The sequence below is a fragment of the Aquimarina megaterium XH134 genome (assembly GCF_000520975.1).
Classification (GTDB): Bacteria; Bacteroidota; Bacteroidia; order Flavobacteriales; family Flavobacteriaceae; genus Aquimarina; species Aquimarina megaterium.
In genome coordinates, this window is sequence record NZ_JACB01000006.1 from 115343 (window position 1) to 173013 (window position 57671).

Sequence of the window (57671 nt, forward strand, 5' to 3'; positions counted from 1 at the left end):
CATTTATTATAATTGGTTTTATAGTGCTTTGTTATCTAATTTGTTTTCTCATTATTCAGTACAGGGTAGAAAAGTTTATTTATCGTAGAGTACGTAAAATCTATGATGATATCGAAATGCTGGAAGTAGATTCTATTGGAGAAGGCCCTGTAACTACAGACATGAGAACTCTTATCAAAGAAGTTGAAAAGTTTGCCCAACAAAGAAAAACAGAGATCGAAACTCTAAAAATTAGAGAAGCTTATCGTAAAGAATTTATGGGTAACGTTTCTCATGAGCTAAAAACACCCTTGTTTACTGTTCAGGGGTATATTCTTACCCTCCTCGATGGCGCAATGGATGATCCCGAAATTCTTGACAAATATTTAAATCGTGCAAACAAAGGAGTTGAACGCTTGATTTATATTGTAAATGATCTGGATATGATTACCAAACTTGAAGTAGGTGATCTTAATCTTAATTATACCAATTTTGACATTGTAGAATTAGTACAAAGTGTGTTTGATTTATATGAAATGAAAGCTGCAAAAAAGAACATTGCTCTTACGTTTGATATGAATTATGAAGAACCTATACTCGTACATGCCGATAAAGAACGTATACAACAAGTACTTTCTAATTTGATTGTAAATTCAATAAAATACGGAAAAGAAGATGGTACTACAGAAATAAGCATCGAAGATTTAATCCGTAATAAAACCATTGTTAGAATTACAGATAATGGTGAAGGAATTGCGCAAGCCCATATTCCACGACTGTTTGAGCGTTTTTATCGTGTAGACAAAAGTGGATCGCGTAAAGAAGGTGGATCTGGTCTTGGGCTAGCTATTGTAAAACACATTATCGAGGCGCATCATGAGCGCATTTATGTAGAAAGTGATTATCGAGTGGGAAGCGAATTTTCATTTACTTTGGAAAAAGTGAAAAAGTTCCCTATAGTCAATATCGGTACTAAAACTACTTAACCCTCTGTATGCATTTAAATCCCTTAGTTTTGTTAATGTAAACTCGTTCTGATTACAACTAGGAACTAGCTTATTAACCGTTAAACGCTCTGCAAGATATTCTTGCTCAAACTGTCCGGGAGTTGGTATAAAGAAAGCTTTTTTCTTCAATTTTGCAAGATCCATTACTGTTGTATATCCAGATCTTGAAATAATCAGGTTACTACTATTAATAGTATCTTCCAGATCTTTTCCAGTTAAATAATTATGAATAGTAATATTATTTTTCACATACGTCTGTTGGGTTTCTTCAATAAGTCCGCGTACAAATACAATCCTCTTATCACTTTGTTCAAATTCATAAAACAGCTTTTGCTCTAATAGCGTACGTTGTGGTTCTGGGCCAGAAAGCAATACCATAATATCATATTTTTTAGGCACAATTTGATACTCAAATCTACTTAACGGCCCAAGATAAGTCACAGGAATATTGTTTCTCTTAGGATGCCCTAACTCACCACTAAGATTAGGATCATCTGCCATATCAGGAACCCAACACACATCAAATTTTTTAATATACTTATTATGTAGTTTAGTACTAATAGAAGTAGTTTTTCCGCTTAATACAGTAAGTTGATGCGTAATAAATACCGAAGGAATACTCTTATGTCGTACTCCCATTCTGTTATCAGAGATAATACCACAAAAATTTTCCTCTTCAATGATTTTTTTTATTGCCTTTTTTTCAGCACTAATTGCATGAGCAATTTTAGGACTGTTTAACAACATCTTTAATTTGAAATTACTCCCTTTTTTAGAATACTCTATATTATAAGAAGGGAGTTCTTTGGTAAGTAGCATAGGGAACTCCTTCTTTAATAGTGATAAGGCAACCCCATCAGAAGCAATAACAGGCTCTAAACCTTCTGCTAGTAATGCATTGATAATAGGAATACATCGGGTTGCATGACCTAGTCCCCAATTAAGAGGAGCAACAAGTACTTTTTTATTCAAACGTTCTAGTATTTAAGTTGTTATAGTAACTATCAATTTGATTCTTAATAATAAAAGTAATCCTATTTTCTTATGCATATATTTCCTTAATTTTACCAAAAAATTATCTTAAGTGAAATTTTATATTCAAAAACAAGAATGTATTGATTATTTAATTGAATCTGAATGATAACAAATACAGATATTCGATATAAAAAATTACATCAACCGTATTGAAAAAGACAATATCGAAAAGAGTTAGTGTAACACAAATCGAATTTAAAAGACAAGTAAGTAAAGAAATTAAGAGGATCAGTGGGTAGTAAGAATAAATTAAAACGATTTAACGAAAACAAAACCTTTCATAATGTAGTAGAACCTACTAGAGAGGATGTAATCAATAATACATTAGGATATAAAGGAAAATGGAATGATAATTTTTTCAAAAACCAAAATCCAATCGTTCTAGAGTTAGGTTGTGGTAAAGGAGAGTATACCGTGGGGCTAGCAGAAAAATATCCTGATAAAAATTTTATTGGTATTGATATTAAAGGGGCACGTTTTTGGCGAGGAGCGAAAACCGCAATAGAAAATGAGATGTCTAACGTAGGGTTTATAAGAACTCAAATAGAATTAATCGATCATATTTTTGAAAAACAAGAGATTGATGAAATATGGATTACCTTCCCAGATCCACAGATCAAATATAAACGTACAAAACATCGATTAACCAATCATGATTTTTTACAACGTTATAAAAAAATCCTAAAACCAAACGGCATTGTACATCTTAAAACAGATAGCGAATTTATGCATGGATACACATTAGGACTATTGCATGGCGAAGGGCATAATATATTCTATTCTAATCATAATGTGTATCACAATGAAGGGTCTCCAGAAGTTGTAACTTCGATTCAAACTTTTTATGAAAAACAATATTTAGAACAAAATAAACCTATAACTTACATCCAATTTAAGATCACGTAATTACCTCATTAATTTTGGAAACTACCAAACTATTTTTAGTTACATTTTTTGCATCACTAGTTGGAGTAATTCCTCCTGGATTGGTAAATATGACAGTAGCCAGAACTTGCCTAGAGAGAGGTAAAAATAACGGAATTTTAGTTGCAATTGGTGCATCAATAGTTGTAATATTTCAGGCATTAATAGCAATTCTTTTGGCCAAGTATATTTTCTTCAATCCATATGTTAGAAATATATTACTTCGTACAGGAGCAGTGATCTTTTTTTTCATGGCTATCTATTTTTTTGCAAAAGCAAAACAAAAAAGCACAAAAATAAAAGTATATCGAAATAATGACACCAGAAGCTTTTTTAAAGGTGTTATGATGTCTGCAATTAATGTATTACCCATACCCTATTTCTGTGCTATTGCCGCAGGAATGAGTGTTAGTGGAAAAATAGAATACGATACCCTGCGAATTACTGCTTTTATCATAGCGGCTGGAGCAGGAACCTTTGTAACCCTCTATTTTTATGTATTTTCTTTCCTTAAAATCGAAAAGAAAACTGCATCTATTGCCAAATACTCTAATTATTTTATGGGAATATTAATGTTGATTCTAGTAGTGATAACCTTAGCAAGAATTATATATACATGGGAGTAAAGAAAAATGATATAGATACCGGATCAGAATCTGACACAAATTTTTTTGAAAGAGTATATGAAGTTGCCAAACTTATTCCATACGGTAGAGTCACTTCTTATGGAGCTATCGCAAAATGTTTGGGTGCCGCACGTAGTGCTCGAATGGTAGGTTGGGCTATGAATGCCTGCGGAGGCCGTGAAGATGTTCCTGCCCACCGTGTTGTAAATAGAAAAGGAATTCTTACCGGAAAACATCATTTTCAAGGCACTAATCTAATGCAACAGTTACTAGAAAATGAAGGTGTTGAAGTTGTAGATAACCAAATTATAGATTTCGAAAAACTGTTTTGGGACCCTATGAAAGAGTTATAATCCTTCTAATCTCCTAATTTTTCAAAAATTTACAAATATTAGGATATAATCAATAGCGATACTGCTATAAATCATTTCAATTTATAGGCTTTATAATCTTAACTTTTCGACCTATCTTTGTACTTAGGATCAATCTGAATTGATCAAATTAGTTAGAAAAAGAAATAATACTCATGAAGTTAGAGAAATCGGATATCTTAAAAGCATTAGAGACTATCACTGTGGCTGGCGAAGGTAAGAACATGGTAGAAAGTGGTGCTGTAAAAAATGTAATTACTTTTGGTGACGAGGTCATTGTAGATTTAGTTTTGACCACCCCAGCATTACATATTCGTAAACGTGCAGAAGTAGATGTAATGAAAGTTATTCATGAGAAAGTATATGAGAAAGCAAAGGTTAAAGTTAACCTCAAAGTCGAAGCGCCTGCTGTTCAACCACAAAACAACGAGATTAAAGGAAAACCTATCCCGGGAATTACTAATATTATTGCAGTAGCTTCTGGTAAAGGAGGTGTAGGTAAATCTACAGTAACCTCTAATCTTGCTGCAACTTTGGCCAAAATGGGATTTAAAGTTGGTGTATTAGATGCAGATATCTACGGCCCTTCTGTTCCTATAATGTTTGATGTAGAACGCGAACGACCTCTTTCTGTAAAAGAGGATGGAAAATCTAAAATGAAGCCCATAGAAAATTATGGAGTTAAGATTTTATCTATTGGATTTTTTACCCAACCAGATCAGGCGGTAGTTTGGAGAGGGCCAATGGCAGCAAAAGCATTAAATCAAATGATTTTTGATGCCGCATGGGGAGAGCTCGATTTTATGTTAATCGATTTACCACCTGGTACAGGAGATATACATTTGTCTATTATGCAGTCACTGCCGATAACGGGAGCAGTAGTAGTTAGTACTCCTCAAAATGTAGCATTAGCAGATGCCAGAAAAGGAGTAGCTATGTTTCAACAAGACAGTATTAATGTACCTGTCCTCGGGATTATAGAAAATATGGCATATTTTACACCAGAAGAGCTTCCTAACAATAAATATTATATCTTTGGTAAAGAAGGAGCTAAATACCTTGCAGAGGATCTCGATGTTCCATTTTTGGGAGAGATTCCATTAGTGCAAAGTATACGTGAAGCTGGAGATGCAGGTAGACCTGCAGCATTACAGACAGCAACACCAATAGAAAAAGCCTTTGAAGAATTGACAAAAAATGTGGTTCAGGAAGTAGTGAACAGAAATGATAATCTACCTCCAACCGAAGCAATTAAAATAACAACAATGGCAGGCTGTTCTGCTGTAAAAAAATAGAAAATGACTTCTGAAGAATTAAAAATTAATGTAGAAAAGGCCCTAGATGAAATAAGGCCGTTTTTGGAGAGTGATGGAGGAAATATTTCTTTAATTTCTATTGAAGATGATAAGATCGTTAAGGTTCAATTAGAAGGCGCATGTGTAGGGTGCAGTGTAAATCAAATGACTCTTAAATCTGGAGTAGAAATGACGATTAAAAAATATGCTCCTCAAATCGAATCGGTACTTAATATAGAATAAGTATATTACTTAATAATACAAAAACCCTATGTTTAAGGAGTAAACTCCTTAAACATAGGGTTTTTTTAGTCCAAAAAACGGGTGTAAAACAGGTATTCTTAAAATGATTAAATGATAGATCATCCAACTGCCTAAAAATGTACCAAAAATTAATACTGAGAACTTAGGTAAAAATCCCCAATCCAGATTCATGACATAATACCCTATCGCAATCATAATCGTTTGATGTAGAATATAAAAAGGATACACTGCACGGTTACAGTATGCTAATTTTTTACTCTTCCTATTTAAGAATTTTGCTCCATACCCAAATAGTACCAAAATCCAGGACCATAAATTAATTACTTTAACCAATGCTTCAGAGAAATGTACGAATGTACTATCCTCTAATTGTAACCATATCCATATTTGTGTACTAAATGTAATAACCCCTATGGTTAGTGCTTTAGATTTTATTCGATCTATACTATTCCAGAATTCTTTTCCAGATGCAATGAGAACAAATCCAAAGAAAAATAAAATGAAGCTATTTATAAAATTGAACCAATCATCGATCAAGGCGTGAGTGACAGGAAAAAAAGGTTCTAAAAATGCTTCCGTTAAATATAATGGAATAATAAAAAGATATAATCCATATTTTTTTTGCACATTTTTCCTAACCCAAATAATTAGTTTGGTCGGATTTTTTTTGATCCAGATAAATACTGGTGAAAGCACTAATGAAAATATCAAAAGATAAGGTAAAAACCAGAGGTGGTGCCAACTAAAATTTCCTTCTGGATATATTCCAGCATATGCTATGGTAGTAAAATATTCTACTAGCGAACCAGAAAACTGATGGTTTGCCATACGTTCAAAATATACCTGTGGAGGGACAATAAATAACATCCCAAAGAGTAATGGAATTGCCAGTCTTTTAATACGTTCTAGATTGAATTGCCATAAATTTCGAGAAGAAAGCGCATAATAAGTCCCCATACCCGATATCACAAATAAAATAGGCAAACGCCACTGATTTAAAAAAAGCATAGGCCAGCGAAGCCAATCATAAATTATGTTGTTTTTAATATGAAAGCCCCAAGGCACAAAAAACATTCCTACATGATAAAAAATCAATAATCCAAATACAATAACTCGTAACCAGTCGAGATCATATCGACGAATTTGTTTCTCCATAATACTTATAAAATTTGTTTTGCCAAAAGTGAAGTATTTTGCTTATAACCAGGTATTAAAAAAAGAGTATTGCGTCTAGAATTATAATTTTAGACACTTTTTACTGGTGTTTAATCTTAAGAAACAGATTTTTGAAATTTCACAAATGCTTTTGGAGACATTTCTACATGTTTTTTAAAAGCGTTATAGAATGTGGCCTTTGATTTAAAACCAACAGAATTACCAATAGCTTCAATGGTGAGATGATCATAATTTTTATCTAATAACCTTTTTTTCGATTCTTCAATTCGATATTGATTTATAAAATCATTAAAATTCAGATTCGTATTTGCATTTATAATTTGAGAAATATAATTAGAATTGGCCCCTAAGCTTTTTGCCAAATCTTTTAATGAAGCTGTAGGCAACAAATAATATCCTTCGTCTTTGATATACGATTTTATTTCTTTTATAGAGTTTTGATCATTCTTAATTTTTGAAGTCTCATACTTGTCTGCTATCCACGAGTTTTCAAAGAATCTCGATTCTGAAAGTAGCACAAAAGTTGTAATTAAAATAAGTGAGGTAAGAAAGATAAAAATATAATGATCCCCTGCATCATCTTCAAAATTTAGAAATACTAAAAACACAAGGATAAATGTTGCCAAAAATCCAATAATCGTATTTCTAGAAAAATCATATTTATTAACTTTTATACTATTTGCATTTTTAGTTTTACTAGCATAAAAATGCCTTACTATAAGCCGTATAGATAGTATGATATAAATGATAAAACTGGATAAAACGAGCCATCTAAATTCATCTTTTATCCATAGGTAAGAATAATTGATATCATCCGGAACAGGGACTCTTTGCATTTCTGAAAAATATGCTCCTAAATATGCATTAACCTTTACAGAAACAGGCTGCATATAATATGTTATCTGAGACAAAAAATATACTGCAGATGGCAAAACATGAATCCAATACTTCTTAAAAGTAATTGAATCTCGTTCGAGAAGTGCATAAATAAACAAATATATTGATGGTCCCAAAAGCAATACCAGTGGCTCGGTACTATCATTTACATGGGGTACATATTTTAACAGCCCTGTATAGCATAAAAAAACATCAATTGCAATAATAGATTGCAGCAATAAAGACCACCCATATATTCTAAAGGCAGTATTTTTTGAGGTTCTAAAAAGAATTACCAAACTTAGTAGTATTCCTAAAAACACACCTAAAAACATAAAATATGATACCGGATTATGGCGTATCGGGATTTTATCAATTATGTATTGAATACTTTGCATCAAATAAGATCATCTATTCTGTAATAAACTCAGTAAGTTTTTGAGGCCCTTCTAAAGGGACTCTAATGATTTTTAATGTCCCGTCTTCTGTTGTCGAAATTTGCCACTTCATCAAGGTGATACTCCCATTTTCGATTTCTATTCCTGTAATAGATCTGGGATGAACACAACTCCCATCATTAAACAGTGCTAGTTCTCCTGCTTCCGGAAATCGAGGTCGATGAGTATGACCTATAATCGTTAACAAATTCTTGTTATTAGCAATCCATTTTTTGATTCTACGTTCTATTCGTATCGTTTCTTTGTAGTTTTTTGCAGGACTGGTTGGGTCTGCAATTCCTACTACCTGAAGTGGTTTCCATAAAACTCGCACAAGAAATCTATTTATTCTCCAGCCTATATAATTCATAAAATCTGCCTGGTGACCATGAATCAGGAAAACTTCCTGCCCTGTATTCTTATGTTTCAACACAATAGCTTCATTATATTTTATATCAGGAAACAAAGGAACTTCTTTATCCGTATCTGTTTTTTGATCAAAATAAGAACTAAGATGCTTTTTAACATATTTTGGATCCCGATATACCATATCATGATTACCCCAAATCAAATTTAATCTATAGTCTGCGTGAAATAATTGTAATAACTCGTATATATCTTTATGTGCTCTAAATATGGTTTCGAAACTTAAATTCTCCCACAGTTCATCTCCATCACCTAATTCACAATAGGTAAATCCTTCGGTATAATAATGTTTCAAAGCATGGAAATAAATATTGCGATTATTAGCAAACTCATCTGCAAAACTATTATCTCCCCGATGACAATCACTAAAAAAGATGAACTTAGACGTATCATCAAACGGAATTACTTTGGCATTTTTATAAGCACGATCCAAACGGGATTGAGAAGACATACACTACGTTTTTAGTAAATATACAATACTATATATTTTATTTGTGCTCGACTACCTAAAAAACATATAGTATTTTAATATCTGTTTGTATTTGATTCTCGTTGTTATCTTTATGAGAGCTTAATAGAACTATAAACTATTTTTCTATAAGTTGATCCAATTCTAGATAGTTTGTTTCGACATGTGCCGTTAGTTCATTAATTTGTAATCAAGAATAGTAGCTTTAAAATACTTCTGTTTCCCTTTTTTAAGATCCCAGATTGCAGTCATCGTATTCGGAATCAACAATCCATTATAATCTTCATATTCTCCTAATTCTCCAATAAAATCTTCCAATTCTGTATCTCGATATCTTTTGGTTTTAAAATGATCGATCATCCCATTTTGGTTAAATATAAAAAAGCCTTCAAGAGTATGATTCTCCTTTACGACAGTAGCCTTTATCGTTCTATAATCTATCGCCTCCCAGGAAATATCAGGGTTTAGAAAACCTATCGGAAACCAGATAAGTTCTCCCAAATACCGCCCCAATGAACTTTGATCTACTTTTTGACCCGAAAACAGAACTATATTTTTCAATCCCAATACACTCACTTTTACTTCACCTTTACCATTAGTATATTTATCTCTGATTAGCATAGGTAATGCTTTTGCTTTCCATATAAACCCAAAGTTGTTAGAAGACATGTATTGCGTAGCAAAAAATAGTAACCATTTTTTTTCTGGATTCGTTCTGATCTGTCCTTTTTGGGTGAAAATAGCATTGCAGTATTTTGATTTTTCTACAATTTTGACTTTGCTAAGGTAATTTTTCATTAGATCAGGAAAATCATCCAAGTCTTTCAGAGTAATTTTTGCATCTATTTCTCTATTTTTATCGAATAATAGTACTTTTTCTTTTTCTATAGAAGCATTAAACGATACTATCCCCACTATAGATATCACAGTTAACAGTATTAGTATACTTCCAATTATAATCAAAATCATTTATAATTGTTTTTTGCTAGTTGTAACCAGGTCTTAAGGTCTTCTCGGGTTCTATCGTACTTATTTTTTAATAGAATCAAAGAATTTGTAGAAAGTTGATAAGCAAGTTTTTTAGCATTATACTCTATTTTAGAACCTATCTGTTGACTCCACAGATTTTTCTGACGGCAATAATTTATAGAGTCATTAGTCATTTTAAGAGTTGCCGATTTAATTTCTTCTTCTTTATCTGCACAAGATATAAGAACAGTAGTAAAAAACATCCATAATACATGTTTAGACATATATACATATTTTTATCGAATTTCGTCGAAAAGACTGATTTTCGGAATGATATTTGTCATATTTAAAAAAGATGCTAGTCTTTATTTTAGCATAGAGATTAGATCAAAATACTAGCTCTAATGAAGCTCAGAAACTATGTGAATTTTATACTAATACAGAGTAGTATAGATCTAACAATTAAGAACCATAAAATATAAAAAAATGCAAATCAATATTCAATTTGTGCAAATGCCAACTAGTGAAACTATGGAAGGTTATGTACATGAAAAACTAAATAAATTATTCAAAAAATATGACTGGATAATTAAATCGGATGTGTTTTTTAAAAAAGAAAATGACCCAAAAGGAAAAGGTAAAATCTGTGATGTAGAGTTAAGTTTACCAGGACCAAAACTATATGCTACATCTAATGAGAAAAATTTTGAATTTGCTTTTAAAGAAACGCTTAGTGATCTGGAAAGACAACTCAAAAAACGAAAACAAGAAATGAAGCCATACATCTAGGCGCTACATTTCTGAAATGGGATCAAAATTTAACAGCCTAAAGTTCAAAAACTGATATTTATCATATTTTATGAATACTAATAGAGCTACTTTAGCTAATGGTTAACAAATGATTTCTTTAAATTTTTAGTTAAAAGAAATGGGTTTTGTTATAGAAATGTAACAAAGCCAGAGCAAAGAAATTAACTCTATTTCTAGGCAAATAGTCCGTAAATTATATTTAGCAATAAATTAAATTGAACATTAGGAACTAGTATACCAATTAATGAAATTAATTTCTTTGAAGAAAACAGGTAGGTGCATACTTACCTGTTTTTGTTTTATATGTACTTATCTTTAAAATTTATCGAAAAACAAATAAAACTTTTTCGATTATAACAAAAATAGGTAAGTGTCTGTTTTTTAATACAATTCAATTCTTCATTACAAGACAACCATAATTCTATTATGCTAAACACTTGATTTACAGACAAAAAAATAAATTTTCAAATCGATTCAAATACAATATCAAGTGTCTATTGATCGTTAATTTCTACAATATAAACACAAATTCAACTTAAATTTTACATTATGAAAACTAGTAAATTGTTAAGCCTGTCGGTTCTTACATTATCTGTATTACTATTTACCAATTGCCAAACAGAAGATGAATCTGTAACTACAGAAATTAATCAGGAATCTTCTAAATCAGAAGCTTCTGCAGAAGTTTATCCATTAACAGGAAATGAAAAAAAAGTTACCAAAATGTTTTTTGGTGAGGAAACAGAATTTAACGAAGTAGATAATAATCTTATCCTTGGTGATATGATATTATCTCCCGAACAGGTAGAAGAAACTAACATTTTAGAAAAAGGAGTGATCCGAAGAAATAGGCATTGGCCTAAATCAGGAAGCTATTACTACATTCCTTATACTGTTGATAGTAATCTACCAAACAAAGGTCGTGTAACTAGCGCGATTAATCACTGGGAAAGTAAAACCAAAATACGATTCGTAAAAAGAACAAACCAAAGAGCTTATATTCGTTTTAGATCAGGATCAGGATGTTCTTCTTCTGTTGGAAGAACGGGGGGTAGACAAAATATCACCTTAGCTTCTGGTTGTTCTACTGGAAACACTATTCATGAAATTGGACATGCAATTGGTATGTATCATGAGCAACAACACCCTAAGCGTGATAACTATGTTACTGTTAATTTTAACAATATCCAAAGTGGTAAAGCTTCTAATTTTAATAAAAGATCTTCTTCTTCAGTGAGAACCTCAACGTTTGATATTGGATCTATCATGATGTATGGTTCTTATTTTTTTAGTAAAAACGGAAAGCCTACAATCGTAAGAAAAAACGGAAGTACTTTTAATGTACAACGTAGAGCATTAAGTAGTAGAGACCTAAGTGTTATAAAACGATACTATAAGTAAAAAGAATAATCATTAATTAGAAAAGGAGGAGAATATTAAATATTCCTCTCCTTTTTTTAATATTCTATTTTTAAACCAATTTGATGTAGTATCCTTAAATAGATTCTACTCACATTTTATACCACCCTGATCACAAAATAGTTTTTCTTACCACGTTGTAATAAAACAAACTGATCGTTGATCAAGTCATTATTAGATATCGAATAACTATCGCTAACCTTTTCTTTATTTACCGAGATAGAATTTTCTTTCAGTGCTCTTCTGGCTTCGCCATTCGATTTAAGAAATCCTGTGTGTTCTGCCAGGGCACCAATCATATCAATACCATTAGCGATCATATCTTTTGCAATCTCGGCTTGTGGCACTCCATCAAAAACATCTAAAAAAGTAGCTTCATCCAAACCTTTTAGATCTTCAGATGTAGATTTTCCGAAGAGAATTGCAGATGCTTTAATAGCGTTATCAAGATCTTCCTGGGAATGCACAATAACAGTAACCTCATCGGCTAGTTTCTTTTGTAAAATTCGCTGATGCGGAGCTTCTTTATGAGCAGCCACCAAGGTTTTTATTTCCTCTTCGGTTAAAAACGTAAAAATCTTAATGTATTTTTCGGCATCTTCATCACTGGTATTTAACCAGTATTGGTAAAATTTATATGGTGATGTTCGCTTTGCATCCAACCATACATTTCCGCCTTCAGACTTACCAAATTTAGACCCGTCAGACTTCGTAATTAACGGGCAGGTTAAGGCATATCCTTTTCCGCCAGCTATTCTTCTGATCAGTTCGGTTCCTGTAGTAATATTACCCCACTGATCACTTCCTCCCATTTGCAAAGTACATGTATGTGCTCTATACAAATGTAAAAAGTCATATCCTTGCACCAGTTGGTATGTAAATTCTGTAAATGACATCCCTTCTGAAGATTCTGACGAAATTCGATTCTTAACAGAATCCTTGGCCATCATATAATTTACTGTTATATGCTTACCTACATCTCTAATAAACTCTAGAAATGAGAACTCTTTCATCCAATCGTAGTTATTGACCAATACAGCTGCATTGGGAACATTACTTTCAAAATCCAAAAATCTGCTGAGTTGTGATTTTATAGCCTCCTGGTTATGGCGAAGCGTTTTTTCATCCAGTAGATTACGCTCTGCCGATTTCCCCGAAGGATCACCGATCATACCTGTAGCACCACCAACCAATGCAAAAGGCTTATGCCCTGCTCTCTGGTAATGTGCCAGCAACATGATAGGAACCAGGTTACCGATATGCAATGAATCTGCTGTAGGATCAAACCCTACATAGGCAGATCTCATTTGCTCCATTAGGTATTCTTCGGTACCAGGCATGGCATCGTGCAACATTCCTCTCCAACGTAATTCTTCTATAAAATTTGTAGTCATTGTACTATAATTCAATTAAGAGCGACAAAGATAAAAATATGGATAATATCCAGCTATGAATATGATAGAAATTGGATGGTATTGATTTATCATCTTCACCAATTGTAAAACATCTTTTACACTAAAATATTCCTTCCTCTTTTCTCTTAAAAAATTCTTGGCTATAATTTAATTACACGTTTCTGACTTTTCACTGAAAACAGGGGGAATGCAGTCTACAAATAATAATAATTTTCATTTCTATTAATTAAAAATCAATTTATATCATGAAAAAACAAGCAAGTAATTCAAAAAAATTGAATCTTAAAAAATTAGAAATCACAAAATTAAATGGTCTACATACTATTTATGGAGGAGCACCAACTCTAGGAAAAAGTGATAATCAAACACCAACCACTACAGAAGAACCTGATCTTGCAACATGTAGATGTACTGATTACTGCGATTAAGAATATAAAAGACCTCAATAAATTTTTTAAATATTGGGGTCTTTATTATTTAACCAAAAAATGTGCATTATTTGTTTACTTTAGTATCGTAGAATAATATACTATGATATTAGTTACAGGAGCAACAGGTTTAGTAGGAACACATCTACTGATTAGACTCATTCAGGAAAAACAACAAGTGCGTGCCTTATACAGAACCGAGGCCAAAAAAGAACATGCCAGAAAAGTGTTCTCCTCTTATTTCACAAGTGAGGAAAAACATTTGTTCGACACTATAGAATGGGTAAATACTGATATTAACAATATTCCTGTTCTAACTCAAGCTTTTGAAGGAATTACTCACGTATATCATTGCGCTGCCAAAATTAGCTTTAATCCATCTCACTATAAAAAATTAAGAAAAGCCAATATCCATGGTACTGCAAATATTGTAAACCTTTGTTTACTCAAAAAGGTAACTAAGCTCTGCTATGTAAGTTCAATTGCAACACTTGGAGAAAATTTATCCAGTTCTCATATTGATGAAAAAGCAGAATGGAATCCCGAAACTCCTAACTCTGTGTATTCAATTACCAAATATGGTGCAGAAATGGAAGTCTGGAGAGGAATACATGAAGGGCTTACCGCAGTAATTGTAAACCCTGGTATCATTATCGGTCCAGGTTTTTTTGATAATGGTAGTGGATATCTCTTTAAAAGAATTTATAAAGGAATGAAATATTATACTACCGGAACCACCGGTTATGTAGCTATAGGAGATGTTATCGATATTATGTATAAACTTACTACAGGTCCCTATAGCAATCAACGGTATATTCTGGTTGGTGAGAATTTAAGTTACAAAAGTGCTTTTGGCATGATTGCCCAGGCACTGCACAAACCATTACCTAAAAAGAGAATTTCTCCCTTTTTGATGAAAATTGCCTATTATGCGCAACGCGTTAGTCATATTTTGTTTAGAACAAACAGATCCATATTTAGATCATCTATACGAAGTGCATTTTCTACAAAATACTATGAAAACGACAAAATAAAAAAAGAGCTTATTTACAGTTTTACTCCGATTGAAATAAGCATAAAAGAAACTGCTACTGTTTTTTTGAAGGAGGAGGGGTATTAGTCCTTTTTTTCTTAGCTTCTTCTATCTTGCCTTCGATTACATCTTCTGTAATAACAGGCAAATCTTTAAGATTAACTGTATCCTTACTTTTTGCAATAGAATCTTCAATTTTTTTAATAGAATCTTCTTCCTTTTTCAGCTTCTCGTATTTTGCTGTTTCTTTATCCAGATTAGCCTTTACACGAATAAAAATCGCTTCATATTTTTCTATCTGACCAGAATACCAGGCATTATTCTTGGCAAAAATAACACTATCTACACCATGTTTTTTCAGAATAAAATCTTCAGGATTAATACTTTTTTCCTCAAAGATTTTTCTGTTAGAGCTTTTTGCTGCTCTTACAAAAGCAATATCAGTTAGAATTTCGACCATACGGTCTTCTTCTATAAATGATTCTGGTTTAGGACTTTTATCTATACTCTGACAAGAAATAATAGTCAGAAAAGCTACAGTATATATTATATTTCTAATCATCTGTCAAAAGTTAGTCGTTGTGCGTGTCGCACATCATAGAATTTAAAGTTCTTATATACCAAACTTCCATTAACAAAAGTATGCGTAATCCTTGATCTAAAGGTTGTTCCTTCAAAAGGCGACCATCCACATTTATATGAAATATTATCTTTATTTACTGTCCAGGGAGCATTTATATCGACCAATACAGCATCTGCATAATACCCTTCTTTTATAAAACCTCTTTTCTCGATCTGAAACAATATCGCCGGATTATGACACATTTTTTCAACGATCTTTTCTAAGCTTATTTTATCCTGGTGGTAAAATTCTAACATAGCAGGAAGTGCATGCTGCACCAATGGACCTCCAGATGGTGCTTTGGTATACACATTATCTTTTTCCTCTTTAGTATGTGGAGCATGATCTGTAGCAATTACATCTATTTTATCCTTTAGCAATGCTTTAAACAGAGCATCTCTGTCTTTTGCTGTTTTTACAGCAGGATTCCATTTAATCAATGTCCCTTTTTCTTCATAATCTGTATCAGAAAACCACAAGTGGTGAATACAAACTTCGGCTGTTATTTTCTTTTCCTTAAGCGGAATTTTATTGGTAAACAATTCTAATTCCTTTGCTGTCGAAAGATGAAAAACATGTAATCGCGCTCCCGTTTTTTTAGCCAGTGCTATTGCTTGTGATGAAGATAAATAACATGCTTCTTCACTCCTTATAATAGGATGAAATTTTACAGGAATATCATCACCATACTCTGCCTTATATTTTGCAGTATTATTCTTAATCGTTTCTTCATCTTCACAATGCACCGCGATTAACAAGTCTGTAGATGAGAATATTTTTTCTAATACTTCTGGATTATCGACCAGCATATTCCCTGTAGATGATCCCAGAAACAGTTTAAGAGCTGCCACTTTTTTAGGATCTACTTTTAGAATTTCTTCTAAGTTATCGTTTGTACCTCCAAACATAAAAGAATAATTCGCGTAGCTTGTTTTTGCAGCGATTTCAAACTTTTCTTCGAGTTTTTCTATTGTTGTCGTTTGCGGTACAGTATTAGGCATTTCTATAAAAGAAGTAATACCACCGGCTATAGCAGCCCTAGACTCAGTTTCTATAGTTGCTTTATGTGTTAATCCAGGTTCTCTAAAATGCACCTGATCATCAATAACCCCAGGTAATAAGTATTTACCTTCGGCATCAAAAATGTGCACATCTGGTGATTTTGCACTTATCTGCGGTGCAATTTCTTTAAAAATACCATTTTCTATATATACATCTCCATTAAAAATCTGCCCTTCATTCACGATGTTAGCATTTTTAATAAGCACATTATCCATAATCATATTTCGTAGCGATTAAATAAGCTGTTAAATTTCATTTTTATAACACCAAAAACAGCTTCAGAAATGATTCCTTTGCTCATTTTTGATGTTCCCCTGGTTCTATCGGTAAAGATTACAGGGATTTCTTTTATTTTAAATTTTAATAAATACGCCTTAAACTTCATCTCTATTTGAAAGGCATATCCCACAAATCGAATTTTTTTAAGGTTTATTTTTTCTAATACCTCTCTTTTATAACAGACAAATCCTGCGGTTGTGTCATGAATATCCATTCCTGTTATAAATCGAACATATTTTGAAGCTCCCCAGGATAATAAAACCCTACTCATTGGCCAGTTCACTACATTTACCCCGGTCACATATCTAGACCCAATAGCAACCTGAGAAGATCCTTTGGCACAAGCATTATACAACCGTATAAGATCATTAGGATTATGAGAGAAATCTGCATCCATTTCAAAAATATACTCGTAAGATCGTTCTAGCGCCCATTCGAAACCAGTAATATATGCTGTACCTAAACCTAATTTCCCTGCTCGTTCTATTAAGAAAAGAGATTCTGGGTGTTCTAACTGTAACTCCTTTATCTTATCTGCAGTTCCATCTTGAGAATTATCATCTACAATAAGAATATGGAAATCACGCTGAAGCGAAAGCACATTTTTAATGATACGCTCCACATTTTCAATTTCATTATAGGTAGGGATTATAACTAAGGCATCCACCATCTAGGCTATTTTTCAGGCAAATATAACTAAATAATTACTAGTTATTTTCTTGTTTTTATGAGTTAATTGATCGTAATTTTGGTCCAAGAACAGAATATGGAATTTATTTTACGAGAAATAACATCAACAAATTGGCTTACTATAATAATCACAGTATGCCTGATGCTACTAGCTACAGCCAAAGGAGTGAATATGCTTCGCTTTACTGATTTCATGATGCTTTTTAGTAACAGTAAATATATTATATCCTATCAAAAGTTAAATAAGCTTTCTTCTTTATTTAATGCGATCTTACTATTGTTTCAGGTTGTTTCGGCATCCTTGTTTCTATATTTATGCTTTGGTGTATTCGAGTGGCAAGTGGTACCCAATCAAATTACATTGTATTTTAAGATTGCAATCATATATACCGTTATCGTTATTTGTAAATTACTTATAGAAAAAATAGTTGCAACTATTTTTTCTATTGATTCTATTATTGATGAATATTTATTCTACAAAGTGTCATATCGTAATTTTATGGGAGTCATATTGTTACCTATTAATATTATATTTATTTATGCTTTACAACCCTCTAAAATTGTATTCATAATACTCCTAATTTTACTAATTATTCTCAATACAATCATGCTTGTTTCTTTTTATAAGAAAAACGAAAATATTATTTTGAACCACTTATTTTATTTTATTTTGTATCTTTGCGCACTTGAAATCGCACCCTATTTTATACTGTATAAGCTTATTAGTTAATTAGTAGGATCTTTACAAAAAAGAAAGAAAATATATGAAAGTGAAGACAATTTTGGTTTCACAGCCGGAACCTAAAGTGGAAAATTCACCTTATTTTGATTTAGAAGAAAAGGAAAAAGTAAAAATTGACTTTATCCCCTTCATTCATGTAGAGGGAGTTGACTCAAAAGAAGTAAGGTTACAAAAAGTAGATTTATCATTATATACTGCTATTATCCTTACTAGCCGTAACTCTGTTGATCATTTCTTTAGAATAGCAGACGAAATGCGTTATAAAGTACCTGACACACTTAAGTATTTTTGTCAAAGTGAAGCTGTAGCATATTATTTACAGAAGTATGTTGTATATCGAAAAAGAAAGATATATGTTGGAAAGCGTACGTTTCAGGAACTATCTCCTTTGATCAAGAAATATAAAAACGAGAAGTTTTTATTACCTTCTTCAGATAAGTTAAAGCCACTAATTCCTGAAACATTGGATAGTCTAAAAGTAGAATGGAAGCAAGCTGTTTTTTACAGAACTGTGGTAAGTGACCTTTCTGACTTAAGAGATGTATTTTATGATATTTTGGTCTTTTTTAGTCCATCTGGAATACAATCTTTATTTGAGAATTTTCCTGATTTCAAACAAAACGACACCAGAATTGCTGTGTTTGGAAACTCAACAGTTAAAGCAGCCGAAGAGCACAACCTAATTGTTAACATTCAGGCACCGACTCCAGAGACACCATCAATGACAATGGCGCTTCAAAAATATATTAAAGAAGTAAATAAGAAATAGATAGTTTTATTTATTTTCAATGTATAAAAAAAGGGATCGAATATCGATCCCTTTTTTAGTATTGCAGTGAAAAATCTTATTCAAATTGTTTAAAATTCTTTTTGAAAGAATTTACTAGTTCTTCAGCTTTAGCATCATAAGCTTCTTTATCTGCCCATGTATTTCTTGGATTCAGAATATCTGAAGGTACATCAGGACAGCTTTCTGGCATACTAAGATCAAAATGTTTATCAGTAACATAGGTTACATCATTAAGTTTACCTTCTAAAGCTGCATTGATCATTGCCCGGGTATATTTTAATTTCATTCGGCTCCCTGTACCGTATGCTCCACCGGTCCATCCCGTATTTACCAACCAGACATTAGCTCCTGTTTTTTCGATCTTATCCATTAACATATCTCCATATTCTTTAGGATGTAGCGGCATAAAAGGTGCTCCAAAACAAGCAGAAAAACTTGGTAACGGCTCATTAACTCCTGCTTCGGTTCCTGCGACCTTAGCTGTATATCCACTAATAAAATGATAAGAAGCTTGCTCTTTGGTTAACTTAGAGATAGGAGGTAATACCCCAAAAGCATCTGCAGTAAGGAAAAAGATATTGGTTACCGTTTTACCTCTGCTAGGCACCTTGATATTTTCTATATGATCAATCGGATAGCTTACTCTTGTATTTTGAGTAATACTAGAGTTTGTATAATCTACAACTCCGCTATCATCTATAATTATATTTTCTAATAATGCTCCTTTTTTAATAGCATTATAAATTTCTGGTTCTTTTTCTGAAGAAAGGTCTATTACTTTAGCATAGCATCCTCCTTCAAAATTAAATACTGTATCTTCTTCTGTCCAGGCATGTTCATCATCTCCTATTAATTTTCTCTTAGGATCTGTAGACAAAGTAGTTTTACCAGTTCCTGATAATCCAAAAAACAGAGCAGTTTTACCATCTTCTCCTTCATTAGCAGAGCAATGCATAGGTAAACAATTACGTTCTACAGGGAGAATAAAATTTAAAGCAGAGAAGATCCCTTTCTTGATCTCACCTGTATATCCTGTTCCTCCTATTAAAGCTATTTTTTTAGAAAAATTAAGGATCGCAAAATTATGCTGTCGTGTACCATCTACTTTTGGATCTGCCATAAATCCGGGCGCATTAACGATCAACCAATCGGGATCAAAAGACTCTAATTCTTTTTTTTCTGGCCTTAAAAACATGTTATATGCAAACATATTAGACCATGGATATTCATTAAGTACCCGAATATTTAATTTATATTCTGGGTCGGCGCATGCATAGCTATCACGCACAAATACTTCTTTTCCTGAAAGGTAATTCGTTACTTTATCATACAATGCATCAAATGCATCTTGATCAAAAGGAATATTAATATCCCCCCACCAGACTTTATCTTGTGTGATATGATCTTTAACAATAAAACGATCCATAGGGGATCGTCCAGTAAATTCGCCTGTATTAATTGTTAATGCACCTGATTTGGTTATTTTCCCTTGACCTTTTCGCACTACTTCTTCTTGAAGATTTTCAGAAGGTAATTGGTAGCGCATTGTAGCATTTTCAATACCGTAATTCTTTAACGAAAACGTTTTCGTAGTTGGATACAGTGGTTCCATATATAATATGTTGTGTTTGTTATGTACGTGCAAAATTATAAATAATAATTACACCAACCGACAAAAAAATCACTTAATCTTTACCAATGAAATTACGAAAAAAACCCATCCAAGTATCAGCAGGAGGCCTCCCAAAGGAGTAATAAAACCAATGCTTGACAGAGAAATCCCTAAAACTTCATCGATCACCAAAAGGTATATTGACCCAGAAAAAAGGGTTATTCCCCCCATAAAAAAGTAAAAAATACGCTTTCTGGTAACCTCTTGTAAAACAGACATATTCCCCAAAATAATACAAACGATAGCATGATACATTTGATATCGCACTCCGGTAGTAAAAGAATTAATACTTTCTGGATCTACCAATTTCTCTAATCCATGAGCTCCAAAGGCTCCTAATAATACCGCAAGTAATGCCATCACCGCACCGGTAATCAAAATTGTTTTGTTTGCTGATAATTTATTCATAATTGACTATAACAAGTATTAAATTTTAAACTTTAGACAAAAATTCTTCAAAAATATAATTAATACGCAGTTATAGAGAACCTAATCTTTGCGGTATTTATTACATTCGTATCAAAGTTATCAAAATATCAGAAGGTATGCGAAAGATCTTAGTTATTGGTGCAGGTAAATCTACTGCAGTTCTCATTAAATATTTTCAGGATAAATCTAGTTCAGAAAATTTATATATCACTATTGGTGATATTTCTATTGAAAATGCAAAAAAGCTAGCCAGCGATCATCCCAATACAGAAGCAGTACTTTTGGATGTTTTTGATCAGGATTCACGAGAAAAAGCTATTCAAAATGCAGATATTATAGTATCAATGCTTCCTGCACGGTTTCATATCGAAGTAGCCAAAGATTGCTTAAAGTATGGTAAATGCATGGTTACTGCATCATATGTTAGCCCAGAAATGCAGGAACTCGATGCAAAAGTTCGTGAAAAAGGACTCATCTTTATGAATGAGATTGGTGTAGATCCTGGTATTGATCATATGAGTGCAATGCAGGTCATTGACAGGATTAGAAATCAAGGCGGTAAAATAATTTTATTCGAGTCTTTTACAGGTGGCCTGGTTGCTCCCGAGAGTGACACCAACTTATGGAATTATAAATTTACCTGGAATCCTCGTAATGTGGTTATTGCCGGACAAGGTGGTGCCGCAGAGTTTCTACAGGAAGGAACATATAAATATATCCCTTATCATAAATTATTTAGAAGAACTGAGTTTTTAGAAGTCGAAGATTATGGTCGTTTTGAAGCCTATGCAAATCGAAATTCTTTAAAATACCAAAGCATTTATGGATTAGATGACATCTTAACTCTATATAGAGGAACCATAAGAAGAGTAGGGTTTTCTAGAGCATGGAATACTTTTGTACAGCTAGGAATGACTGCAGATGATTATACCCTTGCAAATTCGAAAGACATGAGTTATCGTGATTTCACAAATAGTTTTCTTGCCTATTCTCCTTCAGATTCGGTAGAATTGAAACTTCGTCACTACCTTAAGATTGATCAAGATGATATTATGTGGGATAAACTTCTGGAACTTGATCTTTTTAACCAAGATAAAAAAGTAGGTATCCCTAATGCTACTCCAGCACAGATTCTTCAGAAAATATTGATGGACAAATGGACGTTGGATGAAGGAGATAAGGATATGATCGTGATGTACCATAAGTTTGGTTATGAGATTAATGGCAAACACAAACAGGTAGATGCTACTATGGTAAGCATTGGCAAAGATCAAACATACACAGCAATGGCAAGAACTGTAGGTTTGCCAGTCGCAATGGCTACATTACGAATTCTGAACAAGCAAATCACTACCCCGGGAGTACAGATTCCTATTCAAGAAGAGGTATACACTCCTATTCTCAAAGAACTTGAAGAGTACGGTATTGTATTTAAGGAAAGAGAATGCGATTATCTTGGCTATAACCCAGATGGCGTAAAAGGATAGATAAATTAAAAAATTAGTGCTTTTTAATTCAATTTAAAATCTATTGAATAGCTAATTGGTTTAATTTTTTAATAATTTCTATTTTTATATTTCAATTACAAACCATTAATTGTATTTTTAGTTAATAATTGTAATTTCACGACTTATGAAAGGTCAAAACCATACCTTAAAAATTGATGGTATCGATAAAGAGATTTTACGTAATCTCATGGAAGATGCCCGAAGACCAATTCTTGAAATCGCCAGAAAAGTAGGAATATCAGGAGCTGCAATCCATCAAAGACTTCGTAAGTTAGAAGCTTCGGGGCTTATTGCCGGATCAAAGTTTATTATCGATCCCAAAGTACTAGGATATAAAACAATGGCTTTTGTAGGTGTGTATCTAGACAAAGCCGTAAGTAACCCAAAAGCTGTAAAACAATTACGAGACATCCCAGAAGTAATCGAATGTCATTACACTACAGGAAATTGGTCTATTTTTATTAAAATATTATGTAGAGATAATGAACATTTAATGATTGTATTAAATAAAAATATTCAAGCTATTGAAGGTGTATCCCGTACAGAGACTTTTATATCATTAGATCAGCAAATTGATCGACAGATTAAGATATAGCAAGCATAATAAGAAATATACTCAGCTATACATCCTAATCTAAATATCCCAAAAAATATAATCAAAACTCTTTTAATCCCTTCTACCCATAAAGATAGAAATAAAATACAGCAAGGTTGCCAAAGAACCTAAAGCAGCAACTACATAAGTACGTGCAGCCCATTTTAATGCATCTTTAGCGCCTGCATGTTCTTGTGTAGTAAGCATATTATTATTTTCTAACCACGCTAATGCTCTATTACTAGCATCGTATTCTACAGGAAGTGTAATAAATGCGAATAATGTGGTTACTCCAAATAGTATTATCCCAATTAGAAAAATGGTATTTCCAAAGATCATTCCTGATGCTGAGAGAACAAGCCCTCCCATAATCACAAAATTAGAGAGTTTACTTGCGATTCCTACAGCAGGTACAATCTTCGATCTCATTGTTAACCAACTATACGATGTGGCATGTTGTACAGCATGCCCACATTCATGAGCAGCAACTGCCGCTGCCGCTGCATTACGTTGATTATACACTCCCTCACTTAAGTTTACTGTCTTATTTAATGGATTATAGTGATCTGTAAGCATTCCGGCCGTAGAAACTACTTGCACATCACGAATTCCGTTATCCTGTAGCATTTTTGTGGCAATTTCTGCACCGCTCATGCCATTTTGTAAGCTGATATTAGAATACTTTTTGAATTTACTTTTAAGTTTATTGCTCACATAGGTACTCACCAAAAATATGACTCCCGCAATAATATAATACCCCATCATAACTATTCACTTTTTTTATTGTAATTAAATTTGGAATATAAAATACAAAAACCTCGCCATAATAACGAGGTTTTTGATTAAATAAACTTGAGTTAGCCAATAAATCGAGTTTAATTCAAATATGCATTTACATCTTTTAAAGGAAGATTAAACGCTTCTGATATCGCAGGATACACGACATCACCGTTAATCACATTGAGTCCTTTTTTAAGTGGTAGATTTTCGTTACAAGCTTTTTTCCAGCCTTTATTTGCCAATTGTACTGCATATGGCAAAGTGACATTAGTTAATGCCAAAGTTGACGTATATGGTACTGCTCCTGGCATATTTGCAACAGAATAGTGCACTACATCATCAATAATATATACCGGATCCTGGTGAGTTGTTGGTTTTGTTGTTTCAAAACAACCTCCCTGATCTACTGCTACATCTACAACCACAGTTCCTGGTCTCATTTCTTTAAGCATATCGCGAGTAATTAATTTTGGTGCTTTGGCACCTGGTATTAACACTCCTCCGATAATTAAATCAGAATCTTTTATATGTTTACGAATATTATATTCATTAGAAAATTCTGTCTTTACATTTGCTGCCATTACATCATCTAAGTAACGTAATCTCTTCATACTAATATCCAAAATCGTTACATCGGCTCCCATTCCTGCAGCCATTTTAGCAGCTTGAGTCCCTACTACACCTCCACCAAGTACTAATACTTTTGCTGGTGGAACACCAGGAACACCACCAAGAAGAACTCCTCTTCCTTTTAATGGTTTTTCTAAAAACTTAGCTCCTTGCTGGATAGACATACGTCCTGCTACTTCACTCATCGGAGTTAATAGTGGTAAGCTACGATCAGGATCTTCGACTGTTTCATACGAAACGCAAACCGAACCACTTGCAATCATTGCATTCGTTAATTCTTCTCCTGAGGCAAAATGAAAATACGTAAATACTAACTGATCCTTTTTGATCAATTTATATTCTGGTTCAATAGGTTCCTTGACCTTAATAATCATTTCAGCAGTACTATATACCTCTTCTATAGTAGGCAAAATTTTAGCACCTGCTTTGATATATTCTTCATCTTCAAAACCACTTTGAAGACCAGCATTTTGCTGTATGAAAACAGTATGACCATGTCTAACAAGCTCCATAGTCCCGGCAGGCGTTACGCCTACTCTGTTCTCGTTATTTTTGATTTCTTTGGGAACACCAATTACCATATCTTTAATTTTTGTGCCGAAAATATATGTTTTTCGCAAAATACACAATTAAAAAACTCCAAAAAATACAATCTTAACAATTTTGAAGAATCATTGATTTTTCCTAAAAAAATTAGATTTTCAATAGTTTATTTTATTTTTATTGAAATTTTTATAGTAAAAATCAAAAATCACTTACAGATCAATATTTCCTGCTTTTGTATTGTTGTTCATTTTTTTGAATAAAAAACAATTAAAACAATAAATTAACATCAAATAACAGTGAAATCATCACATAAAGTGAGGTTGACAATTACACTTTAGTCCTTAAACATTTCAAGGAACCAACACACTTACAATCAAACTTCTAACCAACTACATTCACAATTTTACCAGGTACCACGATTACCTTTTTAGGCGCTCGACCGGCAAGTTGTTCTTGTGTTTTTTCATGAGCCATTACCGCTGCTTCAATTTCATCTTTGCTTAGATCTAATGATAACTCCATGGTAAAACGCATTTTACCATTAAACGAAATAGGATATTGTTTGGTACTTTCTACCAGGTGTTTCTCTTCAAATACAGGAAATGCAGCTGTCGATATAGATTCATTACGTCCTAACTTTTGCCATAATTCTTCAGCAATATGCGGTGCATAAGGAGAAATTAACACGATTAGAGGTTCTAGAACTGCTCTAGAAGTACATTTCTGAGCTGTTAATTCATTTACTGCAATCATAAAAGTACTTACCGAAGTGTTAAACGAGAAGTTCTCGATATCTTCTTCTACCTTTTTGATGGTTTTATGCAATGTTTTTAAATTCTCTTTGGTAGGTTCGGTATCGGTTACACCAAACGCCTCCCCATCATGATATAATTTCCATAATTTTTTAAGGAAAGAATGTACTCCGGTAATTCCTGCGGTATTCCACGGTTTTGCTTGTTCTAATGGCCCCAGGAACATCTCGTATAATCGTAAACTATCTGCTCCATACCGCTCGCAAATACCATCTGGATTAACAACATTAAACCATCGTTTTGACATTTTTTCTACTTCTCTACCAACGATGTATTTTCCGTCTTCAAGTTCAAAATCAGCATTATTAAACTGTGGTTGCCATTTTCTTAAAGCATCCACATTTAGTTCGTCCGAATTATTAATCAGACTTACATCCACACGAAGTTCTTCTGTTTCATATTGATCCTTTAACCCTTTAGAAACATACGTATTAGAACCACTAATTCTATATACTATTGCACTCGTTCCCAAAATCATTCCCTGATTGATTAGTTTTTTAAACGGCTCATCAACGGTAATGTATGCTCTGTCTTTTAAGAATTTGGTCCAGAAACGAGAATATAATAAGTGACCCGTTGCATGTTCGTTTCCTCCTATATACAAATCCACATTTTGCCAGTATTGCATTGCTTCCGCGGAAGCGAACTCTGTATCATTACCAGCATCCATATATCGAAACGGGTACCACGAGCTTCCTGCCCAACCGGGCATGGTATTTAATTCTAAAGGATGAATATTAACGTTATCAATGTCCTCATTTTTTGCCAACTCGCCCTTGAGGGCGTCCCATGCCCAAATATCGGCACGACCTAATGGTGGCTCACCTGTTTCTGTAGGCAAGTACTTTTCTACTTCGGGTAATGCCAACGGTAAATGTGCAACATCAATCATCTGTGGCATCCCGTCTACATAATACACCGGAAACGGTTCTCCCCAATATCGTTGACGACTAAATACGGCATCGCGTAATCTATAATTGGTTTTCCCCTGCCCCTGACCTAGTTTTTCTAGCTCATAAATAGCAGTTTTGGTTGCTTTCTTATAGTTTAATCCATTAAGGAAATCAGAATTGGCTATGATGGTTTTTTCTTTATCGGCAAAAGCTTCTTCAGAGATATCTACCCCTTCAAAAATATTAGTGATAGGGATATTAAAATGCTTTGCAAAATCATAATCTCTCTGGTCTCCACATGGTACCGCCATTACAGCACCGGTACCATATCCTGCCAATACATAATCTCCGATCCAGATGGGTACAGGTTCTTTGGTAAATGGGTGCTCTGCATATGCTCCTGTAAATACTCCACTAATGGTTTTTACATCTGCCATACGCTCACGTTCGCTACGTTTGGCCGTTGCTTCGATATAGGCTTCTATAGCTGCTTTCTGCTCAGGAGTTGTTATTTTGGCAACTAATTCATGTTCTGGAGCTAATGTCATAAATGTAGCACCAAAAATAGTATCAGGACGTGTGGTAAATACTTCGATGATCTCATCGTGTTCTTTAACCTTAAAAGTTACACTGGCACCAACAGATTTTCCGATCCAGTTGCGTTGTGATTCTTTAAGAGAATCTGTCCAATCGATAGTTTCTAATCCTTGCAACAATCGTTCTGCGTAGGCCGAGATTCGCATACTCCACTGCGTCATCTTTTTACGAATTACAGGATATCCTCCTCGCTCAGAAACTCCGTTTACGATTTCATCATTTGCCAGTACGGTTCCTAATTGCGGGCACCAGTTTACTTCGGTTTCTGCCAAGTAGGTTAACCTGTATTTTAATAATACTTTTTGTTTTTCTTTTGAAGAAAAATTATTCCAGTCTGCAGCGGTAAATTCTGTTATATCTTCATCACAAACTGCATTTACTTTTGTGTTTCCTTCTGAGGCAAAGATAGTTTCAAGATCATCAATCGTTCTTGCTTTATTTGCATCATTATCATACCACGAATTAAAAAGTTCTATAAAGATCCATTGTGTCCATTTATAAAAATTAGGATCACTGGTCTTTACTTCGCGACTCCAATCAAAAGAAAATCCAATTTTATCTAATTGCTCACGATAACGAGCTATATTTTCTTTGGTAGTTATTGCGGGATGCTGCCCTGTCTGGATCGCATACTGCTCGGCCGGTAATCCAAAAGAATCATATCCTTGCGGATGTAATACATTAAATCCTTTATGGCGTTTATATCTTGCGTAGATATCACTGGCAATATATCCTAGCGGATGCCCAACGTGTAATCCCGCACCCGATGGATATGGGAACATATCCAATACATAATATTTAGGTTTATCACTGTTGTTTTCTGCTTTAAAAGTGCCTTTTTCTGCCCAATATTTTTGCCACCTGGCTTCAATAGTATTAAAATCGTAGCTCATTACGTTTATTTCTGTATTACCATTTTTATGAGAAGTGCAAAAATATGGTATATACTAATATTATTGTGTCTAATTTGAAGAAATGTAATAATATTAGAGGTCTTTTATTTATTTTTTAAAGTTCTGGCTTTAGTCTCCATAGGTAATAAGCAACTATATATAAACGTATTTGCAGGTGTTGAAATATCTAATTTCGCTCCTTGTTTTACAATAAAGCCATTAAAATTATCTAATTCTGAAGGTCTGCCCTCCATAATATCACGTTGCATAGAAGCAGTAGAATCATAGGGTTGTTTACCGATAAAAGTCAGAATCCGAGATACGATATCTTCAGGTAATGAAACCCCTTTAGCAATACCTACTTTATAAATTTCGGTAGCTGTCTGTTCTAAAACACGATAGGTTTCTGGGTTTTCATATACCTCTCCGATTGTAGCACGAGTAAGTGCACCAATACCACTAACGGTAGTAATAAACATAAATTTGCTCCAGATATCTACTTCAATATCTTTAGAAATTGCATTGTTAAATCCTGCTTTGTCAAATACTTCTTTTACTACCTCAAGGCGATCTGTTTCACTTTTGTCTAATTCGCCAAAAACAACTTCGGGTTGATGACCAAAATGAGAAATGACACCAGGGCTTTCTATCTTACTATAGATTTTACATAATCCTCCCAATACATGTTTTGCAGCTACTACAGAGCATACTTTTTCTGCATTATCGGCTCCATTTTGTAATGGAATAACAATAGTATCTTCTTTTAAAATAGGATGAATTGATTTTGCTGCTTCGGCTACCTGCCATGATTTGGTACAGATTAGTACTATATCTGCTTTTTCTACAGTATCAATCTGATCTGTTGCATAAAATGGGTGAGTTACAAAATCCCCATTAATACTTTTAACCTGCAATCCTTTATTTTTAATAGCTTCGAGATGTTTTCCTCTGGCTACCAAAGTTATTTTTTGACCAGAATTAGCAATTTTTCCTCCAAAATACCCTCCAACTCCACCAACTCCAATGATGACTATATGCATATTATAATACTATTTTAATGATCTCAAAAACATAAACTCAAATCTAATGAATTCTTTATTTTCCTAACCTTAGTTCACCGCTAAAGTTTAAAACAATAAAAAAGAGAGTGTTAGTACAAACACTCTCTTTTTATATGGCAGTTTATTCTAGACATCTATTAAATGCCTTTATAAACTGCTAATAAAGGATTATGAACAAATTCTTATTTTAATATATAAGATGCATAATCAGCCACAAATGGAGCACCTTCAACTGTAGAAAAAGCGCCATTCCATGTTTGTTGATCAAAAGATTCTCCTATCGTATAATCTGGAACATATGGATTGTGACGATCAACATCTACCCATTTTTTGAGATTAGCATTATACTCATAGATAACATATCGTCTTCCTTCACTTGCAGTATCATAATATGGATTGCAACTTGCATCACACTCACCCACTTCTGACACCACTCTAAAACGTTCGCCAATTGCTGACTTCACATTAAAATCTATTACTTTACCCACTGCAAATTCCTTTTTCCCTGTTAAAGGATAATAATCTCTTATAGAATGCTCTATACCATACCCCCAACGTAGTTTTTTACCTGCCTGGTACCATTGCCCTAATTCTGAATCGTATTTCTCTACATATAATCTACCAAAAAGCTCTGCTCCACTAGTACCATGATCTGATGCTTTATACAAAGCAACTGTTATAGGATCTATCCTGATCTTATCATAGTTTACAAGATCACAGTTTTTAACCGTATAATTTATATTTTGAACTACATTAAAAGTTCTGTTTCCATGAACATAATTTACTTTGTATGAGATTGGGTATCCTGGATTTTGACGAGATACATTTGCTCCTTTTGCCAAAAACCCCACAACTCCCTCTAAATCATTAGCTAATGCCGACAAAGATGAAGAGATCCCTGCTTCAGGATTACCTCCTAATTGTTTAACCTTTACATTGGCGTTTTGAAAAATTTCTTTATATCGGGCAGACACATCAACATTAACAGTTCCTACTCCTTTATAAGCAAATTTCAGTGCTGCCTCTACCTCTAAAGCGCTCTCATTAGACTCATATATCATGGTATATAACCTTCCATAAGTTACTGACTCTATATAAGAAGATGGGTTTGCCTGATCCGCAGCAACCTCTTTAAAATCGGTTACATACGGATCAAGTCTTTCTGGGGCAACACTATTACTTAACCAGCCATATTGACCAATTATATTCTCTTTTGGGGAAACAGAAGCAGTAAAAAAACGTTGCTTAAGTGTAACGGCAAACCTGGTTTTTTGTTCGTTAAAATTAATTCCTAATTGTCCTGACACATTGATACTTGGTCCAGAATATCCTGCTTTTAAGGCAAATTGTAGTTGTTTTTCACTATGTATTCTCTCTATAGACACTTCAAAGCTTGCAGGAAAACTTGCATTACTATCATAATAATTATTCAGGATTTCATTTAAGTTGTCTTGTACTTTTCCTGGTGTTGGAGTATCAACATTTCTATATGTTGAAGCAGATGTTCCTGATAAAACATTTACCCTTACCTCTATAGGGTTTCGGCTCTCTCCATAAATTGGAATTGATGTAGGTGCTCCTTCTTGTATCGACCTAGAAGCTATTAGATTACCCGGCCAAAGCAAAGAACCATTAGGATCTAACAGAAAAAAATCTGAATCACTTTGATTGAAAGAAACTTCTTTTGTAACACAATTTTCTTCTACTAAGCTTTTTGCAGATTTGCTTTTATCGCCTTGTTCTTTTATAACCAAATTGCTAACACCATCAGGAATATCCTCATAGAGATACTGAGCTTTTGATTCTAGTTTTGTAACGGCCTGATCATCTAATTTATCATCGTTTTGGCAAGATACTAGTATTGCCAAAGAAAGCCCCAATAAAGTAATATTTGTATATTTCATTAAATAAAATTTTAAATCATTTAGTTAAATCAGTAGTTTAATTGCCTTTTTATGTTATGCAACAATAAGTCATTATGCATACTCTAAAAACCATCATAGATATAAAAAACACTGTTTTTTTGTTTTTAAAATACCTCTACACTATGAGTTTTGAACATGTAATCTACTGCTTAAAAACTTTTACCTTTTTTAAGAATTTAAATTCAAAAGAGAACTAGTATTACTTTCTATATCATATGATTGCACATATGATCTTATTTAAATTCTGGCGGCAAATATAACACAGGCAACTATCTTATCCTATGGCAATCAAAGCATTAAGACATTGATCACAATTCGTATTTAACATTTTTTTTATTTGCTAAAATGAAACAGATATGAAGAAAAAAAGTGTAAACTATACTTATTTAATAATTTACAAATTAAAATAAATCTCGACGAATTTCGAGATGATGTTTAACCATAATAATACTAATTTAAAACCGTAAATAAAAAATATGAATTTTAACACTGAAGTGTTAAAAAATGTAAATTTTAGTAACTAATACATTTATCCTTTACCGCAAAGATCATAATACTGGTATCAACAAAACACAAAGCATCCTTAAACATCTTTTTCATTACTACTAAGATCTCTCTTACAACTTAATCACAAGTTTCAACATCTTGTGCTTACAATAAAAAAGCAACCGGAATTTAGTGCTGAATCTTTAAAATTTATTTTAATACAATAAAATGGATTTAAGCAAGGTTGTAGTAAAGTATACGTTATTCATATGTAAATCAAATGCAATCAAACTATATCGCAAAAACAGATCCCGTTCTGTAATGGGGTTAACTTGAGTAATTTATTCTAAAATGAGGTGCATTTTAGAATAAAAAGTCTCCTTAACTTTATTATTTTTACGCACAAATCAATTTATTTATGAGTTCATCTTTTGAAAAATACCAAAAACGACGACTAATCTCTTCTTATTTTTCTGTTGTTATTAGTATTTCTTTGGTATTATTTTTATTGGGCTTATTAGGCTTGTTGGTTTTAAATACTAAAAAAGTAGCGGATCATTTTAAAGAAAAAATTGCACTTACTATTTATTTAAAAGATACCGCCAAAGATGTTGAAATCAAACAGCTGGAAAAAACTCTGGCGTTGGCAGAATATACTAAATCGACTGCTTTTATTTCTAAGGATGAAGCTGCCGAGGAACACAGTAAGGATATCGGAGAGAATTTTATGGATTTTCTTGGGTACAATCCACTTCAGAATTCTATCGACGTATACTTAAAAGCTGATTTTGTAGATCAGGCAAAAATTGAAGAAATAAATGCTTCTATCATCAAAAAAGATTTTGTAGATGAAGTGATTTATGATAAACCTTTGATCTCATTATTAAACGATAATATAAAGCGTATTAGTTTTTGGGTACTTCTCATTAGTGGTATTTTCACTTTTATTGCTGTATTGCTTATTAATAGTTCTATCCGTTTATCGGTGTATTCAAAAAGGTTTATTATTAAAACCATGCAAATGGTTGGTGCTACAAAAAAATTTATTCGCAAGCCTTTTGTATGGAAAAGTGTGCGATTAGGGATGATAGGAGCAATTGTAGCCTTAATTGGTGTTGGGATTGTATTATACTACCTTAATAAAACATTCCCAGAACTGGCATTGCTTGATGACAAAATCTTACTTATTATTTTATTTGCAGGTATTTTTGGGATTGGCATACTTATCACCTGGATCAGCACATTCTTTGCTACACAACGGTTCTTAAATTTAAGAACTGATGAATTATACTATTAATCTAATTAACACGAATAACTAAACGTATTAATTTAAAACTACTAATCTAGATGTATTAATGGGTAAAATTGCTAAAATATATCTTTCGATCATTTTTGTACTTTTTATTGCCTTTATGGTAGCAGTAATACAAACATTTCGACCTGTACGTAATGTGCAACCTGATGATGTTATGAAGATTGAAGGAATTGTAACCAACATACAGGAAGGATCGGGATTTGATATTGTAATTACCCTTAAAAATGATAAACACCACTACTATATTAATCGTGGATTACAATATCAATTAACTGTAGAACAACTACGCTCTGATATTCTTAATAAAAGAGTTACTTTGTATGGTATAGAAAGATGGACTATATTTACCCGTGATAAAAATATGGGACATATATCAAAATTAATAGTTGATGATATTGTAATATTTAACGAAATTGATAACGATGAGCATGAAAAAACAATCTAATAAAAATACGCCAAAACCTGACTTTATTTTTGAAAAGAAAAACTATATCGTTATGGCTATAGGGATAGCGGTAATTGCTCTTGGCTTTATTCTCATGGCAGGAGGAGGAAGTGATGATCCTAATGTTTTTAATCCAGACATCTATAATTTTAGAAGAATTCGATTGGCACCAACTATTGTTTTAATTGGTTTTGGTATTGAAATATATGCTATTCTTCTAAATCCCAATAAGAAGAAAAAACAGTAATTTATCATTTTATTTTACGGTAGTTATATCTTTGCGTCAAATTTAAGAAATCCCAAAATTCTCTATGGAAATCATCGACGCAATTATTCTAGGCATAGTACAAGGGCTTACCGAATTCTTACCTGTTTCTTCTAGTGGTCATCTCGAGCTTGGCAAAGCTATTTTAGGTGATCAAAGCGTACCAGAAGAATCTTTACTTTTTACTGTAGTTCTACATTTTGCAACTGCGCTTAGTACCATAGTAGTATTTAGAAAGGATATAGTAGAGATTGTAAAAGGAATATTGAAATTCGAAAAAAACGAAGAAACTCTCTTTTCTTTTAAAATCATTATCTCTATGATTCCTGCTGTTTTAGTAGGTTTATTTTTTGAAGAACAATTAGAAAAGCTTTTTGGAGGCAATATTATGTTTGTTGGTTTTATGTTACTCATTACAGCTGCGCTATTATGGTTTGCAGATAAAGCTAAAAGCACTCGAAAATCGGTTAGCAACTCAAATGCATTTGTAATTGGTGTTGCCCAGGCAATCGCAATGCTTCCAGGAATTTCGAGAAGTGGTGCTACAATATCTACTTCGGTATTGTTAGGAAATGACAAAACCAAAGCCGCTCGCTTTTCTTTCTTAATGGTTATCCCTTTAATTTTAGGAAAAATTGCTAAAGATATACTTGGTGGAGATCTTATTTTTTCATCAGAAAACAGTATTCCTTTGGCACTTGGCTTTCTGACTGCATTTGTCTCAGGGCTTTTTGCATGTACCTGGATGATTTCTTTGGTTAAAAAGAGTAAGTTAACTTATTTTGCCGTATATTGTATACTTGTTGGTTTATTAGCCATCAGTTTTGGTTTTATTAAATAGCCCCCATCTATAATGCTAACCGAACAAAATTATAAAGACGGTCAAGTTCTTTTGATCGATAAACCGCTGCAATGGACATCTTTCCAAGTTGTAAATAAACTTCGTTGGCTTATCCGGAAAAATTTTGGTATCAAAAAAATTAAAGTAGGTCATGCAGGAACGCTCGATCCTCTTGCAACAGGACTATTGCTTATCTGTACAGGAAAATACACTAAGCGTATACAAGAATTTCAAGGACAAGCCAAAGAATACACTGGGACAATATTACTTGGAGCCACAACACCTTCTTATGATTTGGAAACCGAGATTGATCAGACTTTTCCTGTAGATCATATTTCTGAAGAAATTATTCATAAAACAACATCCCTTTTTATCGGAGAAATAGAACAATACCCTCCGATTTTTTCAGCTTTAAAAAAAGACGGAAAACGATTATATGAATATGCACGAGAAGGAGAAACTGTAGAAATTAACTCTCGAAAAATTAATATAACCGAATTTGAAATCACTAATATCAAATTTCCGGAAGTAGAATTCAGAGTTGTATGTAGCAAAGGGACATATATTAGATCATTGGCACATGATTTTGGAAAAGCATTAAATAGCGGGGCTCACTTAACTGTTTTAAGAAGAACTAAAATAGGATCATTTTCGGTTGAAGATGCGACTACAATAGAGTCTTTTGAAAACCAGTTAGCCTCAAAAATTGAAACTACATAAAATATTGTAGAATAAAAGTAGTTATAATTACCTATGGAATTTGTAGAAAAACATAAAGCTTTGATTATCACATCCATGTTGATGGGAATCGTCGTTCTAAGTCTTTACAATATCAATATGATAAATAAGCAAAAAGAACAATCTGAAATCTTAATGGAAATCCCCGAGGAATTTCTTGCCGAAGAAGAAGAGCCCGAAGAAGAACTAATCGCTCAGGAAGATCGACAATTAATTGCTGCCAAAAGAACACATGCCGCTTTTAATGAAGATTTTGAAGATCCAGAAGAGTTTGAACAACGAATGAAATCATTAACAGAAGCTGAAACTTCTGCAGAAGAAAGTGAAGAAGCTGCACCAACAGAAGGAGAGGTTCCTATTGATGAAGAGGAAGAAAGTGAAACTGAAAAAAAGGAAAAACCAGAACCAGAAGGTAAAGAAACCAACAATAGAAACAGTTCTCTTACTTATAGCTTGAAAAACAGAAAATCTATAGATCTACCTAACCCAGTATACACATGTAACGGAAATGGTAAAGTAGTAGTAAAAATCGAAGTCAATAAAAATGGATATGTAATTAATACCAAAATAGACAAGAGAAATTCTACTACCAGAAACGAATGTCTTTTTGACAATGCTATGGATTATGCCAGAAAAGCTTTATTTTCTCGTTCTGATATAGAAGAACAAGAAGGTACTATTACTTATTACTTTAATTACGGATCTTAAGCTACAGTAATCTCAACACATCTTCTGCAATATTCGCACCTTTGTCCTTGTTGTACCAAACTTGTAAATCTTGCTTAAACTCTGGATCTAAACTGCCGTGTTGCTCTTTATAATCATTTACCATTTGTGTTGCTACAGAAGGCCTGGGACCCCATGAGTTTAACACTTCTTTGTTTTGATTATCAAACACAATTAATTTAGGTATTGATTTTCCTCCGTTGGTTAAAAAATTATTCATCAACTCATCGTGATCATCTCTAGAGATGATTTTTAAATCTATCCCATCATTTAATTCTGCAAGTTTATTCAATACAGGTAATACATGGGCAGCATCCCCACACCATCCCTCTGTTAATACTACCCAGGTTACATTTAGATCGGCATTAGAAAATGAGGTACTAATAGATTCGTCAATTTTCAAAGTCTTATCCCATCGTTTCATTCTACGATCATTAAGCATACTATAATTTGTTAATGCTTCAGATTGTTCGTGACCAGTAGATTTATTTTCGGTTAACAAGTCACTAATCAGGTTCTTATATTCCTGATATGTGTAGGAATTATCAATTCCTTGAGTTATCAATTCGGGTATTGTCATTGTAGTAGGTTGTTCCATAATTATAGGTCTCAAAAATAGGTAAAACAATATTTTTATATCAAAAACGCATAGATCAAAATCGTATAACTGTCAATTTTTGAAGGTTTCTTATACATAGACGATAGTTATCTTTAAAACTTACAGATATTCTATACTCCCTGAAAACAGTGGGTACGTTTATACGGTTAATAGTGTACTCTGTATACAATTAGATTTGAATCTTTGTATTCTAGTCTTTTTTTTGATTTTAATATAAAACAGACGTACATATATCATAAAAAGTAGCTCATAACTAATCTAATTATATGGAATCTCTCGAGAATACCGAATCAAAAAACAGTAAAACAAAAACAGATAAAGATTACGCTATAGAATTTGAATCCGCAATGAAAAACTGGGGAGAATATTATTCAGACTGGGCAGGATGCAAAAATATTTATGTGGGTGAAGATCGAGAGATAAAAGGTAATACCATCTATCCCGAAAGCGGCGATTGGGTTGTAAATGACATAAGAGGTAAAAGCGGCACTTATGGTATTGATCATGAATCTTCTAGAATCTATAAAGTAAAACTAAAAAGCCCAGAACACTATCCCAAAGTAGATTATAAACAACAAGCATTAAAACTAAAAGTCGATGCGGTAGCACTTATGGATCGATACCATTGGTTCTCAATGCTTTTTAGAGACTGGGCGCATCAAACAGAAGTAACTCCTTACGGCATATGGGATACTCCCGATGATATAGACAAAGACTATGAAAATGAAAAAACCGAATTCGTAAATGATCCCCATTTAGCTTTATACTGGTTATTACATTTTGGGTTTTCTTTAGATAATAGATACGAAGAAGTAAAAAATATAGTACTTGCTAATCAATTAGAAGAACAACTAGAATATTTTAAAATGACTCTTGGTTTTTTTAATACAACCGATGCTTTTTATGATCTACAGATACATGATGAATATTCTTATTGTGATGAGGAGGATAGTTTTGAAAACCTATTCTTAAGAAGACGTGCATACTTAGTATTTAATACTCAATCTTATGAATTTAGAGGGAAAGAAGATAATTTACAACAATGGTGGTTATCTATAATTATATATCCCCAGGCAGAAAAAAACATGATCAAACGTATGCGATGGCTAAAAAATAACTTAAAAAAACATAATAAATGGATTGAGTTTGATGAAATAATCAAAACGGTTAAAATAGAAGAAATCAGTTTACTACCATATATATTGGCATGTAGTCCCAATACAAAAGACAAAACAAAACATGCAAATCGTTTTTTAGAAGAACTACTCGATGGAAAGAAAATCTGGAAAGAAAACATACGACGTAAGTTCGTACAAATCATGATTTGGGATTTAAAAGATCTTTTTACAGAAAAAGATCTTCTTAAAAAGGCGGTCAATTTTTACTTCAAAGGAAATACTGCCTCCAAAGAATATGCAGATTTATTAACTGTAATAGGAGAACCTACTCCAGATTCTGATACCGTTCAAAAGATTTTAAGAAAACTCACCGACATTTTTAAAGATTATGATGATCTTAAAACGACCACAGCCGAAAAAGAACGTTTATATAAAAAAACAGATGCTGTATTCTCTTCTCTAGAAGAAAAACTACTATATCAAGTTATAGAAAACAGTAATGAACATGAACTATCAAAACGAGCCTTTTATTTCTTATATCTAAATGACCTTCCTAATAAGCAACAAACTATTACACAACTGTTTTCTAACTTGGGATTATATCATCATGATATTCCTGAAATTTTCACAAAAGAATTTCCTCACTTAATCAAAGATGAGAACGATCCTAATATCGAAATTGTAAAATCATGGTTTACACTACCAGAAAGTAAATTTGAAAGTAGGTATAATGCAGAAAAAGCTCCCGGAGTTGCCTGTATGTTTTTCCTGAATGTTTTACACTTACCCGATATTTTTAATTTCGTCGTCAACACATTATTACTTGATGAAGACACTCTTCAAAAAATACCACACCTATCAGAAGTTATTTTTACACAATTACTTTCTGAAGAATATGGCACTAAAATAAACCCTACTAATAGGTTTAATAAAGAGCAAATTGAAACCATGCTCGAAAATACCTTTACGTTTTTAGAAAAAAATCATTCCAAAATTCCCGGAGGTAGTACAGAAGCTATCCGTACCATTTACCACTGCGAGAATCCACTAGCAAAAAACTGGATTAAACAACATCACAAAAGTACAGATATTGAAAAACGTTTTGGAAATATGTCTATTGACATGGATGATCTTACCGAAGAAATAAATGATGCTTTAGAAAGCGCCTTAGAATTTATAAGAGATGCAGAACAAAATGTTTATTTAGAATATAAAGACGAGAAATCATCAAAATTTTGGAAAATAAAATATTACCAAGAAATTTTCACAATAACTTATGGTAAAATAGGTACGAAAGGACAATCAAAAACAAAAGAATTTAAGGATATAAACACAGCACATAAAGAAGGAAAAAAGCTTATTGAGCAAAAAATAAAAAAAGGATACATATCGACCACTGAAAAATATTTTTATCAGAAATAAAAACAAAAAAATATGATTTTAAAGCTAACAGTCAGGAATTTAAATAATAACTTTACAAGAGGGACATTATACACTTTACACATTACAGACGTATAGCATTATTTTAAGGGGTTTTCGATAGAAAATTTAAATACATGAAAAAATCATTTACTATAATTATTCTATTACTAGGATATATAACTGCTATTGGTCAGGAAAATAAAATTTACACCTCATTGCAAGAAGCATTAGTCAATAAAGATCAGGTGTACAAGCTAGACCTTAGCCACACTAAACTCACAAAACTATCTGATTCTGTAGCCCAACTAAAACATTTACAATACCTTAACCTTGAAGGAAATGAAATAAGTAAATTACCAGAATCTATTGGGGATTTAAAAAAATTAAGAACACTTAATGTAAAAAAGAACAAACTTGTTGAGCTACCGGGATCTTTTGGTGGTTTACAAAATATAGAGGTTTTATTTTTATCTGAAAATCAAATCCTTACACTCCCCGAGTCTATTGGAAATTTAAAAAAACTAGGATGGTTATTCTTAAAAAATAATCAAATCAAGGTGTTACCCGAATCCTTTGGTAATCTTGCAAGTTTAAAAAAATTGGATTTAAGACAGAATCAACTTGTCGAGTTATCTAATACTTTTAGTAATCTTACCAGCTTACAAGAACTTCTTATAGAAGGAAATCGACTTTCTGAATTACCATTAACATTTGGGAATCTAAACAATATAGAAGCGCTAAATCTATCTGGCAATCAAATTGATGAATTACCCGAATCTTTTGGAAATCTAAATAGCTTAGAATGGTTGATTTGTAAAGAAAATAAGCTAGATCGTATTCCTGAAACCTTCGGAAACCTTTCAAAATTAAAACTGCTGTACTTAAATGCTAATAAAATAAGTAAGCTTCCAAAATCTTTTCAAAATCTTACCAATTTAAAAGACCTCAACCTATCTGGCAACAGACTTTCTAAAGCAGAAAAAGAAATAAGCAAACAATTATTACCTAATTGTGAAATTAATTTTGAAAACAGTTACTACTCTTTGCAGAAGGCCTTAGAAAATAAAAAAAATGTTGACATCCTGTATCTTTCGGATAGTGAATTAACAGAACTCCCAGAATCAATAGGAGAGCTTAAAAATTTGCAAAAGTTATATCTCATAAGCAATCAACTTAAGAAATTACCAAAATCCTTTGAGAAACTTAAAAAATTAGAAACTCTTTCCTTGTCTTATAACAGTATTGCAAGTTTACCAGAATCCCTATACAAACTTAAAAACTTAAAACAACTCTATTTAGATAGTAATAAACTCTCTTCTTTGCCAGAGTCTATAAAAGATTTAAAAAAATTAAAAATCATTCATCTATCTGGTAACAACTTATCTGATCTAGAAAAGGAAAAAATTAAAAAACTACTGCCTGATTGTTCGATTTCTTTTTAAAATAAACAGTATTTTAGAAATTTGATCTATAAAACAAACTAAGAATATACTATGCAAAAACACAGATGTGGTTGGTGCGTTGGCGACCCTCTATATGAGGCCTATCATGATACCGAGTGGGGAGTACCATTACACGACGAGCAGCTTTTATTCGAATTTTTAATCCTCGAAACTTTTCAGGCAGGTTTGAGTTGGATTACCATTTTACGAAAACGAGAAAATTTTAGAGTTGCTTTTGATAATTTTGATTATAAAATCGTTGCTAAATATAACGACACGAAGAAAGAAGAATTATTACAAAATGCTGGAATCATTCGCAATAAACTAAAAGTAAATTCTGCAATAACCAATGCTCAGAATTTTATTAAAATACAAGAAGAGTTTGGCAGTTTTAATACATACATCTGGAGTTTTGTAGATGGGAAACAAGTTCAGAACAGTTGGCCTCATTATAAAGATTGCCCTGCGACTACAGAAACTTCTGATATGGTAAGTAAAGATTTAAAAAAGCGAGGGTTTAAGTTTGTGGGTTCTACCGTGATTTATGCTTTTATGCAGGCTATTGGTATGGTAAACGATCACGAAGTAGGCTGTTTTAGATACAAAGAAGTTTAACATATCACACAAAACCATTAAAAACATAAGAAGATGAGTGGAGAAACTAATTTAACTACTTTAATCAGAAACATGTCTCCTGTATTACAAGCTGGTGAGTTTGTTTTTTCTACAGTAAAAAATACAGATCATATTCCCAGAGAAGATAGTATTGGTGAATTTAAAGAACCCGAAGGAGTAACTATTATAATTGATCGTAAAAAGGCAGAACATCTTAATCTTTCTTATGAATATATTGCTTCATGGATAACTTTAGAAATCCATTCTTCGCTGGATGCAGTAGGCCTTACAGCTATTTTTTCGACAGAATTAGCAAAACATAAAATTAGCTGCAATGTAATTGCCGGCTATTATCATGATCATATTTTCGTTGACAAAAAAGATGAACATAAAGCAATTAATGTGTTAAAGAAACTATCAAAAAATTATAAAGGATAGCTTACAGTTTTATTCCAAAAGATAAATCTCCTGCATCACCTAGGCCAGGAATAATATAGCTCTTATCATTTAATTTTTGATCAACCGCAGCAATCCAGAGATGAGTATTTTCGGGAAAAACATTTTTAATATATGATATCCCTTGCTCTGAGCCTATTACAGAAACAATATGTATTTGTTCGGGTATACCATGTTTTTTCATCGCAATAAATGTATTTTCCAGAGTCTTTCCTGTTGCCAACATTGGATCTGCCAAAATCAAGGTTTTATCTTTCAAAGAAGGCGAAGCCAGGTATTTTACCACAATTTCAAAATCATCATCATTATTTTGATGATCTCTATAGGCCGAAATAAATCCGTTCTCTGCTGTATCAAAATAATTTAATAATCCTTGATGCAATGGTAATCCGGCTCTAAGAATAGAACACAATACGAGTGCATTTTTAGGCACAGAAATTTCTTTGGTTCCCAAAGGGGTTTGAACTGTTCTAGTTTCATAATCCAGCGCTGTACTTAATTCGTAACTTAGGATTTCGCCTATCCGTTCGATATTCTTCCTAAAACGCATTGCATCTTTCTGTATAGCAACATCTCTTAATTCTAAAACAAATTGATTTAAAATTGAATTTTTTAATCCTAAATTATGAATAACCATTGATACTGTATTTTAAGAAGTTATTAATACTATTATTTCCTGTTACTTTTTGAAATCAATTGAAGATCAGAATAGCTTCCTAATCATATATTATTTCAAATATTTTATAAACGTAGTCCTGGTAATTTCTCTGGCACCCAGGCTTGCCAAATGATCAGTATACACCTGGCAATCGATCAATTGTATCTCTTTTTTTATTAACCACTCTACCAAAGTAATAAAACCATATTTAGAAGCATTACTTACTTTAGAAAACATACTCTCACCACAAAATACTTTTTTATCTTCTAACAAAACCCCGTACAAACCTCCTACCAAAACAGATTGTTCCCAAACCTCAACAGAAATAGCATATCCTAATTGGTGAAGTTTTGCATATGCCTTTTGCATATCGTTTGTAATCCAGGTACCTTCTTGTTCTGGCCGTTTGATTGTTGCACAGTGTTGTACAACACTATCAAAGGCCTTATTAAATGTTACTTCAAACTTATTTTTTCTGATAAGTTGACGCATACTTTTACTTACTCTAAGCTCTGGCGGAAAAAGTACCATTCTGGGATCTGGACTATACCATAGGATCGGTTGATCCTCATCATACCAGGGAAAAATCCCGTTATGATATGCCTTTAGTAATCTATCAACAGAAAGATCTCCTCCTATAGCCAAAAGACCATTAGCATCAGCAAGAGTAACCGGTGGAAATTGTATTGAATCTGTTAAAATGTACAAAATATACTTATAAACCTTTATACAACGTTAAATATCAATCAGTTGTTTGAATTGACCAAAAAAATCGCAATATTTGTTAGGACCTTTTAAGATAAATTTTGTTCATCATTGCTTTTTTGAGTTTTATTAAAAGGTTAACCTAAAACCACAATAATGAAAAGTCCGATATTATCTTATATCGGACTTTTTTCTTTTTATTAAATAGTGTACTTAAAACCTATTTAGAATGGTAAATCATCATGTTCTTCTTCAGAAAAATCTTTTGCAGGTTCAAAAGCGTCTACCGGTGGAGTTGGAGGAGCACTTTGAGCTACAGGTTGCAAGCTCTCAATTCTCCATCCCTGGATAGAATTAAAATACTTAGTTTCTCCTTGTGGATTTACCCACTCACGACCACGTAAATTAATACTTATTTTCACATCCTGACCAACTTGAAAAGGATTTAATAAGTCACATTTATCCTGAACAAACTCTACCATGATATGCTGTGGGTATTGCTCTTCAGTAGTAACTACAATTTCTCTCTTTCTAAAACCATTGCTTCCAAAGGTTTGAGTCTCACCGATCATCTTTACTTTACCTTGTACTTCCATCTTATTGAATTATTATTTTGCTGCTAAAATGTTCCATGCCGTATCCATATCATCCTGATCGAGATACTGCTTTGCAAATTTATGAATTTCTATTAGGTTAGCCTCCTGAATTTTATCCTTAATATCATTATGGTTATTAACAAATTCTAAAGCTTCAGATTTTGTTGGCATTCCTTCTACATTTCCTAGTTTACCTAAATCATTTCCTGTAAAAACAGTACTATTTCTTACTTCTTCTGGCAATGCATCTACACCAATTCCTATTGAACTTAATGGTTTAGGCACTTCAAACATTCCCATATTGGCCCTACTATACCAATTACCCCCCATACGAGCAACCTGATCTATCTTATGCTGATCTATTCTATTATTTTCGTCCATAACATTCTCATTAATATGCATAAGAACGACTTCGCAGATAATAAGATTACCAGCTCCTCCTTCGGTACCCATAGGAACTACCTGATTAACCTTACATTCAAACTGTACCGGAGATTCCCCTACACGATACGCTCTGACTTTTTCTGAAGGAACCATGGTAAGCCCAGATTTTACAAACTCGTTAACCCCCTCTGGATACTCTGTACTTGATAATGACATCTGCTGTACAATATCATAATTCACAATATTAATGACTACTTCTTTGGTAGATTTTGCATTTTCTAATGTATGTTTAGTCGTATTATCTCTAACTCTTCTTGCCGGAGAAAAAATAAGAATCGGTGGATTCGCACTAAATACATTAAAAAAACTAAACGGAGATAAATTAGCATTGCCATTTACATCCATCGTGCTAGCAAAAGCTATAGGTCTGGGACCGATTGCTCCAAGAATTAAGCCATGTAATTTTCCTGTAGTAACCTCTGATGGATCGATTGTAATCATAATTTGTTTTATATTGAGCAAATATAACCAAAGTTTGGTTTTAGAATCATTAAAAAAACAGGTTTTAGAATCTGTTTTATAAACAATAAAATCGTTTTAAAACGTTTATATTTAGGATTTAGTTAACTAGTCTGTATGAATTTTTCTGATGAGCGTAATTTTTCGAGCTATTTTATTATTATAGCTGTTTTAGTTATAACTGGCCTCGTTTTATGGAATACATCGTTATTCATGCAACGTCTTAAAGATGATGAACGAACTAAAGTTGAAATATGGGTGCAATCCCAGAAAGCATTAGACAGCGAACAATCTGATGACTATCTAGAGTTATCTATTGTTATCAATACAACAAACAAATCTATTCCTATCATCATTACAGATTCTAAAGGTGACTTTATTAGAGATTCTTTAGGAAAACCTGATCCTAGTTATTTTAAAAACTTATCTAAAAATGAGATAACAGATGAAGAAAAACTCAAATCATTTTTAAAAACGTTAAAATCAGAAAACGACCCAATAGAACTCGATCTGAAAGATACCGTTCAATATATTTATTACGGAAATTCTGATATTTTAAATAAATTGAAATATTACCCAATGACTATTGCCATCATTATATTTCTGTTAATTGGAGTAATTTATTTCTTTTTTACTACCTCTAAAGCTAGTGAGCAAAACAAACTTTGGGCAGGTATGGCTAAAGAAACTGCTCACCAAATAGGCACACCATTATCCTCGTTGGTAGGATGGAATGAAATCCTGAAAACCGAAAATGTAAATCCAGAATATATCGTAGAAATAGAAAAGGATATTGAGCGGCTAAAGATAATTACAGAACGTTTTTCTAAAATTGGTTCTATTCCTAATCTCGAAGATGTTGATATTGTAGAAGAAACCCGAAATGCCTATACATATCTTCAATCCAGAAGCTCTAAACTTATTAATTTCTCACTTAATTTACCAGATAAACCTATTCATGTATCATTAAACTCCCAATTATATAGCTGGACAATCGAAAACCTCGTAAAAAACGCTATTGATGCAATGCGAGGGAAAGGAGATCTTAATATTGATCTTATAGATGATGCAAAGCGGGTATTTATACGAATTAAAGACACAGGTAAGGGTATTCCTAAAAGTAAATTCACCAAAATTTTTGAGCCTGGATATACATCTAAGAGCAGAGGGTGGGGTCTGGGTCTATCCCTATCAAAAAGAATTATAGAAGAATACCACTTAGGAAAAATTAAAGTTCTTAAATCAGATATTGGTAAAGGCACTACTTTTCAAATTACACTTCGCAAGTCTGGAGTTACTTCTTAATATTAAATTTTCTTAAAAAGGTATAACAATATTTTTTTCACAACGTTATAGAATACCTATTAAACGCCAAATCTAAACAAAGTGAAAACTGAATATATTATTTTAAAAGAAACAACTCTTAACAATAATTGTCCAGAATGCTACTCTACTGATGGCATGATACTTTCTTTCAAACAACAAAGACTAAAATCAAAACTTCTGGTCAAAACCAAAAGTAATATTGTCGAAAGTATTAACTGTAATAAATGCGAAAATCAAATTTTCCCAGGACAATGGACTACAGATATAGAAAGAGTATATGATTACCATAAAAAAACAATCACTCGCCAATCTGGATCACTGCGTTTTACCAAATTGTTTTATATTTTATTATTTATTGGGATTGCTATCGCTGCTTTTGTATACATCTATCTTTACAGATCTGATCTTTTAGGAATCTAATATTGTTTCATAATCTGGCGTAATTCATCTGTAATCAAAAAGGTTTTATCTGCATTAAAATCAAAACAAACTGCTACATCATGACCTTCTGCACAAAGTACTCCTTCATCATTATACAAATGATGATGTAACCCAAAACTAGAGTTTTTAATAAACTCAACTCTAGTTTTGATTATTACATTTCCCGGAAAAAACAACGGGTTTTTAAAATCACATTGTGTAGAAACCAGCATAGGTCCTTTTTTAGTTTCGGCATATAATGTTGCCAAACCGGTTACTTCCCAGAATTGAACACGTGCACTTTGCATATATTTCATAAAATTCACATTGTTCACATGCTGATACGTATCCATCTCACTCCAATCAATTCGAAGTTGTAGAGATAGTTTAAAACCTGATTCCTGCATACACTTATAAATTCGATTGAATTTCTTTTGCCAGTGCTTTAAATTCTGATTCTGACATAGAAATTTTATGCTGAAAAGTCATTTCTTTCATTTCATTTAGCGGAATTAAGTGTACGTGTACATGTGGGACTTCTAAACCTACGACGGCAATACCGACACGTTTACAGGAGACTGTTTTCTCTATAGCTTTTGCTACTTTACGAGAAAAACGCATTAACTCCAGATATTCGTCTTCATCCAGATCAAATATTTTATCTTCTTCTTTTTTAGGAATACAAAGTGTATGTCCTTTTGCATTTGGACTAATATCCAAAAAGGCGTAATAATTCTCATCTTCGGCCACTGTATATGATGGAATTTCGCCATTTACAATTTTAGTAAATAGGGTAGACATTAATTAAATTTTAGTTGGGTTACGGTTTTCGAAATATAGTTTATTTATCTGTAAGTCAAAACCATAAAAAAGCCTTTTTTAAAAAATTAAAAAAGGCTTGTAACAAAATTTAAGAAATTGTTTCTTTTATTCTCTTGTAATCTCTACAACATCAAACTTCATAATCCCGTTAGGCACTTGTATTTCAGCTATTTCGCCAACACTTTTTCCTAATAGACCTTTTCCGATAGGAGAATCTACAGATATCTTTCCAGTTTTAAGATCTGCTTCACTTTGCGCTACCAGTTTATAAGTCATTTCGGCACCATTAGTTTGGTTTTTGATCTTTACAGTAGAATGTATAAGAGCCTTAGACGTGTCTAATTGAGATTCGTCAATTAAACGTGCATTAGAAAGAGTCTCTTCTAATTTAGAAATTCTCATCTCTAATAATCCCTGTGCTTCTTTTGCGGCATCATACTCGGCATTTTCACTTAAATCCCCTTTATCACGCGCTTCAGCTATCGCTTGAGAAGCTTTTGGGCGCTCTACATCCTTAAGCTGACCTAGTTCGTCTCTTAGTTTTTTAAGCCCCTCGGCAGTATAATAAGATACTTTGCTCATAACTTCATCGTTTATATAAATACAAAAAATCCCACAAGAATGGGATTTGTTATTCAAAGATAACAAAAATTTTACTGAAGACTGCAAATTTACGTAATTTGCCAATACAATAGTAGTGTTATGAAAAAGACTTTATTTTTTGCAAGTATTCTTTTGATTTTATCATGTAGTAGTGATGATAATGGAGATAATAATCAATTTCTACCTCCTTCGAGCGTTAATTATCAAATCAATCTTAATTTACCTCAATTTAACCCACTTAAATTTCCGAGTAATCATTTGGTAGATAACTCAGAAAACGGGAGTATTAAAGGAGTCATTATTTATAATATTGATAACACTCAATATTCAGCTTTTGAGCTTAGCGACCCTAATCATTCTCCTAGTTCTTGCTCTACTCAGACGATTGATGGAATTACCTCGACTTGCAATTGCGATGACGGAAACAGTTACAATATTATTACCGGACAGCAAACCTCTGGAGATGGTCAATTTGGATTAAGGCGATATAATGTGCGACGAGAAGGAAATACGTTATTTATATCTAACTAACTGTACAAAGAAAAAAACAGCTTGTTTTTAATCTACATCTTGTTTTTTTGAAATCACAATTTTAAAAGAAAGCGGAAAATCAAAATCCATTAACTTAAATTCATACTCATCGTTCCAAAAGGAAGGCATATATGTATATTCTGTTTTTCTTAGTAAACCGTACCTGTAAACCTCTACTTCTCCACAACTATTTCCTTTAGAAAGCGATAGTTGTACACCCGTCTTTGTTGGACCACCGGCACCATGTGTTGGGCGTTTATGAGAATAACCTGTTAATAGAATAGACAAAGAATCTGTAAGCATTACTGGTATATTAGGTTTTAGCTCGACCAGTATTGGGTTTGTATATTGTATTGTTCCTGTATTTTCTTCTTGTTGGGCATAACTTAAATGATTCCAAAAAAGAAAAAGAGAAATTACAGTAATTATCCTACTCATAAAAATAAAATTACACATCCTATATTCAAAACAGTTTTTTAGCCCTTAAATATATTACAATTTATTTCCAATTATAGGCCCAATCTTTCCAAACCACTTCTAACCCCTTATTTTTAAGCATTTTCACTACATCTCCTGTAGAGCGTTCATCAGAAATTTCGAACTGTTCTAAAGACTGTGGTTCTACTACATAACCTCCTGGATTAGTTTTAGACTCGGCGCTTATAGAAGTGATTCCAAGATTTACAACATGCTCTCTAAACACTTCACTTTCTCGAGTAGACATAGACAACTCTACATCTTCATCTAACAATCGAAAAGCACATATCAACTGCACCAAATCTGAATCTGTCATTGCTACTTTTGGTTCTAGCCCACCGCTATGCGGTCTTAGTCTCGGAAAGGATATCGAATATTTTGTTTTCCAGTATGTTTTTTGCAAATAGTTAAGATGCAATGCTGTAAAAAAACTATCTGCTCTCCAATCCTCTAATCCAAAAAGGGCTCCTAACCCTATTTTATGAATTCCTGCTTTACCTAATCGGTCCGGAGTTTCTAATCGATAATCAAAATTAGATTTCCTTCCTTTTGGATGATGTTTTTTATACTCTTCTTTGTGATATGTTTCTTGATACACCAATACGGCATACAAACCATTTTTAATTAATAGTTCATAGTCTGACTGATCTAATGGCTGCACCTCTATCGTAATATTGGCAAATTTTGATTGTATGAGTTGTATGGCATTATTGATATAATCTACTCCCACTGTCCTATTAGCTTCTCCCGTAACCAAAAGGATGTGATCATAGCCTTTGGACTTTAGAAAACCTACTTCTTTTAGAATTTCTTTATCGGTTAATGTTCTTCTCGGAATTTTATTAGTCATACTAAATCCACAATACGTACATATATTTTGGCATTCATTACTTAAGTACATTGGGGTATACATCTGGATGGTATTGCCAAAACGTTTTTTAGTAGTATAGCTACTTATTTGCGCCATATGTTCTAAATATGGTTTTGCAGTAGGGGAAATCAATGCCTTAAAATCTTCAAGATCTCTTTTAGGTTTTTCAAGAGCATGAACAACATCTGCTTCTGTCTTAGAAAAAATACTGGAAAGTGTTGCTTCCCAATTATATTGCTCGAATATATCTTTGAAACTGGTATCAGGTAACGGGTATCGGGCATCTGTCATTACTTAATTGCTTTAACTAAATTAAACAACATCTTTCTGATAAAAACTACCTTGTTTAACAGATCATTTGCTTGTTCTTTTTCTAAATAGCCTAAATCTTTTGATAAAATCAAAAGATATTCGACCTCTGAAATAGATCCAGAAGCAATTCGTAAGAATCTTGCAAATTCTTTGTTGGAATCATGACCACAACCTTCAGATATATTGGTTGGAACAGAAGTGGATGCTCTTCTTAGTTGTGATATAATCCCAAACCTCTCGTCATCAGGAAACCGCTTAGTTAATTCATAAATTAGTAAACATAATTTATGGCTTTCTTTCCAAACTTTTAATTCTTTAAAATCTCTCATAAACATATTTTAATCAGTTTCTAAGTATCACTTTTCGACATTACCCCCAATACCAGAAACCTGATACCTGATACCCAAATTCTGATACCTCTTTTTAACCTTGTGTTAAAAATGATGTTAACGGGCTACTTGCCTCTGCATGTTGTCTAACAGGGGCTAATTTTGAGTTATATGCCATACGACCTGCCTCTACAGCCATTTTAAATGCTTTTGCCATCGTTATTGGTTGTTGAGATACTGCAATAGCTGTATTTACCAATACTGCGTCTGCACCAATCTCCATCGCTTGTGCCGCATGAGAAGGGCTTCCGATACCAGCATCTACAATTACAGGAACATTACTTTGATCTATGATAATTTCTAAAAATTCTAATGTTTTTAATCCTTTATTACTTCCTATTGGAGCACCCAAAGGCATCACACATTGTACTCCTACCTCTTCTAAACGTTTACACAAAACCGGATCTGCATGAATATATGGCATCACTACAAATCCTTGTTTTACTAATTCTGAAGCAGCATTTAAGGTTTCTACAGGATCTGGTAATAAATATTTTGGATCTGGATGAATTTCTAATTTTATCCAGTTTGTCTCTAAAGCTTCTCTTGCTAATTGCGCTGCAAAAACGGCCTCTTTGGCATCACGAACACCAGATGTATTAGGGAGTAAGTTAATTCTGGGATGATCCAAATGTTTTAATATATCATCATTTTCATTATTAACATCAACTCTCTTTAATGCTACTGTTATTAATTCACTTTCTGATATAAGTAATGCATCACTCATTAACTGAGAAGAGCTAAATTTTCCTGTGCCCGTAAATAAACGGGATGAAAATTCTTTATCTGCAATTTTTAATTTTTCCATTTCTTAACGATTAGCTGGTAGCTTTTGAACCATTAGTTTTTTTATAGTTTTTATTTTTTTCTCCAGATTTACCTGGTTTGTCAACTCTCCCGAAACAGCAATTCCTGATATTCCTGTCTGCATAAGTGTGGTAATATCCTTTTCTGTAATTCCTCCTATTGCAACAACAGGTATTTCTGCATTTTCATTTTTAAGTTGACTAAGAATATTTTGACAGCCATCAATTCCTAACACCGGACTTAGTTTTTTTTTAGTTATTGTATGCTTATAAGGGCCAAGACCTATATAATCTACACCATCTTTAATATGTTGTAAACAGTTTTCTATAGTATTTGCAGTACCACCTATAATAAAATTATCACCAAGAATTTTTCTTGCCTCTCCTGGGTTCATATCATTTAATCCCAAATGTATGCCATCTGCCAGAACAGCTTTTGCCACACTTACATTATCATTAACAATCATAATAGCATCATATTGATCACAGATATTACGGCATTGTATTGCCGTATCCAGATACGTTGCTATGTCTTCATCTTTAAGACGTAGTTGTATCCATTTGCAACCAGCTTTGCAAGCATTCTTTATATTTTTAAGATGTTCCTTTGGAGTTTTACCTTGTGAAATATATTGAAGCATAGTCATTAGTTTTAAGAAGTTATGGAGTTAAGAATTGCTTTAGAATAACTGTTTAACAATTTGCTTATTATTTTATATTTAATTCCATAACAGGTAAAAATCTGTTTGGGATATCACTTTTTATTCTACTAACTGTTTTAAACCCAAATTTGATGTAGAACTTTTCGGCTTTAGGTTCTGCATATAATTGAATCTTTTCAAAATGACTTTTTTTCATTTTTTTCAAAAAATCATTCATCAAAACAGAACCATATCCTTTCCCAATACTATCAGGGTGGAGAAATATATTATCTAGTTCAACTACTTTATCTTCTTTCTCTATATAAGAATAATATCCTTTTAGATCATTTCCGCAAGTTATTTTATACACTTTATTTTCAATAATATAATCCTTTGTCATAGTAAGATCTTTCTCCCATTTTTTAATTTGCTTGTCATCATATCCCCAAAATGCTTTTGATATTTTGGTCAAGCTAGTTATTTCTTCAGCATCGTTAACATCGGCCTCTACTATTGTTTCTTTATTCATCATACTAATCAATCTAAATCTTATGATACCCCAACAGGCTACTATTAGAACTCAGTACTTTTTCGGTATACCTTTTTCCTCTATAACAAGCTTTGAGCAAAGGAAACCCTAATGCCAAATATGTTGTGATTGCAGAAGAAAGTACACAACCGCTTCCGTGTTTTTCTGATATGTTTTGTCTTTTTGGGTTCAACACAAAACGTTTCCCATCGCTAGTGAACAATTCATCTTTTCCGATTGCTTCTTTTCTATGTCCTCCTTTAAGAAAAAGATTCGTTTTATTAGCAATATGGACGATTGTTTCTTCAATAGTTTTACCTGTATACAACCTTTCTATTTCATTATAATTTGGTGTTAGAAGGTAAATTTTGTTTAATATTTCCTCAAACTGTTTTTCAATATTATTCTGATCATCCAAATTGTCATTATAAGAATGAAAATTAAAATCTGAACTAGACTTTAATACTGGGTCTAAAACAATTTTAATTGTATTATTTTTTTCTAATACAACATCAATAATTGCATTAAGCACTTCCCAGTCCTGAACAATCCCTATTTTCACATACGCTATTGTAAACCGATCAAATATTATTTCTATTTGATTTTTAATCACATCAAAATCCATCCATTGGCACGATATAAATTCAACATCATTCTGGATCGTATTTGCTGTACAAACAGAAAGACCATAGCCTTTTAACGCTTCAATTGTTTTAATATCTGCAGTAAGTCCTGCTCCGTTAGATGGATCAAAACCTGCTATGGTAAGTATGTACGGTCTTTTTATCATTCCTACTAAGAGTTGCTTTACGTAGTTTGTATTGTTTTAAGCTTATCATAAATCATTTTGAAACTTTCTAACGAATCCTCTGTATTCCATATTCCTCCTAAAACACCTACTCCTTTAAATCCCAGATCAAATGTTGCTTGTAATGTGCTTTCATTAATTCCGCCCATCCCTATTACAAATTCATTTAGATCAGTAACATCAAATCCTTTTCCTGTATAACCAACTTTTGAAATTGAACTAAAAACAGGGCTTAATAACACATACTCAAAAGTAGCCGGGCAATTTTTTATATCCTCTTTAGAATGAAAAGAACTACTTACTTTATAGTCTTTTGTTTTATAATCATAAATATATTCTTCTAGTTTTTCTTCTAAATCCAATCGTGGTTGTTCCTGAATATGAATTCCTCTCAAATTAAATTCTTCACATAACTCATGAAATTGATGTATCATAATACGGTTGTGGTATTTTGTGTCAATTTGATTGAGCAAAACTCTGTATCCTTCAATATTCATAGTTGGTTTACGAAAATGTAATATTTCTAAACCATTATCGAATAGTGAATTGATTTTATCGGCTTCACTTTCTAATTCTTGTTCTGAGGTTAATATGATTAGCATAGATTAAATATCAGGTTTTAGCTATCGGCCATTGGATATCAGTGATCAGGTATCAGTAATTCACTGAAAGCCTAACACCTTATACTTGAGACCTACAAATATACTTCGCTTCCTTTTTCTTTAAATTCTTCTGCTTTTTCCTGCATCCCTGCTTCGAGTGCTTTTCGGTCATCAATTTCTTTTTTTGCAGCATAATCGCGTACTTCTTGAGATATTTTCATCGAACAGAATTTTGGACCGCACATACTACAGAAATGAGCGATTTTTGCACCTTCTGCAGGTAGTGTTTCATCGTGATATTCTCTTGCCAGTTCTGGATCCAGAGATAAATTGAATTGATCTTCCCATCGAAACTCAAAACGTGCTTTACTTAAGGCATCATCTCGATGTTGCGCTCCTGGATGTCCTTTTGCTAAATCTGCCGCATGCGCTGCCAGTTTATAAGTAATCACTCCCGTACGTACATCTTCTTTATTTGGTAATCCTAAATGTTCTTTTGGGGTCACATAACATAACATGGCAGTCCCATACCAACCTATCATAGCAGCTCCGATTCCCGAAGTGATATGGTCGTATCCGGGAGCAATATCAGTGGTCAAAGGGCCTAAGGTATAAAAAGGCGCTTCTCCACAAGCTTCTAATTGCTTATCCATATTTGCTTTGATCATATGCATTGGCACATGTCCTGGTCCCTCGATAAAGGTTTGTACATCGTGTTTCCAAGCAATTTTTGTTAATTCTCCCAGTGTTTCTAGCTCTGCAAACTGTGCCTCGTCATTAGCATCTGCAATACAACCCGGGCGTAACCCATCTCCTAAGGAAAATGCCACATCATAGGCTTTCATGATCTCGCATATTTCTTCAAAATGTGTATATAAAAAACTCTCTTTATGATGCGCAAGACACCATTTTGCCATAATAGATCCTCCTCTAGAAACGATACCGGTGATACGCTTTGCCGTCATAGGCACATATGCTAAACGCACTCCTGCATGAATGGTGAAATAATCTACTCCCTGTTCTGCCTGTTCGATCAATGTATCTTTAAAAATTTCCCAGGTTAAATCTTCGGCTTTACCATTCACTTTTTCTAATGCTTGATAGATAGGTACAGTTCCTATAGGTACAGGTGAGTTACGAATAATCCACTCACGGGTTTCATGTATATTTTTTCCTGTAGAAAGATCCATAATATTATCTGCTCCCCAGCGGCATGCCCATACTGCTTTTTCTACTTCTTCTTCGATACTTGATGTTGTTGCAGAATTACCAATATTGGCATTGATTTTTACCAAAAAATTTCTCCCCAAAATCATAGGTTCACTTTCTGGGTGATTGATATTAGATGGTATAACAGCTCTTCCTCTGGCAACTTCTTCTCTTACAAATTCTGGAGTAATTACCTCGGGAATACTAGCTCCAAAATCTTGACCGGGATGTTGTTTAGAAAGGCGTTTTACTTCTTGAAGTTTTTGGTTTTCGCGTATAGCCACATATTCCATTTCGGGAGTAATGATACCTTGTTTCGCATAATACATCTGGGAAACATTTTTTCCTTTTTTAGCTCGTTTTGGCTTGCGAAGATGATTAAATCGAAGATGATCCAAACTAGAATCATTTAGTCTCTTATTACAATATTCTGAAGAAAAACTATCTAATTCTTCTACATCTCCACGGTCTAAAACCCATTGCTCCCGAATAGGTTCGATCCCATTATGTACATTGATCTCTTTTGAAGGGTCGGTATATGGACCACTCGTATCATAAACAGTAACAGGTTGATTAACGGTTCTTTTTCCTGTAATGCTATCGACCGTATCACTTAACTCGATCTCTCGCATTGCTACTTTAACCTGTGGATGAATAGCTCCAGGTACATAGATTTTTTTTGAACTTGGAAAAGGTGTGGTACTAATTACGGTGTCCTGTGGTGCTGTATCTTTTTTCTTCATGAATATTGTATTTCAGGTTTTGATTATACCCTTTGCTGTTAGTTTTTCTTATGGTAATAATGATTTGTAATTAACTTACCCTCCTTGAGTAGCTTTTATGATTACTATATCATCATCGTTTTCTATCATTGTTTGTTCCCATTCTTCTTTAGAAATGACTTTATTATTAATGGCAATAGCAATTCCGTTAGGAAGAATATCTAATTGCTCTAACAGTTTTTTAATTGAACTGTTTTCTGAAATTGATTGAGATTGATTGTTAACGTTTATGGTCATTTTTTTATATATTAATTCCATAAACTTTAGGTCGTAATTGCCTAAATAGAGAAGAAAAATCACACGTATAAAAATGTGATATTTACTTTTCCCTTCGTCGGTACTAACCGCATCAGGTTCAAAGGGTATTTCTCAGACCTAACCTAAGTTAAGGACACCCCTAAAGTTTATGTTATAAAAGTAATAAAACTTATACAAAAAAGAAGGTTAAAGCCAAGTTTTAACCTCCTCTTATTTAAAATTTTAATGTTGCTCCAAGTAAAAAATTAATCCCTGCCTGCGGATAAAAACCTGCTCCTTCGATGGTAGTCACCGTACCTGGATTAGAAAAATCATCATCAAATGTAAAAAAGTATCCATTAGACACATATTCCTCATCAAAGACATTATTAACCAACCCTGTTAATACTATTGATTTAAAAACAGGAATATTCTTTATTTCATATACCACATTAAGGTCATTTATAAAGAAGCTATCAAGTTTCGAAACTTCACTATCAATATTACCCATGTATTGCTCTCCTACAAACTTAGACAGCAATCCTAATTGAAGGTTTTTTATAGGACGATACATAAACATATTACCTGCTACAATATTAGGAGAATATGAGATGTTTGTATCTCCCAAATTGACGAAACTACCATCTCTAGAGGTTATAAAATCTTTATTTTTATTCGTACTTAATGAAACATTGGGTTTAATTACAAATTGATCAGAAAGCGTGATATCCGCATCTATTTCGATTCCCAAACGATAACTTTCTCCACTAGTTGCTCTAATTGGTGCACCTACATCATCTAATGCTCCTGTTAGTACCAATTGATCTCTATACCACATATAATAAAGGTTGGTATTTACTATTATTTTGTTTTTTGCTAATCGCCACCCTAGCTCAATATCATTAAGCCTCTCTGCTGTATCTATACCATTTTCAAAGTCATCTCTTCTTGGTTCCCTATTGGCTCTGGCATAAGATACATATAGATGATTTGCATCATTTACATGAAAGGTTGCTCCCATTTTTGGGTTAAAGAATGCGTAGTTTTTATCTACTTGAAGCGCAACTCTTTTTGAAGTTAACCCCGAGGTTTTATAATTTACAAAACGTCCTTGCAAGTCTAAAAATGCACTCCACTTATCATTAATTCTATAGGTGGTTTTACCAAAAACAGAGTACTCGGTTTTCTTTCCATTTCCAAAATAGTATTTGTCTCCGCTCTGAAAACCGATAGGGTTCTCTGTCCAAATAATTTCACCAAAATGATCTCCGTCGTAATAACTATAGAATCCACCAAAATCGATATCGAGGTTATTATCTTTATAATTCACACTAGCATTTGCAACGTAAAAATCGTTCTGCAACCATCTCTTGCGAAGGTAATCGGTTTGCGTAATTTCTTCTCCATTAACAGTAACAGGGTTTACTCCTAAAAACGCCAAAGTAGCCTGATCAGAAAATAATACATTACT

Annotated in this window: 63 protein-coding genes and 1 riboswitch (2 of these 64 running past the window's edge); of the genes, 27 read left to right on the forward strand and 36 right to left on the reverse strand. The window is 33.0% G+C overall.

Annotated elements, in window-relative coordinates:
• Nucleotides 1-965 carry the 3' portion of a sensor histidine kinase gene (locus tag Z053_RS0107335; RefSeq protein WP_025664396.1) on the forward strand. Its footprint begins 115 nt before the window's first position, so only the last 965 of its 1080 coding nucleotides appear in the window; its start codon lies off the left edge, out of view; the stop codon is at nucleotides 963-965.
• Here the strand turns inward: Z053_RS0107335 and Z053_RS0107340 are convergent.
• The gene (locus Z053_RS0107340) at nucleotides 903-1958 is read right to left on the reverse strand and encodes a glycosyltransferase (protein ID WP_025664397.1); all 1056 of its coding nucleotides are present in this window, start codon (nucleotides 1956-1958) and stop codon (nucleotides 903-905) included. The two genes, Z053_RS0107335 and Z053_RS0107340, sit on opposite strands and share 63 nt — an antisense overlap.
• A gap of 294 nt (nucleotides 1959-2252) precedes the next feature.
• Between Z053_RS0107340 and trmB the strand changes: the two genes are divergently transcribed.
• From trmB to Z053_RS0107365, 5 genes are all read left to right on the forward strand, one after another.
• On the forward strand, nucleotides 2253-2927 hold the full coding sequence (gene trmB / locus Z053_RS0107345; protein ID WP_025664398.1) for a tRNA (guanosine(46)-N7)-methyltransferase TrmB: 675 nt from the start codon (nucleotides 2253-2255) through the stop codon (nucleotides 2925-2927).
• Nucleotides 2928-2941: 14 nt separating this feature from the next.
• On the forward strand, nucleotides 2942-3571 hold the full coding sequence (locus tag Z053_RS0107350; protein ID WP_025664399.1) for a LysE family translocator: 630 nt from the start codon (nucleotides 2942-2944) through the stop codon (nucleotides 3569-3571).
• Nucleotides 3562-3924 (forward strand): MGMT family protein, encoded by a 363-nt coding sequence (locus tag Z053_RS0107355; protein ID WP_025664400.1) that lies wholly within the window; start codon nucleotides 3562-3564, stop codon nucleotides 3922-3924. The genes Z053_RS0107350 and Z053_RS0107355 overlap by 10 nt, the downstream gene beginning before the upstream one ends.
• Nucleotides 3925-4097: 173 nt before the next feature.
• Nucleotides 4098-5237 carry an Mrp/NBP35 family ATP-binding protein gene (locus tag Z053_RS0107360; protein WP_025664401.1) on the forward strand — a complete coding sequence of 380 codons (1140 nt, stop codon included), beginning with the start codon at nucleotides 4098-4100 and terminating at the stop codon, nucleotides 5235-5237.
• Between the two features lie 3 nt (nucleotides 5238-5240).
• On the forward strand, nucleotides 5241-5480 hold the full coding sequence (locus tag Z053_RS0107365; protein WP_025664402.1) for a NifU family protein: 240 nt from the start codon (nucleotides 5241-5243) through the stop codon (nucleotides 5478-5480).
• 48 nt (nucleotides 5481-5528) lie between these two features.
• On the opposite strand, the gene Z053_RS0107370 is transcribed toward Z053_RS0107365, so the two are convergent.
• The 5 genes from Z053_RS0107370 to Z053_RS0107390 form a co-directional block, all read right to left on the reverse strand.
• Nucleotides 5529-6656, reverse strand: a complete 1128-nt coding sequence (locus tag Z053_RS0107370; RefSeq protein ID WP_206539206.1) for an acyltransferase family protein — start codon at nucleotides 6654-6656, stop codon at nucleotides 5529-5531.
• Between the two features lie 116 nt (nucleotides 6657-6772).
• Complete coding sequence (locus Z053_RS0107375; protein WP_025664404.1) at nucleotides 6773-7951, reverse strand: helix-turn-helix domain-containing protein; 1179 nt, start codon at nucleotides 7949-7951, stop codon at nucleotides 6773-6775.
• 13 nt (nucleotides 7952-7964) lie between these two features.
• Nucleotides 7965-8867 carry a metallophosphoesterase family protein gene (locus Z053_RS0107380; protein WP_025664405.1) on the reverse strand — a complete coding sequence of 301 codons (903 nt, stop codon included), beginning with the start codon at nucleotides 8865-8867 and terminating at the stop codon, nucleotides 7965-7967.
• 189 nt (nucleotides 8868-9056) lie between these two features.
• Nucleotides 9057-9854: a DUF6544 family protein gene (locus Z053_RS0107385; protein WP_025664406.1), complete on the reverse strand. Its 798-nt coding sequence runs from the start codon at nucleotides 9852-9854 to the stop codon at nucleotides 9057-9059.
• Entirely contained in the window at nucleotides 9851-10138 is a 288-nt protein-coding gene (locus tag Z053_RS0107390) for a hypothetical protein (protein ID WP_025664407.1), read from the reverse strand. Before Z053_RS0107390 ends, Z053_RS0107385 begins: the two co-directional genes overlap by 4 nt.
• 202 nt (nucleotides 10139-10340) lie before the next feature.
• Here Z053_RS0107390 and hpf point away from each other — a divergent pair, with 202 nt between their 5' ends.
• The gene (gene hpf, locus Z053_RS0107395; RefSeq protein ID WP_024768211.1) at nucleotides 10341-10643 is read left to right on the forward strand and encodes a ribosome hibernation-promoting factor, HPF/YfiA family; all 303 of its coding nucleotides are present in this window, start codon (nucleotides 10341-10343) and stop codon (nucleotides 10641-10643) included.
• Nucleotides 10644-11213: 570 nt separating this feature from the next.
• Nucleotides 11214-12065: a M12 family metallopeptidase gene (locus Z053_RS0107400; protein WP_025664408.1), complete on the forward strand. Its 852-nt coding sequence runs from the start codon at nucleotides 11214-11216 to the stop codon at nucleotides 12063-12065.
• Between the two features lie 116 nt (nucleotides 12066-12181).
• On the opposite strand, the gene tyrS is transcribed toward Z053_RS0107400, so the two are convergent.
• Nucleotides 12182-13477 (reverse strand): tyrosine--tRNA ligase, encoded by a 1296-nt coding sequence (gene tyrS / locus Z053_RS0107405; protein ID WP_025664409.1) that lies wholly within the window; start codon nucleotides 13475-13477, stop codon nucleotides 12182-12184.
• 266 nt (nucleotides 13478-13743) lie between these two features.
• On the opposite strand from tyrS, the gene Z053_RS0107410 reads away from it, so the two are divergent.
• Both Z053_RS0107410 and Z053_RS0107415 read left to right on the forward strand, forming a co-directional pair.
• Nucleotides 13744-13926: a hypothetical protein gene (locus Z053_RS0107410; RefSeq protein ID WP_025664410.1), complete on the forward strand. Its 183-nt coding sequence runs from the start codon at nucleotides 13744-13746 to the stop codon at nucleotides 13924-13926.
• A gap of 103 nt (nucleotides 13927-14029) precedes the next feature.
• Nucleotides 14030-15046: an NAD-dependent epimerase/dehydratase family protein gene (locus Z053_RS0107415; RefSeq protein WP_025664411.1), complete on the forward strand. Its 1017-nt coding sequence runs from the start codon at nucleotides 14030-14032 to the stop codon at nucleotides 15044-15046.
• Here Z053_RS0107415 and Z053_RS0107420 read toward each other — a convergent pair.
• The 3 genes from Z053_RS0107420 to Z053_RS0107430 are packed head-to-tail and all read right to left on the reverse strand — an operon-like array spanning nucleotide 15015 to nucleotide 17592.
• Entirely contained in the window at nucleotides 15015-15521 is a 507-nt protein-coding gene (locus Z053_RS0107420) for a DUF4296 domain-containing protein (RefSeq protein ID WP_025664412.1), read from the reverse strand. The two genes, Z053_RS0107415 and Z053_RS0107420, sit on opposite strands and share 32 nt — an antisense overlap.
• Nucleotides 15518-16858 (reverse strand): dihydroorotase, encoded by a 1341-nt coding sequence (locus tag Z053_RS0107425; RefSeq protein WP_025664413.1) that lies wholly within the window; start codon nucleotides 16856-16858, stop codon nucleotides 15518-15520. The genes Z053_RS0107420 and Z053_RS0107425 overlap by 4 nt, the downstream gene beginning before the upstream one ends.
• A 2-nt stretch (nucleotides 16859-16860) precedes the next feature.
• Nucleotides 16861-17592 carry a polyprenol monophosphomannose synthase gene (locus Z053_RS0107430; protein ID WP_025664414.1) on the reverse strand — a complete coding sequence of 244 codons (732 nt, stop codon included), beginning with the start codon at nucleotides 17590-17592 and terminating at the stop codon, nucleotides 16861-16863.
• A 96-nt stretch (nucleotides 17593-17688) separates the two neighbouring features.
• On the opposite strand from Z053_RS0107430, the gene Z053_RS0107435 reads away from it, so the two are divergent.
• A complete protein-coding gene (locus tag Z053_RS0107435) occupies nucleotides 17689-18342 on the forward strand; it encodes a DUF4271 domain-containing protein (RefSeq protein ID WP_035095428.1) in 654 nt (217 codons plus the stop codon).
• A 34-nt stretch (nucleotides 18343-18376) separates the two neighbouring features.
• Complete coding sequence (locus tag Z053_RS0107440) at nucleotides 18377-19123, forward strand: uroporphyrinogen-III synthase (protein WP_025664416.1); 747 nt, start codon at nucleotides 18377-18379, stop codon at nucleotides 19121-19123.
• A gap of 76 nt (nucleotides 19124-19199) precedes the next feature.
• On the opposite strand, the gene pckA is transcribed toward Z053_RS0107440, so the two are convergent.
• Nucleotides 19200-20756: a phosphoenolpyruvate carboxykinase (ATP) gene (gene pckA, locus Z053_RS28070; RefSeq protein WP_035095506.1), complete on the reverse strand. Its 1557-nt coding sequence runs from the start codon at nucleotides 20754-20756 to the stop codon at nucleotides 19200-19202.
• Nucleotides 20757-20825: 69 nt separating this feature from the next.
• Nucleotides 20826-21224: a DUF423 domain-containing protein gene (locus tag Z053_RS0107450; protein WP_025664417.1), complete on the reverse strand. Its 399-nt coding sequence runs from the start codon at nucleotides 21222-21224 to the stop codon at nucleotides 20826-20828.
• A 137-nt stretch (nucleotides 21225-21361) separates the two neighbouring features.
• On the opposite strand from Z053_RS0107450, the gene Z053_RS0107455 reads away from it, so the two are divergent.
• Nucleotides 21362-22732, forward strand: a complete 1371-nt coding sequence (locus Z053_RS0107455) for a saccharopine dehydrogenase family protein (RefSeq protein ID WP_025664418.1) — start codon at nucleotides 21362-21364, stop codon at nucleotides 22730-22732.
• Nucleotides 22733-22877: 145 nt separating this feature from the next.
• Nucleotides 22878-23348, forward strand: coding sequence for an Lrp/AsnC ligand binding domain-containing protein (locus Z053_RS0107460; protein WP_025664419.1), 471 nt, complete (start codon nucleotides 22878-22880; stop codon nucleotides 23346-23348).
• A gap of 72 nt (nucleotides 23349-23420) precedes the next feature.
• On the opposite strand, the gene Z053_RS0107465 is transcribed toward Z053_RS0107460, so the two are convergent.
• From Z053_RS0107465 to Z053_RS0107485, 5 genes are all read right to left on the reverse strand, one after another.
• The gene (locus tag Z053_RS0107465; protein ID WP_025664420.1) at nucleotides 23421-24113 is read right to left on the reverse strand and encodes a zinc metallopeptidase; all 693 of its coding nucleotides are present in this window, start codon (nucleotides 24111-24113) and stop codon (nucleotides 23421-23423) included.
• Nucleotides 24114-24223: 110 nt separating this feature from the next.
• A complete protein-coding gene (gene ald / locus Z053_RS0107470; protein ID WP_025664421.1) occupies nucleotides 24224-25339 on the reverse strand; it encodes an alanine dehydrogenase in 1116 nt (371 codons plus the stop codon).
• A gap of 346 nt (nucleotides 25340-25685) precedes the next feature.
• Entirely contained in the window at nucleotides 25686-28499 is a 2814-nt protein-coding gene (gene leuS, locus Z053_RS0107475; protein WP_025664422.1) for a leucine--tRNA ligase, read from the reverse strand.
• A 104-nt stretch (nucleotides 28500-28603) separates the two neighbouring features.
• Nucleotides 28604-29539 (reverse strand): 2-dehydropantoate 2-reductase, encoded by a 936-nt coding sequence (locus tag Z053_RS0107480; RefSeq protein ID WP_025664423.1) that lies wholly within the window; start codon nucleotides 29537-29539, stop codon nucleotides 28604-28606.
• A gap of 203 nt (nucleotides 29540-29742) precedes the next feature.
• Entirely contained in the window at nucleotides 29743-31464 is a 1722-nt protein-coding gene (locus Z053_RS0107485) for a thiol-activated cytolysin family protein (RefSeq protein WP_025664424.1), read from the reverse strand.
• 925 nt (nucleotides 31465-32389) lie between these two features.
• Between Z053_RS0107485 and Z053_RS0107490 the strand changes: the two genes are divergently transcribed.
• The 6 genes from Z053_RS0107490 (at nucleotide 32390) to Z053_RS0107515 (ending at nucleotide 36283) form a co-directional block, all read left to right on the forward strand.
• On the forward strand, nucleotides 32390-33268 hold the full coding sequence (locus Z053_RS0107490; RefSeq protein ID WP_025664425.1) for a cell division protein FtsX: 879 nt from the start codon (nucleotides 32390-32392) through the stop codon (nucleotides 33266-33268).
• A gap of 58 nt (nucleotides 33269-33326) precedes the next feature.
• Nucleotides 33327-33731, forward strand: a complete 405-nt coding sequence (locus Z053_RS0107495; RefSeq protein ID WP_025664426.1) for a hypothetical protein — start codon at nucleotides 33327-33329, stop codon at nucleotides 33729-33731.
• Nucleotides 33715-33978 (forward strand): DUF3098 domain-containing protein, encoded by a 264-nt coding sequence (locus tag Z053_RS0107500; RefSeq protein WP_025664427.1) that lies wholly within the window; start codon nucleotides 33715-33717, stop codon nucleotides 33976-33978. The genes Z053_RS0107495 and Z053_RS0107500 overlap by 17 nt, the downstream gene beginning before the upstream one ends.
• 64 nt (nucleotides 33979-34042) lie before the next feature.
• Nucleotides 34043-34837 carry an undecaprenyl-diphosphate phosphatase gene (locus tag Z053_RS0107505; RefSeq protein ID WP_025664428.1) on the forward strand — a complete coding sequence of 265 codons (795 nt, stop codon included), beginning with the start codon at nucleotides 34043-34045 and terminating at the stop codon, nucleotides 34835-34837.
• 12 nt (nucleotides 34838-34849) lie between these two features.
• Nucleotides 34850-35557 carry a tRNA pseudouridine(55) synthase TruB gene (gene truB, locus Z053_RS0107510; protein ID WP_025664429.1) on the forward strand — a complete coding sequence of 236 codons (708 nt, stop codon included), beginning with the start codon at nucleotides 34850-34852 and terminating at the stop codon, nucleotides 35555-35557.
• 33 nt (nucleotides 35558-35590) lie between these two features.
• Nucleotides 35591-36283, forward strand: coding sequence for a hypothetical protein (locus tag Z053_RS0107515; RefSeq protein WP_025664430.1), 693 nt, complete (start codon nucleotides 35591-35593; stop codon nucleotides 36281-36283).
• Between the two features lies 1 nt (nucleotide 36284).
• On the opposite strand, the gene Z053_RS0107520 is transcribed toward Z053_RS0107515, so the two are convergent.
• Nucleotides 36285-36899: a thioredoxin family protein gene (locus Z053_RS0107520; RefSeq protein WP_174412097.1), complete on the reverse strand. Its 615-nt coding sequence runs from the start codon at nucleotides 36897-36899 to the stop codon at nucleotides 36285-36287.
• A gap of 287 nt (nucleotides 36900-37186) precedes the next feature.
• On the opposite strand from Z053_RS0107520, the gene Z053_RS31840 reads away from it, so the two are divergent.
• From Z053_RS31840 to Z053_RS0107540, 4 genes are all read left to right on the forward strand, one after another.
• On the forward strand, nucleotides 37187-39460 hold the full coding sequence (locus Z053_RS31840; RefSeq protein ID WP_206539207.1) for a WGR domain-containing protein: 2274 nt from the start codon (nucleotides 37187-37189) through the stop codon (nucleotides 39458-39460).
• 134 nt (nucleotides 39461-39594) lie between these two features.
• Nucleotides 39595-40902 (forward strand): leucine-rich repeat domain-containing protein, encoded by a 1308-nt coding sequence (locus Z053_RS0107530; protein ID WP_025664432.1) that lies wholly within the window; start codon nucleotides 39595-39597, stop codon nucleotides 40900-40902.
• A 51-nt stretch (nucleotides 40903-40953) separates the two neighbouring features.
• Nucleotides 40954-41517 (forward strand): DNA-3-methyladenine glycosylase I, encoded by a 564-nt coding sequence (locus tag Z053_RS0107535; protein WP_025664433.1) that lies wholly within the window; start codon nucleotides 40954-40956, stop codon nucleotides 41515-41517.
• Between the two features lie 33 nt (nucleotides 41518-41550).
• Nucleotides 41551-41955 carry an ACT domain-containing protein gene (locus tag Z053_RS0107540; RefSeq protein WP_025664434.1) on the forward strand — a complete coding sequence of 135 codons (405 nt, stop codon included), beginning with the start codon at nucleotides 41551-41553 and terminating at the stop codon, nucleotides 41953-41955.
• 1 nt (nucleotide 41956) lies between these two features.
• On the opposite strand, the gene upp is transcribed toward Z053_RS0107540, so the two are convergent.
• From upp to Z053_RS0107560, 4 genes are all read right to left on the reverse strand, one after another.
• Complete coding sequence (upp, locus tag Z053_RS0107545) at nucleotides 41957-42610, reverse strand: uracil phosphoribosyltransferase (RefSeq protein WP_025664435.1); 654 nt, start codon at nucleotides 42608-42610, stop codon at nucleotides 41957-41959.
• A 90-nt stretch (nucleotides 42611-42700) separates the two neighbouring features.
• Nucleotides 42701-43339 carry a leucyl/phenylalanyl-tRNA--protein transferase gene (gene aat / locus Z053_RS0107550; RefSeq protein WP_025664436.1) on the reverse strand — a complete coding sequence of 213 codons (639 nt, stop codon included), beginning with the start codon at nucleotides 43337-43339 and terminating at the stop codon, nucleotides 42701-42703.
• A 221-nt stretch (nucleotides 43340-43560) separates the two neighbouring features.
• Nucleotides 43561-43932, reverse strand: a complete 372-nt coding sequence (locus Z053_RS0107555; protein ID WP_025664437.1) for a DUF3127 domain-containing protein — start codon at nucleotides 43930-43932, stop codon at nucleotides 43561-43563.
• A gap of 12 nt (nucleotides 43933-43944) precedes the next feature.
• A complete protein-coding gene (locus Z053_RS0107560; RefSeq protein ID WP_025664438.1) occupies nucleotides 43945-44817 on the reverse strand; it encodes a flavin reductase family protein in 873 nt (290 codons plus the stop codon).
• Nucleotides 44818-44952: 135 nt separating this feature from the next.
• Here Z053_RS0107560 and Z053_RS0107565 point away from each other — a divergent pair, with 135 nt between their 5' ends.
• Together Z053_RS0107565 and Z053_RS0107570 are read left to right on the forward strand one after the other, a co-directional pair.
• Entirely contained in the window at nucleotides 44953-46140 is a 1188-nt protein-coding gene (locus Z053_RS0107565) for a sensor histidine kinase (RefSeq protein WP_025664439.1), read from the forward strand.
• Nucleotides 46141-46221: 81 nt separating this feature from the next.
• On the forward strand, nucleotides 46222-46581 hold the full coding sequence (locus tag Z053_RS0107570; RefSeq protein WP_025664440.1) for a hypothetical protein: 360 nt from the start codon (nucleotides 46222-46224) through the stop codon (nucleotides 46579-46581).
• Here the strand turns inward: Z053_RS0107570 and Z053_RS0107575 are convergent.
• The 3 genes from Z053_RS0107575 to greA form a co-directional block, all read right to left on the reverse strand.
• Nucleotides 46578-46988, reverse strand: coding sequence for an acyl-CoA thioesterase (locus Z053_RS0107575; RefSeq protein ID WP_025664441.1), 411 nt, complete (start codon nucleotides 46986-46988; stop codon nucleotides 46578-46580). The genes Z053_RS0107570 and Z053_RS0107575 overlap by 4 nt on opposite strands.
• 4 nt (nucleotides 46989-46992) lie before the next feature.
• Nucleotides 46993-47382 (reverse strand): HIT family protein, encoded by a 390-nt coding sequence (locus Z053_RS0107580; RefSeq protein ID WP_025664442.1) that lies wholly within the window; start codon nucleotides 47380-47382, stop codon nucleotides 46993-46995.
• 126 nt (nucleotides 47383-47508) lie between these two features.
• Complete coding sequence (gene greA / locus Z053_RS0107585; protein ID WP_025664443.1) at nucleotides 47509-47985, reverse strand: transcription elongation factor GreA; 477 nt, start codon at nucleotides 47983-47985, stop codon at nucleotides 47509-47511.
• Nucleotides 47986-48105: 120 nt separating this feature from the next.
• On the opposite strand from greA, the gene Z053_RS0107590 reads away from it, so the two are divergent.
• Nucleotides 48106-48537: a Rieske (2Fe-2S) protein gene (locus tag Z053_RS0107590; protein ID WP_025664444.1), complete on the forward strand. Its 432-nt coding sequence runs from the start codon at nucleotides 48106-48108 to the stop codon at nucleotides 48535-48537.
• A 27-nt stretch (nucleotides 48538-48564) separates the two neighbouring features.
• Here Z053_RS0107590 and Z053_RS0107595 read toward each other — a convergent pair whose 3' ends face one another.
• The 11 genes from Z053_RS0107595 to Z053_RS0107645 form a co-directional block, all read right to left on the reverse strand.
• Nucleotides 48565-48975, reverse strand: coding sequence for a hypothetical protein (locus Z053_RS0107595; RefSeq protein WP_025664445.1), 411 nt, complete (start codon nucleotides 48973-48975; stop codon nucleotides 48565-48567).
• Between the two features lie 61 nt (nucleotides 48976-49036).
• A complete protein-coding gene (gene thiH / locus Z053_RS0107600) occupies nucleotides 49037-50176 on the reverse strand; it encodes a 2-iminoacetate synthase ThiH (protein ID WP_025664446.1) in 1140 nt (379 codons plus the stop codon).
• Nucleotides 50176-50526 carry a four helix bundle protein gene (locus tag Z053_RS0107605; RefSeq protein ID WP_025664447.1) on the reverse strand — a complete coding sequence of 117 codons (351 nt, stop codon included), beginning with the start codon at nucleotides 50524-50526 and terminating at the stop codon, nucleotides 50176-50178. Before Z053_RS0107605 ends, thiH begins: the two co-directional genes overlap by 1 nt.
• A gap of 94 nt (nucleotides 50527-50620) precedes the next feature.
• The gene (locus tag Z053_RS0107610) at nucleotides 50621-51394 is read right to left on the reverse strand and encodes a thiazole synthase (RefSeq protein ID WP_025664448.1); all 774 of its coding nucleotides are present in this window, start codon (nucleotides 51392-51394) and stop codon (nucleotides 50621-50623) included.
• A gap of 3 nt (nucleotides 51395-51397) precedes the next feature.
• Entirely contained in the window at nucleotides 51398-52033 is a 636-nt protein-coding gene (locus Z053_RS0107615) for a thiamine phosphate synthase (protein ID WP_241459811.1), read from the reverse strand.
• A gap of 67 nt (nucleotides 52034-52100) precedes the next feature.
• Entirely contained in the window at nucleotides 52101-52565 is a 465-nt protein-coding gene (locus Z053_RS0107620; RefSeq protein WP_081748230.1) for a GNAT family N-acetyltransferase, read from the reverse strand.
• A gap of 10 nt (nucleotides 52566-52575) precedes the next feature.
• Complete coding sequence (locus tag Z053_RS0107625; protein ID WP_025664451.1) at nucleotides 52576-53352, reverse strand: hydroxymethylpyrimidine/phosphomethylpyrimidine kinase; 777 nt, start codon at nucleotides 53350-53352, stop codon at nucleotides 52576-52578.
• A 17-nt stretch (nucleotides 53353-53369) separates the two neighbouring features.
• A complete protein-coding gene (locus tag Z053_RS0107630; RefSeq protein WP_025664452.1) occupies nucleotides 53370-53972 on the reverse strand; it encodes a thiamine phosphate synthase in 603 nt (200 codons plus the stop codon).
• A gap of 92 nt (nucleotides 53973-54064) precedes the next feature.
• A complete protein-coding gene (gene thiC, locus Z053_RS0107635) occupies nucleotides 54065-55924 on the reverse strand; it encodes a phosphomethylpyrimidine synthase ThiC (RefSeq protein ID WP_025664453.1) in 1860 nt (619 codons plus the stop codon).
• 75 nt (nucleotides 55925-55999) lie between these two features.
• The gene (gene thiS / locus Z053_RS0107640) at nucleotides 56000-56200 is read right to left on the reverse strand and encodes a sulfur carrier protein ThiS (protein WP_025664454.1); all 201 of its coding nucleotides are present in this window, start codon (nucleotides 56198-56200) and stop codon (nucleotides 56000-56002) included.
• A 72-nt stretch (nucleotides 56201-56272) separates the two neighbouring features.
• A riboswitch (TPP riboswitch) is annotated at nucleotides 56273-56372 on the reverse strand.
• Between the two features lie 63 nt (nucleotides 56373-56435).
• A protein-coding gene (locus tag Z053_RS0107645) for a TonB-dependent receptor (protein ID WP_025664455.1) crosses the window boundary here: on the reverse strand, nucleotides 56436-57671 show its 3' portion. It continues 984 nt past the right edge of the window; only the last 1236 of its 2220 coding nucleotides appear in the window; its start codon lies beyond the right edge, outside the window — the gene reads right to left on this strand; it ends in the stop codon at nucleotides 56436-56438.

Bases quoted from the DNA above. Each gene is read 5' to 3' on its own strand.
- Z053_RS0107355 (WP_025664400.1), top strand. From the start codon at position 3,562: ATGGGAGTAAAGAAAAATGATATAGATACCGGATCAGAATCTGACACA.
- Z053_RS0107360 (WP_025664401.1), top strand. From the start codon at position 4,098: ATGAAGTTAGAGAAATCGGATATCTTAAAAGCATTAGAGACTATCACT.
- Z053_RS0107365 (WP_025664402.1), top strand. From the start codon at position 5,241: ATGACTTCTGAAGAATTAAAAATTAATGTAGAAAAGGCCCTAGATGAA.
- Z053_RS0107370 (WP_206539206.1), bottom strand. From the start codon at position 6,656: ATGGAGAAACAAATTCGTCGATATGATCTCGACTGGTTACGAGTTATT.
- Z053_RS0107375 (WP_025664404.1), bottom strand. From the start codon at position 7,951: ATGCAAAGTATTCAATACATAATTGATAAAATCCCGATACGCCATAAT.
- Z053_RS0107380 (WP_025664405.1), bottom strand. From the start codon at position 8,867: ATGTCTTCTCAATCCCGTTTGGATCGTGCTTATAAAAATGCCAAAGTA.
- Z053_RS0107385 (WP_025664406.1), bottom strand. From the start codon at position 9,854: ATGATTTTGATTATAATTGGAAGTATACTAATACTGTTAACTGTGATA.
- Z053_RS0107390 (WP_025664407.1), bottom strand. From the start codon at position 10,138: ATGTCTAAACATGTATTATGGATGTTTTTTACTACTGTTCTTATATCT.
- hpf (WP_024768211.1), top strand. From the start codon at position 10,341: ATGCAAATCAATATTCAATTTGTGCAAATGCCAACTAGTGAAACTATG.
- Z053_RS0107400 (WP_025664408.1), top strand. From the start codon at position 11,214: ATGAAAACTAGTAAATTGTTAAGCCTGTCGGTTCTTACATTATCTGTA.
- tyrS (WP_025664409.1), bottom strand. From the start codon at position 13,477: ATGACTACAAATTTTATAGAAGAATTACGTTGGAGAGGAATGTTGCAC.
- Z053_RS0107410 (WP_025664410.1), top strand. From the start codon at position 13,744: ATGAAAAAACAAGCAAGTAATTCAAAAAAATTGAATCTTAAAAAATTA.
- Z053_RS0107415 (WP_025664411.1), top strand. From the start codon at position 14,030: ATGATATTAGTTACAGGAGCAACAGGTTTAGTAGGAACACATCTACTG.
- Z053_RS0107420 (WP_025664412.1), bottom strand. From the start codon at position 15,521: ATGATTAGAAATATAATATATACTGTAGCTTTTCTGACTATTATTTCT.
- Z053_RS0107425 (WP_025664413.1), bottom strand. From the start codon at position 16,858: ATGGATAATGTGCTTATTAAAAATGCTAACATCGTGAATGAAGGGCAG.
- Z053_RS0107430 (WP_025664414.1), bottom strand. From the start codon at position 17,592: ATGGTGGATGCCTTAGTTATAATCCCTACCTATAATGAAATTGAAAAT.
- Z053_RS0107435 (WP_035095428.1), top strand. From the start codon at position 17,689: ATGGAATTTATTTTACGAGAAATAACATCAACAAATTGGCTTACTATA.
- Z053_RS0107440 (WP_025664416.1), top strand. From the start codon at position 18,377: ATGAAAGTGAAGACAATTTTGGTTTCACAGCCGGAACCTAAAGTGGAA.
- pckA (WP_035095506.1), bottom strand. From the start codon at position 20,756: ATGGAACCACTGTATCCAACTACGAAAACGTTTTCGTTAAAGAATTAC.
- Z053_RS0107450 (WP_025664417.1), bottom strand. From the start codon at position 21,224: ATGAATAAATTATCAGCAAACAAAACAATTTTGATTACCGGTGCGGTG.
- Z053_RS0107455 (WP_025664418.1), top strand. From the start codon at position 21,362: ATGCGAAAGATCTTAGTTATTGGTGCAGGTAAATCTACTGCAGTTCTC.
- Z053_RS0107460 (WP_025664419.1), top strand. From the start codon at position 22,878: ATGAAAGGTCAAAACCATACCTTAAAAATTGATGGTATCGATAAAGAG.
- Z053_RS0107465 (WP_025664420.1), bottom strand. From the start codon at position 24,113: ATGATGGGGTATTATATTATTGCGGGAGTCATATTTTTGGTGAGTACC.
- ald (WP_025664421.1), bottom strand. From the start codon at position 25,339: ATGGTAATTGGTGTTCCCAAAGAAATCAAAAATAACGAGAACAGAGTA.
- leuS (WP_025664422.1), bottom strand. From the start codon at position 28,499: ATGAGCTACGATTTTAATACTATTGAAGCCAGGTGGCAAAAATATTGG.
- Z053_RS0107480 (WP_025664423.1), bottom strand. From the start codon at position 29,539: ATGCATATAGTCATCATTGGAGTTGGTGGAGTTGGAGGGTATTTTGGA.
- Z053_RS0107485 (WP_025664424.1), bottom strand. From the start codon at position 31,464: ATGAAATATACAAATATTACTTTATTGGGGCTTTCTTTGGCAATACTA.
- Z053_RS0107490 (WP_025664425.1), top strand. From the start codon at position 32,390: ATGAGTTCATCTTTTGAAAAATACCAAAAACGACGACTAATCTCTTCT.
- Z053_RS0107495 (WP_025664426.1), top strand. From the start codon at position 33,327: ATGGGTAAAATTGCTAAAATATATCTTTCGATCATTTTTGTACTTTTT.
- Z053_RS0107500 (WP_025664427.1), top strand. From the start codon at position 33,715: ATGAAAAAACAATCTAATAAAAATACGCCAAAACCTGACTTTATTTTT.
- Z053_RS0107505 (WP_025664428.1), top strand. From the start codon at position 34,043: ATGGAAATCATCGACGCAATTATTCTAGGCATAGTACAAGGGCTTACC.
- truB (WP_025664429.1), top strand. From the start codon at position 34,850: ATGCTAACCGAACAAAATTATAAAGACGGTCAAGTTCTTTTGATCGAT.
- Z053_RS0107515 (WP_025664430.1), top strand. From the start codon at position 35,591: ATGGAATTTGTAGAAAAACATAAAGCTTTGATTATCACATCCATGTTG.
- Z053_RS0107520 (WP_174412097.1), bottom strand. From the start codon at position 36,899: ATGGAACAACCTACTACAATGACAATACCCGAATTGATAACTCAAGGA.
- Z053_RS31840 (WP_206539207.1), top strand. From the start codon at position 37,187: ATGGAATCTCTCGAGAATACCGAATCAAAAAACAGTAAAACAAAAACA.
- Z053_RS0107530 (WP_025664432.1), top strand. From the start codon at position 39,595: ATGAAAAAATCATTTACTATAATTATTCTATTACTAGGATATATAACT.
- Z053_RS0107535 (WP_025664433.1), top strand. From the start codon at position 40,954: ATGCAAAAACACAGATGTGGTTGGTGCGTTGGCGACCCTCTATATGAG.
- Z053_RS0107540 (WP_025664434.1), top strand. From the start codon at position 41,551: ATGAGTGGAGAAACTAATTTAACTACTTTAATCAGAAACATGTCTCCT.
- upp (WP_025664435.1), bottom strand. From the start codon at position 42,610: ATGGTTATTCATAATTTAGGATTAAAAAATTCAATTTTAAATCAATTT.
- Z053_RS0107555 (WP_025664437.1), bottom strand. From the start codon at position 43,932: ATGGAAGTACAAGGTAAAGTAAAGATGATCGGTGAGACTCAAACCTTT.
- Z053_RS0107560 (WP_025664438.1), bottom strand. From the start codon at position 44,817: ATGATTACAATCGATCCATCAGAGGTTACTACAGGAAAATTACATGGC.
- Z053_RS0107565 (WP_025664439.1), top strand. From the start codon at position 44,953: ATGAATTTTTCTGATGAGCGTAATTTTTCGAGCTATTTTATTATTATA.
- Z053_RS0107575 (WP_025664441.1), bottom strand. From the start codon at position 46,988: ATGCAGGAATCAGGTTTTAAACTATCTCTACAACTTCGAATTGATTGG.
- Z053_RS0107580 (WP_025664442.1), bottom strand. From the start codon at position 47,382: ATGTCTACCCTATTTACTAAAATTGTAAATGGCGAAATTCCATCATAT.
- greA (WP_025664443.1), bottom strand. From the start codon at position 47,985: ATGAGCAAAGTATCTTATTATACTGCCGAGGGGCTTAAAAAACTAAGA.
- Z053_RS0107590 (WP_025664444.1), top strand. From the start codon at position 48,106: ATGAAAAAGACTTTATTTTTTGCAAGTATTCTTTTGATTTTATCATGT.
- Z053_RS0107595 (WP_025664445.1), bottom strand. From the start codon at position 48,975: ATGAGTAGGATAATTACTGTAATTTCTCTTTTTCTTTTTTGGAATCAT.
- thiH (WP_025664446.1), bottom strand. From the start codon at position 50,176: ATGACAGATGCCCGATACCCGTTACCTGATACCAGTTTCAAAGATATA.
- Z053_RS0107605 (WP_025664447.1), bottom strand. From the start codon at position 50,526: ATGAGAGATTTTAAAGAATTAAAAGTTTGGAAAGAAAGCCATAAATTA.
- Z053_RS0107610 (WP_025664448.1), bottom strand. From the start codon at position 51,394: ATGGAAAAATTAAAAATTGCAGATAAAGAATTTTCATCCCGTTTATTT.
- Z053_RS0107615 (WP_241459811.1), bottom strand. From the start codon at position 52,033: ATGCTTCAATATATTTCACAAGGTAAAACTCCAAAGGAACATCTTAAA.
- Z053_RS0107620 (WP_081748230.1), bottom strand. From the start codon at position 52,565: ATGATGAATAAAGAAACAATAGTAGAGGCCGATGTTAACGATGCTGAA.
- Z053_RS0107625 (WP_025664451.1), bottom strand. From the start codon at position 53,352: ATGATAAAAAGACCGTACATACTTACCATAGCAGGTTTTGATCCATCT.
- Z053_RS0107630 (WP_025664452.1), bottom strand. From the start codon at position 53,972: ATGCTAATCATATTAACCTCAGAACAAGAATTAGAAAGTGAAGCCGAT.
- thiC (WP_025664453.1), bottom strand. From the start codon at position 55,924: ATGAAGAAAAAAGATACAGCACCACAGGACACCGTAATTAGTACCACA.
- thiS (WP_025664454.1), bottom strand. From the start codon at position 56,200: ATGACCATAAACGTTAACAATCAATCTCAATCAATTTCAGAAAACAGT.